The sequence below is a fragment of the Mesorhizobium sp. M0189 genome, assembly GCF_040322135.1.
Classification (GTDB): domain Bacteria; phylum Pseudomonadota; class Alphaproteobacteria; order Rhizobiales; family Rhizobiaceae; genus Mesorhizobium.
On the sequence record NZ_JAMYSW010000006.1, the window covers coordinates 281,196 to 321,879 of the forward strand.

Genomic DNA, 40,684 nt, shown 5'->3' on the forward strand with positions numbered 1-40,684 from the left:
GGGCTGCATGTAGCCAGGCTGGTTGCCGTCGACATCGATATCGGCCGCATCGATCTCGACGCCATCGACGTGCTCGACGGCACGCCGGTCATCGACATCAAGCCCTATTTCGCTTCGACCGATGCCTTCGCCGAGGCGACCATGGCCGGGCGGGACGAGTCACCCAGATCGGATGAGCAGTGAGCGCCCCGACCGGCCGCCGCCGCGCCATCGCCAAGGCACTGACAGCGCTCCTGCCGCTGGCGCCCTATGCCGACATGGAAAAGATCCGTGCCGATGCCGGCGCCGTGCATATGAAGACCTTGCCACCGAGCATTGCCGTATGGCTGGCGACAATAGCCCACATCCGCCATATGCACACCGACTACGAAAAGCTGCTGGCCGAAGGCTATGACCGCGATTCCGCGCGCTTCTTCGTCATCGAACAGACCAACATCGTGCTCACCCGCTGGCGCGCCACCCGCTTGCTCGACGATGGCGATGAGGCATAGAGCGATGCAAGCACACGCGTCGAGTTCTACGCTCTTCACCATTGTGATTGGCGAAATCCAGGGATGACAGCCAATCTCGAAAGTTGCAGGACTGAACGAGGCGCTAAACTAGCGTGCCAGCAAGCTCAAGGCAGTCGCGACGATGTCGGCGACCGGACGCGTGCCATCCAAGGTTATTGCCGCCTCGTCCGTCGCTGGCGCCTCCAGCGTGGCGAACTGGCTGTCGACCAGGCTTGCCGGCATGAAGTGGCCCTTGCGATTGCCGACGCGCCGCATCGCCGTTGCCGGGTCGATCTCCAAATAGACGAAAACGATATCCGGGCAAAAGCCGCGCAGGCGATCGCGATAGCTGCGCTTCAGCGCCGAGCAGGCGGCGACCACACGTTGCCCGCTTGCGATCGACGCGGCCATGCGCTGGCCGATCGCGTCGAGCCAGCCTGCGCGCAGCGCGTCGGTAAGCGGTTGTCCGCTCGCCATGCGCGCGACGTTTTCGGGCGGATGCAGCCTGTCGCCTTCGATAAAGAGGGCGCCCAATGCCGCTGCAAGCGCTTCGCCGACGACCGACTTGCCGCAGCCGGCAACGCCCATCACCACGATGGCGGGTATCGTTCGAACAGTGCTCGCCGGCTTATATGACACGTCGTTCCCGGTCATGCAGGTCAGCGGCTTGCCGGCGCGCGGCCATAGAGCAGCAGCATGGCGACGATGACGACGCCGTAGATGATCTGCCGCCCCGCCTCCGGCATCTGCATGACGGAAAGGATGGATTGCAGGAGCGTGATCAGGATGACGCCGGCGACGGTACCGAGATACGAGCCCCGTCCGCCGAGGATCGAGGTGCCGCCGAGCACCACGGCAGCGATCGACGGCAGCAGATAGGCATCGCCCATCGACTGTGCCGCCTTGGAGGCATAGCCGGCCAACAGCACGCCGCCGAAGGCCGAGAGCCCGCCCGAAACCGCAAAGGCGATCATCACCACGCGCCGTGTGTCGATGCCGGAAAGATAGGCGGCACGCTCGCGGTTGCCGATGCCGTAGACAGTGCGGCCGAAGCCGGTGCGGGTCAGCACGAACACCATTGCGGCGCCGATCAGCGCCCAGATGAGAACTGCGTTCGGCACGCCAGGAACGGCAAAGCCGGTCGCCAGATAGCGCATCGCACCGGTTGCCGAATCCTGCGGCGAGAAACCGCCCGTATAGACCACCATCAGCCCCTGCGCGACCGCGTTGGTGGCGAGCGTGATGATCATCGAGGGAATGCGCAGATAGGCGACGCCAATGCCGTTGACGATGCCGATCAGGACACCGCAGAAGATGCCGAACGGAATGGCAAGCGCCACGCCGACAGGGCCGTACGCGGCTGCGGCACAGGCCATCATGGCGCCGACCGCCACCGACCATGGCACCGACAGGTCGATCTGGCCGAGCAGGATGACCAGCATCATGCCGGTGGCGATGACGCCGAGAAACGAGGCCACCTTGAGCTGCTGCAACAGGTATTCAGGCGACAGGAAGCTGCGCGAATAGAGGCTGCCGAGGAAAAGCAGCAGCACGATACAAGCGAACGCCGTCAGCACCGCCGGGTCGGCGCGGCGGAGGAATTTCGGCATGCGGCCGGCGAGACCACTCACAGTCGTTTCGCTCACAGGAACCACTCCAGCCGGTTGCGGACCCGGAACAGGGCGAAGGCGCCGAGGCTGACCGCGATCAGCAGGATGACGCCCTGGAACAGAGGCTGCCAGAGCGGATCGAAATCGAAGACGAACAGCAGGTCGCCGATGGTGCGGAAGGCAAGCGCGCCGAAGATCGCGCCGATGGCGCTGCCCTTGCCGCCGAACAGCGACACGCCGCCAAGCACGACCGCGGCGATTGAAAACAGCGTATAGGCGTTGCCGCTCGCATAGGCCGCATCGCCGGTATAGGTGAAGAACGTCAGGAACAGCCCGCCGATCGCGGCAAGCAGCCCGGCAAGCGCATAGGCGGCGAACTTTCCACGCCGGATCGGCACGCCGGACATGTAGGCCGCCATCTCCGAGGAGCCGGCTGCATAAGCGGCGCGGCCGAGCACCGACCGGCTGAACGGCACCCAGACGACAAGCACGACCGCCACCAGCGCCACCAGGCTCGCCGGCACAATACCAAACAGGCGCCCGGTCAGCGCGTCGGCGAGCCCCTCATTGACCGAGCCGCCCGGAAACGGCCGCAGCAGCAGCGCGATGCCGAAATAGACCGCGCCGGTGGCGATGGTGGCGACGATCGGCTGCAGGCGCCCATAGATAACGATGGCGCCGTTGATTGCCCCGCACAGCAGCCCGGTGCCGAGCACGGCGATGACGCCGAAGGCGGTCTCGATGCCGGTGCCGACGACCAGCCACGACGCCAGGCAGTTGGTCAGCGTGAAGATCATGCCGACGGAGAGGTCGATGCCGGCGGTGATCACCACCAGCGTCTGCGCCATGGCGACGAAGGCGAGCAGCACGCCCTTGTTCGAAGCCGTCTGTACGACGTTGGCGGTGAAGCCCGCCGGATGGTTCGAGGTGTAGATGACGAACATGACGACGAAGATGCCGAACGCCAGCAGCGTTCCGCGCTGTTCGGCAAGCCAGTAGCGCCAATCCTTCACGCGTCCGCTCCTTGCTTTGGCATCTCTTCGTGAATGTTGAGCGCGCTGGCGATCAGCGCCCGCTCGGTGATTTCGGCGCCGACCAGTTCACGCTTCACCGCCCCGTCATAGAGCACCAGCACCCGGTCGCAGCAGCCGATCAGCTCGTCATAGTCGGTCGAATAGAACAGAATTGCCGCGCCCTGGTCGGCAAGCTTGCGCATCAACTGGTAAAGCTCCTGCTTGGTCCCGACATCGATGCCGCGTGTCGGGTCGTTGAGCAGGATGATCCGCGGCTGCCGCATCAGCCATTTGGCGATGACGACCTTCTGCTGGTTGCCGCCGGACAGCGCGCCGACCGGAATGTCGAGGCCGGCCGTCTTGATCGCCAGAAGACCGACTATGTCGTCGATCAGCCGCTGCTCGGAGGCGCGATCGATGATGCCGGCCCTGGACAGCCGGTCAAGGGCGGCGAAGGAGAGGTTTTCGCGCACCGTCATCGGCAGCATCAAGCCTTCGGTCTTGCGGTCCTCCGGGATCAGCGCCATGCCGATCCGGTCATCGCGCGCGGCGGCCGGGCTGGCGATCGCCACCGGCCTGCCGTCGATCAGGATTTGGCCCGACAGGCCGCGCAGCACACCGAAGAAGGCGAGCAGCAATTCGCGCTGGCCCTGGCCGTCGAGGCCGCCAAGCCCTACCACCTCGCCCGCCCCGACCGACAGCGAGACATCGTGCAGCCGATCCGTCCATGACAGGCTGCGCGCCTCGAGAACCGGCGCGGCTGTAGCAGCCGCCCGCGCGGGCTTGGGCGGAAAGATGTGGCTGTATTCGCGCCCGATCATCAGTTCGACGACCTCATTGTCGCTCTTGGTGCCGGCCGCATAGCTGGCGACATTGCGGCCATTGCGGAACACCGTGCACTGGTCGGCCAGCTCGGCGATCTCGTTCATGCGGTGCGATATGTAGAGCAGCGCCAGCCCTTCCGAACGCAACCGCTTCAACACGGCAAAAACCCTGGCGACGTCAGCGGCGGTCAGAGCCGAGGTCGCCTCGTCGAGGATCAGGATGCGTGGCTTGCGCGCCAGTGCCTTGGCGATCTCGACCATCTGCCTTCTTGAAAGAGGAAGATCCTTGACCAGCGCCAGTGGATGGATATCGGAGGCGCCGGCGCGAGCCAGGGCTTCTTCCGCAACGCGGCGCTGTGCCTTGCGGTCGATCATGCCGAAACGCTTGGGCGGATCGGAAATGGCGATGTTGTCAGCCACGCTGAGTTCGGGGACGAGCGACAGTTCCTGGAAGATGCACACGATGCCGGCCTGGTTGGCGGCGGCCGGCGAAGCGAAGGTCACTTCGCTTCCGTCCAGCATCATGCGGCCTTCGTCGGGCGCGACGACCCCCGCCATGACCTTGATCAGCGTCGATTTGCCGGCGCCGTTCTCGCCGAGAATGGCGTGGATGCTGCCTGGAGTGACCGACAGCTCGGCCTTTTCCAGCGCCCGCACGCCGCCATAGCGCTTGGATATGCCTTCCATGCGGAAGAGCGGAACCGCACCGTCCATCGGCCCTCCCCAGGCGCTTGGCAATCAGGATGTCGAGCGCCGACGCCGCGGGATTTCCCGCGGCGTCGGGCTGTTGGAGCTTACTGGTTTTCCTTGCTCTGGCCCATGATTTCCTGCGCCGTGAAATTGATGCCGCAGGTCGGGAAGGAATTGCCGACGAAGAAATTGTCGGACTGGTCGGGGAAGTAATCCTGGCCTGCCTTGAAGTTCGGATCCTCGACGATCGCCAGCGGCAGCTTGACCGCTTGCGGCACGACCTGGCCTTCAAGTGCCGCAATCGCTGTCTTGATGGCAACCGCAACCTGGGCCGGGCCGGTACCGGCCGACGAGCATTTCAGGCCGTCAGCGGCGAACTTGGCGCAGAATTTGCGGAAGCCATTCTCCGTCTCGCCGCCGAACGGCACGAACGGATGCTTGGCATCGATCATCGCCTGCACGATGCCGGTATCGCCGCCCTGCCCGGTAACGCCGTCGAAGGGACCATTGGTGGCAATGGCGTCGGCCGAAGCCTTTTGCGCAACGCCGTCATCCCATTTGCCAACGACCTCGGTGACATCCCACTTCTTGCCGGACGCGTCGAGAACCTCGTGGATGCCGTTGTGACGGTCGGTGTCGACGGACGTGCCGGCGACGCCGCGCACTTCCAGCACCTTGCCGCCGTTCGGCACATGCTTGACCAGCCAGTTGCCCCACAATTCGCCAAGGCCTTTCTGGTCGACATTGACGTTGATGGCATCCTTGGTGTCGAGGATGTTGTCGAAAGCGACCAGCACGACGCCGGCTTCCTTGGCCCGCTTGATGACAGGGCCGAATGCGGTCGGGTTCTGGGCGTTGACGACAATCGCGTCATAGCCGGAATCGATGAAATTGTTGATTGCCGAAATCTGGGCCGGCACGTCTTCGCCGGTCGAGACCACCTTGAATTCCTTGAGCTTGGCCGCGACCTCCGGCTGCGCCGCATAGGCCTTCGCCGTCTGCACCATCTGGATGCGCCACGTGTTGGCGATGTAGCCGTTGGCGAGAGCGATGCGGTACGGGCCGTCTTTTTTGGGGAACTTGAAGAACTGCGTATCGGCAGACCAGGGCGCGAAGCACTCAGGCTCGGCCGATGGCCCCTTGACGATTTCAGGATCGGCGATCGCCGACGAGCTCAGCATGACAAAAGCAGTGGCGGCAACGATACCGCCAACGAGTGACTTGATCATCGATATTCCTCCCAGTTGCAGTTTTGTTTGTTGTTACGTCGATGAATTTGCGCGTTCCCGGCCCGGCACCTCCCGCCTTACCCGTTGCGCGTTCAGGTGGCCGAATGCCGACCCGATTTCCTCCTTTATTGCCCGGCTAATCCCGCAAAAAACTATCATATTATACATAATAAACAAGCATGAGCTGTCGCTTATGTATAATAAACAGACTCCGCTCTTCGAGGCGAAATTCCGACCGTGGAAAGTGGTAGCGCTACCATGACGTTATGTAAAGCGCCATTTACATTGCGTTGAGCTCGCTTCAGCGCGCCGTGCTTTCACGTCGCTTGAGTTCGAAGCCGAGGTCGACGACCCGCTGCTCCGGCCTGTTGCCCTCGATAGCCGCAAGCGCCATAGCGACAGCCCGCCGGCCGATCTCGTAGCGATAGGTCCGAACGCTGGTGACCGACGGGAAAGCAACCTCCATCATGTCCAGATCGTTGAAGCCGACGATGCCGATCGTCTTCGGCACGGCGATCGAAGCGCGATGGCATTCGAACAGCACGCCAAGCGCGATATCGTCATTGTTGCAGAATACCGCGTCGAGGCTCGGCACCTTGGCCAGCGCGTCGCGGAACAATTCGCGGCCGAGTGTCACGCTGGAGGGCACCGGCGTCGTGGTGGTGAGCCTCGGATCGAACAGGCCGGCCGCCTCCATCGCCGCGCGATAGCCGGCAAGCCGCCGCTGCGAACGCGGATCCATGCGCGCGCCGATGAAGCCGATCCGGCGATAGCCCGCCTCGATCAGATGTTCCGCCGCCGCCTTGCCGCCCTCGAAATGTGAGAAACCGACCATCATGTCGACCGGATCGGGCCCGGTCTCCATCACCTGCACGACCGGACAGCCTGCCGTTTCCAGCAGTTTTCGCGAGGCCGGCGTCTGGTCGATGCCGGCCACGATCAGCGCGGCCGGGCGTTGCGGACCAAACACCTGCAGCAGCCGCTCTTCCTCGAGGCCGGAATAGTGGGTGTTGCCGAGCTGGATGCGGAAAGGGCCGTCCGACAGGCTGTCGTAGATGCCGCGCACCACTTCGGCAAAGACGTTGTTGGTAAGCGACGGTACCAGGACGCCAAACACCTCGGCGCGCGCCGACGCCAGCGCCCGCGCATTCGGGTCGGGCACATAGCCGAGCTCGTTCACCGCAGACTCGATCTGGCGGCGCAGATCTTCCGAGACGCGCCCCGGCTCACGCAAGGCGCGCGATACGGTAATGGCGCCGACGCCGGCCTTGCGGGCGACGTCGGCGATGGTCGGGCGGCCGCCGCCGCGGCGCGAGCGCGGCTTGATCACTATACTCGTCCCGACGCCGGGCAACCGCCCAGACGCGACCGTGAGACGATGTTCAGGGTCTTTGCCACTGCTGCCTTGCCAACCCGTTGCCACACCTTGTCTGGCGTCGCGCAGCCCTCGGCTATTGTCAAGCGACCGCCGGAGAGACTGTGCCCGTGTCGCCGTGCTTCAGGCCGTCACAGCAGCGCTCCACCGGGCCTTCCACAGCAGCAGCACCATGGCCAAAATGTTCAGCAGGTTCCAGGCAATGCCGTTGAGGAACGCGGCGGCATACGAACCGGTCAAATCGTAGATCCAGCCCGACATCCAGCCGCCGATTGCCATGCCGAAGATGGTCGCCATCATGACGATGCCGACGCGCTGGCCAGCCTCTTTGGCAGGCATATATTCGCGCACGATGATCGCATAACAGGGCACGATGCCGCCCTGCGACAGGCCGAAGACCAGCGAGACGACATAAAGCGAGGCAAGCCCGTCGAACGGGATGTAGAACAACAGCGACAGGCATTGCAGCACCGAGCCGATCAGCAGGGTTTTGACGCCGCCGATGCGATCGGCAAGGAAGCCCGAGCCAAGCCGACTGACGACGCCCGCCGCCAGCATGATCGACAGCATATCGGCGCCATGCGCCACGCCGTAGCCGAGATCCATGCAGTAGGCGACGATATGGACTTGCGGCATCGACATCGCCACGCAGCAGCCGAGTCCGGCGACGATGAGCAGCGCCTGCAAGGCCGCCGGCGACAGCGAGATCGGCTGGACCACGCGGCTGCCCGGCGATCCGGGAGCCGCGTGGGGCGGTGCGCCGCGCCGGAGCAGCAGGATCAGCGGCACCATGGTGACCAGGCAGACGACGCCGATCGCGGCATAGGTGAAGCGCCAGCCTTCGGTCTGCATGACATAGGGCATCGCCGTCGGCCAGATCGCTCCGGCGAGATAGTTGCCGGACGCGGCAGCCGTCACCGCAACGCCGCGGCGCCGGTTGAACCAGTGCGAGATGTCGGCAATCAGCGGCCCGAAGATCGCCGACGAGCCGACGCCGATCAACAGGCCCTGGACGAGGGTGAACTGCAGGATCGAACTGGTCAGCGACGCCAGCAGGAAGCCGGCGCCAAGTGTAATCGCGGCAATCAGCGCCGGAACCCAATACCCCACGCGGTCGATGGCGCGGCCGAACAGCACATTGCCGGCGGCAAAGCCGACCATGGTCGCAGTATAGGGCATCGAGGCAGCGGCGCGATCGACGCCGAATTCTGCCTGCACGGCGGGCAGCACCACGACCACCGCCCACATGCCGACCCCGCCTATGGTTGCCAGCAGCATCGAGACGCCGAGCCGTATCCAGGCATAGGCACTGTCGATGCCGGAACTTGCTGCCTGGTTTGAGACGATGGGGGTCAAGAACGTTTCCTGTCCGCAGTTCTTAAATCGGCGGTTCTGACCACTATCAGCGCATTCGCATCGCGGAGCAGCGCCACGACGGGCCAATCCGTGGCTCCAGGGATGCGGGCCGAAGTGGAACAGTGGCGCACCATAGGGCGTTTTCTTTTCGAACGAGCTTGTGGAAGGAGTTTGCCATGACCGCGCAACGGAAATGGTCTGCCGACGTCACCGAGCATAGCGACGCGCTGGATCTCGAGGAGCACATCTTCGAATCCCACGATCCGAGGAAGATCGCCGCCTCGCTGAGGCGGTCGGCCGAGCACAGCGACCGGCGCAAGGCGGGGCCGTTTCAATCCGCCATGTCGATGCTGAATTTCTACATCAACCGCGCCGGCAAGAACCTGCCGGCGGCGCAGAAGAAAGTGCTGGAGGACGCAAAGGACGAACTGCGCGTCCTTTTTGGCCGCCCAAAGGAAGACTAGAATCGGTCACTATTGATTGGTTCTGCCAAATCAGGCTGAACTGGACCTAGTGACAGGGCCTCTTTGTCGCCAGTCTGCAGGCTGGCTTGCATTCGCAAGCCTGCAAAAGCCTGGCGTCATGACGGTCAAGATCGGCATCAATCCCATCACCTGGAGCAATGACGACGTCCCGGCGCTTGGCGGCGACACGCCGCTGCAGACCTGCCTGTCCGAAACCGCACAGGCCGGTTATCGCGGCACCGAGCTCGGCGGGAAATTTCCGCGCCAGGCTGAGGTGCTTGGGCCGCTCCTGTCCTCCTATGGCCTGGAACTCGTCTCCGGCTGGTATGATGGCCGCATCCTCGACCGCACGGTCGAAGAGGAATTCGCGGCGATTACCCCGCATCTGGCGTTGCTGCGCGACCTCGGCGCCAAGATCGTCGTCTACGCCGACACCTCGCGCGGTCGCCATGACGGCATTTTCGCACCGATCTCCGAGCGTCCGCGCCTCGGCGACGGCGACTGGCGGGCCTATGGCGAGAAACTGACCGCCCTCGCCACCCGCATGGCCGCATTCGGGGTCGGCATGGCCTTCCACCACCACATGGGCACCATCGTCGAGACGGACGATGAAGTCGACAGGCTGATGGCGGCGACGGGGCACAGCGTCGGACTGTTGTTCGATACTGGCCACTGCCTGTTTTCGGGCGGCGACCCGCAATCGCTGTTGCAGCGGCATCTCGATCGTATCGTGCATTTCCATTGCAAGGATGTTCGCAGGGCGGTCCTGGAAAAGGCACGCCGCGAGGACATGAGCTTCATGGCGGCGGTAGTGGACGGCATTTTTACCGTGCCCGGCGATGGCTCGGTCGATTTCCTGTCATTGCTGAAACCCCTCGCCGCGCGCGGCTATGAGGGTTGGATCGTTGTCGAGGCTGAGCAGGATCCGGCCAAGGCGCATCCGCTGACCTATGCCAGCAAGGGCTATTTCTCGCTGCTCGCCACCGCCCGGCAGGCCGGCTTCGAAGTGGCAACGCGGCAGGCAAACTGACCGGCCCGCATTGCGAGCCGGAGGAACATAATGGGCGCGCGCCTCGATGGGGTTAGCGACGCGAATGCGCCCGGCGATCCGCGCCGCCTTGCTCCCTGCGCGGCGCGGATCGCAGAATCCCGGCTCTGGATTTCAAACCCCGACGTTCGAGCTTGAGGCCGGCCGGAAGCCGTGCCTTGATGCAACCGAGGAGGAGCGACATGGCTTTCGAAGCTGCGCTTGGCATGGAACGGCTTTGCACCATCCGGGAGATTGCCGAGAAGGCGGAACTTGGCGCCGCCACCGTTCATCGCGCGCTGAAGAACAGCCGCGAGGTCCACCCCGAAACCAGGCGACTGGTGCTTGATACCGTCTGTCGGCTCAACGAGGAAAAGATCGCCCGCGCCGCCCGGTTCGTCGGGGAATAGTGCCTTGGCCGACCACATGCGCCTTTCCCTCGACATCATGTCGGTCGACCGCGCTTCGGAAGAACCGATGCATCGTCAGATCTACGGCGCCTTGCGACGCTTCATCCTTGACGGCCAAATCCCGCAGAACACGCTGCTGCCGTCGACGCGCTCGCTGGCCGAAGACCTCAAGGTCGGGCGCAACACGGTCATCGCCGCCTATGACCAGCTCCTTGCCGAAGGTTTTATCGAGGCGCGCGCCGGATCGGGCACCTGGGTAGCGCCGATCCAGCAGAACCGTCCCTTGGCATCGCTGCGCGCCGGACTGGCAGCGCCGCAAAAACTGTCGCGGCGCGGCCAGACCATCGTCAACGGCCCGCAACCGCCGCGTAATGCCGGCGTCATCAATTTCCATCCCGGCGTGCCTGAAACGGCGTCGTTTCCATTCACCATCTGGTCAAGCCTTCTGGTGCGCAATGCACGCAGCCGCGACGAGAGCCTGCTTGGTTATCTCTCCTTTGCCGGCCACCCCGGCCTGCGTCAGGCCATTGCCTCGACCATCGGCCTGTCGCGCGGCATCAGCTGCACCGCCGACCAGGTGATCATCGTCACCGGTGCGCAGGCAGCGCTCGATCTCGTCTCGCGCGTGCTGATGGACGAAGGCGACCATGTCTGGATGGAGGAGCCCGGCTATCTCGGCGCCAAGAGCGCCTTTCTCGCCAGCGGCGCCAGGCTGGCACCGTTGAAGGTCGACCGGCGCGGTTGGCATCTTGCCGATCCGGAGCTGCCGCCGCCGCGGCTGATCTATGTGACGCCATCCTGCCAATGGCCGTTCGGCACCATCATGCGCATCGAGGAGCGATTGCAGTTGCTCGACATCGCCGAACGCAACGGCGCCTGGATCGTCGAGGATGACTATGACGGCGAATACCGGTTCCGCGGCCGGCCGGTGCCGGCGCTGCGCGGGCTCGATCATGCCGACCGCGTCGTCTATATCGGCAGCTTCGGCAAGACGCTGATCCCGGCGCTGCGCATCGGCTATCTGATCGTGCCGCGCGAACTGTCGGTGCCGTTCGACCGGGCGGTGAGCATCACCGGCCAGTTCGCGCCGCTGATCCTGCAGGCAACGGTCAACGATTTCATCACGCAGGGCTATTTCGCCACGCACCTCAAACGCATGCGCCGGCTCTATGCGCGCCGGCAGGCGAACTTCGTCAAGCTGTGCCAGGAGCATCTGGCGGAATGGCTGACCGTCACGGAAAACGATTCCGGCATGCAGCTGCTGGCGAGCTTCGTCAGGCCCTACAAGGACAGCGACGTGGTCGCCGCCGCCGTCAAGGAGGGGCTCGACGTCCAGGGCATCTCGATCAACTACCATTCCACAGAACCCGAGCACGGCCTGCTGCTCGGCTATGCGGCAATGGACGAACGCCAGATCCTGCGCGCGGTGCTGGCGCTGCGCGCCGCGTTCCTAAGGTTGGACAGAAGCTAGAGCCAGGCTTCCCCAATCCGGGCTTTCCGGCGCCGGCGCATGTTGCCTGGCAAGATCGGGAATCCCTAGGATCCCGGCTAGCGACGCCGATGCAGCCAAGGCAGCGCCCGCTTCAATCTCTTGGGGCGAAGAGATCGCCCCCATGGATCAGCCGCGCGCGCTTACCCTACTGCTTGATCTCGGGTTCGACGAGCTTCGCCAGATTTCGCAGCGACTCCTGCCAGCCGAGATAGCAGGCCTCAACCGGGATGGCGTCTGGAATACCGGCCTGCGTGATATTCACATCGGTGCCGACCGACACTTTCTTCAATGTCACAGTCACCTCGATCTCGCCGGGCAGGTTGGGGTCGTCGAACCGGTCGGTGTAGCGCAGCTGCTCATTGGGCACGAGCTCGACATATTCGCCGCCGAACGAGTGGCTGTCGCCGGTGGTGAAGTTGCGGAAGGACATTTTGAACGTACCGCCGACTTTCGCCTCGAAGTGATGAACCGTGCAGGTGAAGCCGTTCGGCGGAAGCCATTTCGCAAGTGCATCCGCTTCGAGGAACGCGCGGTAGACTTTCTCCGGGCTGGTTGTCAGAACGCGGTGCAGACGTACGGTGCCGGGCATATCGTTAATCCTCCGTGTTGGTGATCGATGCCCCTAGGACGAGCGGGAGCCCGGCCTATCCGACACGGGCCTGCGGATTTTTTGACGACCGGTTATGCCGGCCGGAATCCTCGCCCGGCCGCCGGACAAGGAACTCGGCCGCAGGGTAGCAAACCGCGTCGGAACTGGTCTAGTTCACACTGTCGAACTTCTGCAGATCAACCGGTGCCGCTTTGCGCAATTCGACATCATCCAGCGAAGCATTTTCCAGCGCCACCCGCGCCGCCGCGTCGATGTTGTGGATCATGTCCTGAATATCGGTATCGTCATGCGCCGGGTTCATGGCGATCATCACCGTGCGATTGAGGATGTCGAGCGAGCGCTTGCCGAGGTCGTCGGCGTAATCCAGCCGCAGGCCCTGGTTCTCGGGCAATGCATAAGGATTGAGCGCCGGATGATGCGCCCCTTCATGCATCAGCACCTGGTCCCACTGGGTGAAATTGTGACGGCCGGTCTTGCCGGCAACGACGCTCGGAATGGTCTTCGAAAAAGTCTGCGCCGCCTGCTCGCTCGGCAGTAGGTACATCACCTGTGCGGCGCAATCGTCGTCCGGGCTGTTCATCGGCGACGGTGTCAGACCGAGATTGCCGAGATGGCGGGTGCCGGCCAGCACCATCTTCTTCTCGGCGCGCATCGCCTCGATGATGCCGTCCAGTCGATCGAGTTGGACGTTGAGCATCGCCCCCATCAGTTCGGAAGCACGCGCGCCGATGCCGGCGAAGGGTTTGATGCTGTCGCTTCTGCCCTGCCAGTAGAAATGGCAAGGGTCGATGGCGCAGCGCGCCCGCTCCGCCACTTTCGGGTCGCTGGTGGCAATGCCGCCGCCCTCGCCCGAGGTCATGTTCTTGAAGTAGTTGAAGGAATAGGCGCCGGCATGGCCGATCGAGCCGAGCTTGCGGCCCTCATAGCCGCCGCCGATGCCTTGGCAGACATCCTCGAGCACCAGCAAGCCGCGCTTGGCAGCAATGTCCATGATCGCATTCATGTTGCAGGCCGCGCCCCACATATGCACCGGGATGACCGCCCTGGTGCGCGGCCCGATGGCATCGCGCAAGGCGACGGGATCGATGGTCAGGCTCTCGTCGATGTCGACGATGACGGGAATGGCCCCGACCGACAGCACCGCGGTCGCTGTCGCCATATAGGTGTGCGCGGGCACCAGGACCTCGTCCCCCGGACCGATGCCGAGCCCGATCAGGCCGGCCGCGAGCCCATAGGTGCCGCTGGCGGCCAGTGCGAAATGCTCGACGCCAAGATGCTGCGCATAGCGGGCCTCGAAGCGGTCGCATTCGCTGTCCTTGCCGTAACGAAACAGCGCGCCCGAGCGGATCACCCTGGCAATGGCTTCGATTTCCTCTTCGCCGGCGGTGTACATGGCAGGCCTCCAAGTTACTTGGTAGTTTGGGTCACTTGGTAATGTGGGTCGCTTGATGGTGTGGACAGCTGTAGGCTTGTCGGCACAGTTTGGAAGAACCACTCCGCCGCTATTCGACCAAGCCATCTGCGCCCGGAAGACGGTTCCTATGAGTGGTTTTGAACCCTGATTGGGGAAATCGGCAGCTAAGTGTCTCAGCCGGCAGGCAAATCGTACCCATCCGAATTCGCCAAAGTGGCCCTGTCGGAAAGCCAGCTTTCGGCGTTCCATTCCGGCCAGTTGGGCAAACGGTTGGTTCCATGAAATACGGGACACACTTTGGAAGACCCTCGAGACCGGCGCGCCGGCGGAAAGGCTGACATTCGTGAACGCCACCGGCTCCAGCAAACGGATCGTGCTCCACGAGGACGATGTCGGCATGTGCCACGGCGCCAACAGCGCCTTTCTCGAATTGAACGGGCTAGGTGTCTGCAGTTCCGGCGCGGTGATGGTGCCGTGCCCGTGGTTCCTCGAAATGGCCGAAAGCGCCGCAGCCAATCCTGGCCTTGACCTTGGCGTCCACCTGACGCTGAACAGCGAGAAACAGCACTACAAATGGCGGCCGCTGACCGCGCCGTCGCGGGCGGCCGGCCTGACCGACGAGTTCGGCTTCTTATGGCCCGACGTGGCGACCACGCGCCGCAAGGCGGTGCCGCAGGCGATCGAGGCCGAGCTTCGCGCCCAGATCGACACCGCCTATCGCGCCGGCATCGACGTCACCCACCTCGACGCGCATATGGGCGCGGCATTGTCGCCCGAATTTTGCGACATATACATCAAGCTCGGGCTGGAATATCAGCTGCCCGTGCTGTTGACCAAGACGCTGTCCGCCTATTCCCCCAACGACAATCTGGTCGGCGTCACCGAGGAGGCGTTCCAGCGCGGCGTGGCGCTAGCCCGCGCCGGCGGCCTTGCCATTTTCGACGCCGCCATCCAGACGACCTGGGGCCGGCCGCGTTCCAGGCCGATCGAGCCCGCTTACAAAGCGCTCATCGAGGGTGTGCGCGAGGGCCTGACTTTCTTTTGCCTGCATTGCAACGCGCCCGGTGAACTCGAGCTGATCGAGCCGCGCTCCGCCTATATCCGCACCGAAGAGTACGAGCTGTTCTGCGACCAGGGCTTTCGCGACTGGCTCGCCGCACAGCCGATCGATGTCATCGGCATGAAGCCGTTGCGCGAGGAGCTTCGCGCAGCACTCTCGGCCGGGCGATCGTCAACATCAGCCCGCGGCAACAACGCGGGCGAACAGCGATTGACGTCGGCAAAGGCCCGCAAAGCGGCCACCCGATCCGCGACGTGAGCCGATCGTCGCGGCCGGAAAACGGCGCCAGAGGGATTGGAACTGCAACGACAAATGGGAGAATAAGATGAAAACTCTTCTGAAAGCGGCATTGGGCGCCTTCGTCACGGCGGGCCTGATGACAGGCATTGCATATGCCGCGGGCCTCAAGGATCCGAAGGACGTCCACATCACGTTCGTCGTGCATGGGTCGGCGTCCGATCCCTATTGGTCGGTGGTCAAGCGCGGCGTCGATGACGCGGCCGCCCTCACCGGCGCCAAGGTCGAATATTACGCGCCGCAGGTCTTCGACGTGGTCGAGCAGGCCCGGCTTCTGGACGCCGCCATCGCCACCAAGCCGGACGGCATCGCGGTCTCCATCGCCGACGCCAATGCACTCGGCAAATCCGTCAAATCCGGGCTTGCCGCCAATATTCCGATGGTGGTTCTGGATTCCGGCGAGAAGGAAGGCGCCGAGCTCGGCACCACGCTCTATGTCGGCACCGTTTCCGAATATGATTCCGGCAAGAAGGCCGGCGAGCGGCTGGCCAAGGAAGGCACGCTCAAGGTCGTCTGCATCAACCACGAGGTCGGCAATGTCAGCCTCGACCAGCGCTGCCAGGGCCTCAATGACGGGCTGAAGCCATCCGGCGGCGGCACCGAGGTTCTGGCCGTGGCGCCAGATCCGGCCGACATCCAGCGCCGCACCGAAGCCTATCTGTCGGCGCATCCCGACACCCAAGCCGTCTTTGCGCTTGGTGCCACCGCCGCCAATCCGCTGATCCCGATGTTCCGCGACAAGGAACTGTTCGGCAAGCTCAAGCTCTACACTTTCGACATCAGCCCGGAGGTCCTCGACTCTGTCGTCGCCGGCGAAATGGGCTTCGGTATGGATGCCCAGCAATATCTGATGGGCTATCTGCCGGTGATCTATCTGGTCGAGCAGGCGACGCACGGCTTCTGGCCGCAGAACAACGCCTATACCGGGCCGCTGTTCATCGACTCGCCCGAAAAAGCCAAGGCGATCCTGGCCCTCGCCAAAGAGGGCATCCGCTAGGCCAGCACTCCGACGGAACGGGAGAATGCGCCAGGCGCTCTCCCGATCCGTTCGAAGATTGCGAATTGAGCGATTGGAGAGCCTAATGGCGGTCGTGGAAGACAAGGCGATACCTCCGGGCGAACTGAAGGCGACCGACCGCTTCGGCATGACGTCGAAGCGGGCCGCCGGCGCCGACGAGCGGCTGGCCAGCACCGGCAAGCTGACCCAGTGGCTGCGCCGGCCGGAAGCCGGTGCTGCCGGCGGGCTGCTTGCGACGATCATCATCTTTGCGCTGCTGCCGGGCGCGGCGAACCTCTATTCGCTGCAGGGGTCGATGACCTTCCTGACGCTGTCGGCGGAGCTCGGCATCGTCGCCACGGCAGCAGCACTTCTCATCATCGCCGGCGAGTTCGACCTTTCGGTTGGCTCCATGGTCGGCTTTGCCGGTGTCGTCATCGGGCTAACTGTGAAGTACTGGGGCCTGCCGCTATGGGGCGGCATCGCCTGTGCCTTCGCCGTTGCCATCCTCACCGGCTATCTCAACGGCCTGATCGTGGTGAAGACGCGCCTGCCCTCCTTCATCGTCACGCTCGCCACGCTCTATATCCTGCGCGGACTGTCGATCGGCATCACCCGCGCCGTCACCGGCCGCACCCAAATTCCCTACATCCTCGAAGGCGTACCGGACCCGGCGACGGCCGGCATTTTCAACGGCCATCTGCTCACCGGCCTGTTCCACTGGATGGGCGCGCAAGGCTGGATCGGCACCCGCAGCGACGGCATTCCCTTCGTCGCCGGCATTCCGATGTCGATCGTCTGGTGGCTTGGCCTGACGGCGCTGGCCGGCTACGTGCTCACCCAGACGAAATACGGCAACTGGATTTTCGCTACCGGCGGCGACCTGATCGCCGCCCGCAACGTCGGCGTGCCGGTCGATCGCGTCAAGATCAGCCTGTTCATCTACACCGCTTGCGCGGCGACGCTGCTTGCCACCATCCAGGTGATGGAGGCGGGCTCCGCCGACACCACGCGCGGCCTGCTCAAGGAGTTCGAGGCGATCATCGCCGCCGTCATCGGCGGCGTGCTGCTCACCGGCGGCTACGGCACAGTCTATGGTGTGCTGTTCGGCGCGCTGATCTTCGGGCTGGTGCAGATGGGCATCTTCTACACCGGCATCGACACCGACTGGTTCAAGGTCTTCCTCGGCATCGTCATCCTGATGGCCGTGCTGGTCAACAACTACATCAGGCTGAAGGCGCTCGGCCGCGGAGGTGGCAAATGACCGAGCGGGCCCAAATGAGCGAACCCGCAATGGAACTGCGCGGCGTCAGCGTCAATTTCGGCTCGGTGCGCGCGCTCCAGGACATCGACATCAAGGTCTATCCGGGCGAGGTCCACTGCCTGCTCGGCGACAACGGCGCCGGCAAGTCGACGCTGATCAAGGTTCTGTCCGGCGTCTACCGGCCGAGCAAAGGCGAAATCCTGGTCGACGGCAAGCCGGTCACCTTCCGCAGCCCGCGCGACGCGCAGGAGCTCGGCGTGGCAACGGTGTTCCAGGACCTCGGCATGATCTCGCTGATGTCGATCACCCGCAACTTCTTCCTCGGCCGCGAGCCGACCAAAAGCAGCCTGCCCTTCTCGCGCATCGACAAGGAGCGCGCCAACACCATCGCCAGGCAGGCGATGGCCGATATCGGCATCGATGTGCGCGACCCGACGCAAGCCGTCGGCACGCTGTCGGGCGGCGAGCGCCAGTCGGTGGCGATCGCCCGCGCCGTGCATTTTGGCGCGCGCGTGCTGATCCTCGACGAGCCGACCTCCGCACTCGGCGTCCACCAGGCGGCGATGGTGCTGAAGTTCATCATCGAAGCACGGATGCGCGGCCTGGCAGTGATCTTCATCAGCCACAACATCCACCATGCCTATCCGGTCGGCGACACCTTCACTTTGCTCAACCGCGGCCGCAATCGCGGTACCTACGCCAAATCGGACATCTCGCGCGACGAGGTCATCTCGATCATGTCGGGCGGCGAGGATCTGAAAGCGGTCGAGGCGGAGATCGCCGGCCTGCTCGCCCAGATCGGCAGCCGGCCGCCTGCGGCGCCTTGAGCTGACAATCGGACATTGCGGGGAATGATCCAATGAGCAGGTTACGCGTCGGGGTCGTCGGCGTCGGCATGATCTCGCAGGTCGAGCATATTCCCAATCTGCTGCGCCTCGGTGAGTTGTTCGAGCTGGTCGGCGTCGCCGATCCCTCCAGGATTTCGCGGCAGTTCGTCACCGACACCCATGGCATCGCCAATTTCGAAACGGTCGACCAGCTCTTCGACCAGCGCCTGGACGCGGTGGTGATCGGCTCGCCGGACCCATTGCATCACGAACAGGTGTTGGCGGCGCTGGCGGTTGGCCTGCATGTCTTTTGCGAAAAGCCGCTCTGCTATTCCCTGGCGGAAATCGCCGAGATCGTCGCCGCGCGCGATGCCGCCAGGAAAATCATGCAAGTGGGCTACATGAAGCGCTTCGATCCGAGCTACCGGCTGGCGCTCGCTTCGCTGCCGGGAACATCGAGCACGCTGCGCGCGGTCTCGGTGGAAGTGAACGATCCCGACGCCTGGCCGTTCATCGCCCATCAGCCCTACAGGCGCGGCACCGATATCCCAAAAGACATGATCGCCGCTGTCGCCGCCAAGCAGAAGCGCCAGGTCGAACAAGCCATTGGCGTGCCTTTCACTGATCTCGCTTTCCGTGGATTTACCGGCGCTTACAGCTCGGCCTTGATTCACGATGTCAATGCCGTTCACGGCCTGCTCGATGCGCTCGGCGTGCCGGACGGCGAGATCGTCGGCGCGCAGATCTTTGCCAATGGCGACGGCGGCCAGGGCGCCGTCAAGCTGCTGGACGGACAGGCGCTGTGGACCATGACCCATCTTACCGTACCTAAGCTCGCCGACTACAAGGAGCGGATCACGCTGTTCTTCGACGATGCCAGCCTGGAGCTCGAATTCCCCTCGCCCTGGCTCAACCATCATCCGACCCGGCTGACGGTGACGACCTCGCACGGTCACACGCTGTCGAAGAAAGATTTGCGCGCCGGCTACGCGGAAGCCTTCGTCGAGGAGATGCGTGGCTTCTGGGCGGCGATCGTCAATGGCGACCCCGTCGTCAACCCGCCCGAACACGCCGCCCGCGATCAGGCCTTGCTGCTCGGGCTGACCCGGCGGCATCTCGCGACCGGACCGTTCGACTGAGCACTCAAACCGGGAGCCGAACGGCGGCTACCTGGACTTGATGACGCCGTCGGTATTGGCCAGCAGCTTGCGCACTGCATTGCGTGCCGCGTCCGGCCGCTGCAGGCGGATGCTCTTCTCGATTGCCTCATGCAGCCTCTGCGCATGCTGCAAATCGTCGAGTTCCCGGGTCGTAAAAGCGAACAGATGATCGAACGCCGATTCGATCAGCACGCCGAGCGGCACCAGCAGATCGTTGCCCGAGGCGCGCAGGATGGCGAGATGAAACCGCGTGTCGGCGCGCGTCCGCTCCTGCAGGTTGGTCGCCTCGCCCATCTCGCGGCAGGCCTGGCTGATCTCGGCCATCTGCTCGTCGGTGCGCCGCATGGCGGCAAAGGCGCTGGCCTCCGGCTCGATGATGTGGCGGAATTCCTGCACCGTCCTGAGGAACACCTCGCGGTCCGGCGAGGTCGCGTACCAGGCCAGCACATCGCGATCGAGCAGGTTCCAGCGCTCCTTCGGCTCGACCCAGCTGCCGATTTTGGGACGTGACGACAAAAGGCTCTTCGCCATCAGCATCTTGATGGCTTCGCGCACCGCCGAGCGGCTGACGTCGAAGGTCTCGGACCATTTGGCTTCGTTGGGCAGGATGGTTCCCGGCGGATAGTCGCCGCGCACGATCCTCAGCCCGATTTCGTTGGCCAGCGACGCATGCACGCTCGACCCCGGCATGCGCGCCGCATCGGCGCGGCGAATACCGCTCGTGCGTTCGGCGAACGCCTCGGCCGCTGTCTTTCCCTTATTCGGCTTCGCGTCCTGCATGGCTCCACAAAGTCCGGATTTGGAGGCGTGTCAAGGAGATGAAATCGACGGCAATATCTCGGTTTGATTTTCCGTATCCGTCGCCTCGCCGACACAGCGCTTTGCCGGGCGTTCACGCCGGGGAGGCACGAACGGCTTCTCTTTGTCCCGACTGAATTCCTCGATCAGGAAATCAAGGAAGACGCGGATTTTCGGGGCAAGATGCTGCCGTGCCGGATAGACCGCGTAGAGTGTGGTTTCGACCTTGTCCCAGTCATCCAGAGCCGATTGCAGCCGGCCTGCTTTCAGGTCGCTTTCGACATAGGGATAGGGGATCAGGCTGACGCCGAAGCCGGCGCGCAGCGCATCGCGCACGGCAAGGCTCGAGGAGACCGAATATCGTCCGTCGATGGCGATCCGCTCGCTGCGGCCGTCCTTGCGGAATTCCCATATGTCCGCATGCCCCGAGAGGCTGAACCGGATGCAGTTGGCCGCCTTCAAATCGGCAGGCGTTTGAGGCCGGCCGTGCTGCTCGAAGTAGGCAGGAGCTGCACAAAGCACGTGCGGCATGACCGCAAGCTTTCTGGCGACCAGGCTGGAATCCTCGAGATTGTCGCTGCCGCGAATGGCAAGGTCAAATCCCTCCCGCACGATATCGACGCGCCTGTCATCAAGATGCAAATCGAGTTTCAAATCGGGATAGCGCGATAGAAACGCGGGAATGGCAGCCGAAAGCCGCGTCAACGTGACAGTCATCGGCGCGCTGACCCGCAACGTCCCGCTCGGCGCCGTCTTGATCGGGCCAAGGACCTGGTCGGCCCTGGCCAGCGCATCGAGCCCCTGCGTGACATGCTCCAGATAGATCCTGCCTTCTTCGGTCAGGGCCATCCGCCGCGTCGTCCGGTTGATGAGCCGCACCCCCAGATGCGCCTCCAGCTCGGCGATGTTCTTGCTGATCGCGGGAGGCGAGAGACCGAGCCGCCGTCCGGCTTCGGCAAAGCTGTTCAGTTCCGCCACATGACGGAAAACCTGCAACGCAGTCAGGCGATCCACTGCACCATTCTCTTCCAGTAAACAATGTCTTTCAATTGTCACCTATTATCGTCTGTTGGTAAATTCCATATCTGCTTCCCGAACGGCTTTCTCATTTTCGGAATGACATGATGACCAACCCCACAATCTCCCTTATCGAGCGACGCATGTCGGCCAATCGGTTCGATGCCTCGTACGCATTGACGGATGCCGAGGTTGAGGAACTGGCACGTCTCGCAACGCGCGCGCCAACCGCCTACAACCTTCAGAATTGGCGGTTCATCGCCGTGCGGACGCCGGAAGCAAAGGCGCGGTTGCGCAGCGTGGCCCATGGCCAGGCCAAGGTGCAGGAAGCAGCGGTCACCTTCATCGTCTGCGGCGTACTGCCCGACCACGCCGCCCTCAATGCAAGGCTGCGTCCTTTCGTCGAAGCCGGCTTCATGCCGGCGGATATGGCTTCGGGCTGGCAGGAAGGCGCCCGCGCACAATATGCCGATCCTCGGGCTGCCCGCGACGAAGCGGTGCGCTCTGCAACGCTTGGCGCTGCAACGCTGATTTTTGCAGCCGAAGCGCTGGGGCTCGTCGCTGGTCCGATGGGAGGCTTCGATGCCGAAGGCGTGGCCCGCGAGTTTGGCCTTGGCCTGAATGAAGTGCCGGTGATGCTCATCGCGGTCGGCCGCGCCGCGCCCGGCAACTGGCCGCAAAAGCCGCGCCGCCCTCTTGCCGAAGTACTGGAAATCTTATGAAAACGCGCCGTTTCGATCTGTTGCTGACAGCCATTGCACCCGCGATATGGGGCAGCACCTATATCGTCACCACCCAGTTCCTGCCCAACTTTTCGCCGATGACGGTCGCAATGCTGCGTGCCTTGCCAGCCGGATTGCTGCTGCTGGCGATCGTTCGGCAACTGCCGACGGGCATCTGGTGGCTGCGCAGTTTCGTCCTCGGAGCCCTCAACATCTCGATCTTCCTGAGCATGTTGTTTGTCGCCGCCTACCGGCTTCCGGGCGGGGTCGCCGCGACGGTGCTGTCGGTCCAGCCGTTGATCGTGATTTTCCTTGCCGCTGCCCTGCTTGCCAGCCCTGTCCGTCGGTTGGCGATCGTCGCCGCCCTTGTCGGGATCGCCGGTGTTGCATTGCTGGTGCTGACCCCGAACGCGACGCTCGATGCGGTCGGCGTTGCCGCCGGCCTCGCCGGGGCGGCCTCCATGGCCTTCGGAAGCGTATTGGCCCGTAAGTGGCAACCGCCAGTATCGCTGCTTACCTTTACGGCATGGCAGCTGACCGCCGGCGGTCTGCTTCTCGTTCCGGTGGCCCTGCTTTTCGAGCCCTCCATCCCGCTCCCGACCGCGGCCAACCTGCTTGGACTGGTGTGGCTCGGCCTGATCGGTGCGGCGCTGACTTACGTCCTCTGGTTCCGGGGCATTGCGCGACTGGAATCTGCCGTGGTGTCATCGCTGCTTTTCCTCAGCCCGGTGACCGCCGTGCTGCTTGGATGGGTATTCCTGGACCAGACGCTGACCTTGCCTCAAATCGCCGGCGTCGTTTTCGTCATCGGCAGCATCTGGCTGGCTCAACGCCCCAATCGCAACGAGTCCTGATGCATGTCGCTCAAAAGTGTGCAGCGGGTTTGCGATACGAGATGCATCAAAACAAGAACCTGAAGCGCGTAGCATGAGGCCGGTCGAACGCGACGCGTTTTAGGCCGCCGACTTGTGTCGGCGGATTGTTCGGCACTATGGTCCAGCGGCATAGCCGGAGGATCCGCCGATGCCACAACGCCCCTATGATGAGCGCCTGCTCCGTCAGGCGTTCGAAGTCGCGCGCAAGGCCCGCGATGCCGGCGAACATCCCTTTGGTTCGCTCCTCGCTGACAAGGACGGCAATGTTTTGCGCGAGCAGCCCAACGCTTACAAAGCCGGCGGGGGCGACCGCACCGCTCATGCCGAAAGGCTGCTGGCCTCATGGGCGGGGATGAATTTCAGTCTCGAAAAGCTGGCCTCCTGCACACTCTACACTTCGGCCGAACCTTGCGCGATGTGCTCCGGCACAATCTATTGGGCGGGCATCGGACGGGTCGTCTTTGGCCAGAGCGAACATGACCTCAAGGCATCGACGGGTGCACATGTCGAGAATCCTACACTCGACCTGCCCTGCAGGATCGTCTTCGAAGCTGGGCAGCGTCCGACTGAAGTCGTTGGTCCGCTGCTTGCCGATGAGGCGGCGCAACTCCAGGCCGAATTCTGGAAAGACAAGTAGCTTAATTGCCGCACGGCAGGAAACGAGTGAGGGCTAGGCTCAGAACTTATTGATCAAGGGTATTGCCCCTTCAACAAGTGAAGTATCGGAGAACCTTGACCCCTTTGGGCCTAAACAGCGGGGATGGGGTTGCCGGCTCCATCCCTACTCAACTGCGAGATGCGCAATCGGCCAGCTGAGATTTCCTCCCCGTCCCGAACGACTACGACCACGAGTTTTGCAGGCTCTTGGAAGACCAAGGTTGACAGTTGAATGTTCATGCTAAGGGCCAATAATTTGACTGTATCCTTCTCAAATTCGAGGGGTCCTTTCTGGGGGATGATGTCGGTCTTCGGCACTGGAGCTTCTATCAAATCAACTACCCCACCGGCCTTGGATTCAAGACGAACTTTTATCGCGAGGGTAGGCAAAGTTTCTGGATACGGTTCAAGATACTTAATCAGACACCACAGCCCCGTGGGCAATGCCCACGGCAAAGGTCCGTCGAATAAAACGGCATCATTATAGACCCCTATGTGCAGCTGCTTCCCGTTGGCCTCCTGTCGAAGGTCATCGCAAAACACGACGCTAGCATGGGGGTTCAAAATCATGCTGCCTCAAGGCGTATTGACACCGCACTCACGGCATCGGTTCCCGGCAGGATGGAATGCTGCCCGGAACTTAGTGTGGTCCCCGCTCCGAGCGTAAGCGGCTGTATCTCGCCCGCAGGCCCAAACCGACGGTTCATTTTTCTGTCTACGACCACAACCTCTACGTCTACCTCAAGGGCAGTCGCGAGGTCCGCGATAGTGTCTATTTCCCAGTTCGGCTTTGTTCCTGAAAACCAGCGAGAGACCGCAGACTTGTTAATTCCGAGGCGATCGGCAAGCTGACTTAGGGTGAGCCCCGTTTCCGCTTTCCTGGCTTGAATGACCGCCCAAAAGGCGCTCACAAAAGCCGAACGAAGTATCCCGCGTTCGAACTCTTCAACGAACGCTTGGTCGGAAACCTTATTAGATTTTTTCATCCACATCTCGACATATTCCCTTCACGTACTCTAACGCCGTTGCTGCACGAAAAGGTTGCGCATTACCCATGGTGTTGCCCCAAAGATCGGGGATTCCAGCGACGGTTTCGCTATAGTTCTTTTTGATCCCTAGCCAATGTCGGCAATGCAGTCCTAAACCTATGAATACCCCGGCGTCGAGAAACCTACCGAACAGACGCACTTGGACATGCCTAGGCTTTCGCGCACAAATTACCCAGACCTCGTCAACAGAATGCAATCGTTCGATGTCTGGCCCCCGCTCGTCTGGGTCTCCTTTGAGGCTTGCCGTCACGAACCAACCGAAACAAAAAATTGCTATCAGTTCTTCCATTTTCGCCATCGGCAAATGGCTTAAGTCGGGATCCTTCCCAGCCAATCCTCTATAAACATTTGGCGTTACATACAGAAACCGCTTGGCCTCCACCTTTTGGTTAAGTGCAGGCCGCGCGACGAGCCGACCGGTTTCGACCGCTCGATACAGAATAGAGTTAGTTGCGTTTAAAGTCAACAATTTCCCCGCAGGCCGCACCGTTCCTCTCGAAGGGGGAAACGTGTTATTACCAGCCAGCAGATAGCCTATGTCAAATTCGAGGTTGAGTCAGAGCCTTCTCAACGTTGCGCGTCGGGGCTGGCCCAGTGCCGGCTCCGTATCACGTACGCCCGTCAGGTCGTCTTGACATATTTCCGCCAGCTGTGCTCCGGCCGGAAGTCGAGCATGTCGCGTGCCTTGCGGTTGGAGAGCAGGGTCTCGTATTCGCCAAGTTCGCCCTTGACCGGCACATCGGGATAAAACCGCTTCAGGAGTTCGGCTGTCGGCAGGTCGGACGAGGTGTCGTCATTGGCGGCGTTGAACACCTGATAGCCGAGCCCATCCTTTTCGATGGCGCGCAGCGTGATCTGGCCGAGGTCGCGCGCGTCGATATAGCTCCAGGCGATGCGCTTGCGGAAACCCGGATCGGCGAACCATCTCGGAAACAGCGAATATTCATGCGGCTCGATGACGTTGCCGATGCGCAAGGCGTAGATGTCGAAGCCGCTGCGCAGCGCAAAGGCGCGCGCCGTCTTCTCGTTGACGACCTTGGACAGCGCGTAGCTGTCCATCGGATCGACGTCGTACTCCTCGTCGAGCGGAAAATGCGTCGGATCGCGCGGTTCGTTGGCGAAGACCAGGCCGTAGGTCGTCTCGCTGGATGCGATCACCACCTTGCGGATACCGAGCTTCACTGCGGCCTCGATGACATTGTAGGTGCCGAGCGCGTTGATGCGGAACACCTCGTTGTCGGGCGTGATCATGATGCGCGGGATGGCCGCGAAATGCACCACGGCATCGACCGGTTGCGAACGCAGCGACGGGTCGAATTCATGCAGGCCGATATAGCTCGACAGCGCGTTGAACACCTGCCCGCTGTCGGTGATGTCGGTGATCAGCGTGCGCACCTTGGGATTGTCGAGCGGCTTGGTGTCGATGTTGAGCACCTGGCAGCCCTGCTCGACCAGATACTGCACGACGTGGCGCCCGGCCTTGCCGCTGCCGCCGGTGAACATGATCCGCTTCGTCATTTTGCTCTCCCTGGAATTCACGTGTATTGTCAGACAATATCGAACTCTGCAATCGCCTGCCATGGCATGCGGCAAAAACCCGCTTCAACAATTCGCCGGCAAGGTGCAGCGCCGTCATCCATCACTGCAAATAGGACGAAACGACATGAACACTACCGCCGCGAGCGAAAAGATCGGCTTCATCGGGCTGGGCCTGATGGGGCACGGCATAGCGAAGAACATCGTCGACAAGGGCTATCCGTTGACGTTTCTCGGCCGCAAGAACCGCGCACCGGCGGAAGACCTGCTCGGCCGCGGCGCCAGGGAAGCGGCGACCTCGCGCGACGTCGCCGCGGCATCCGATATCGTCTTCATCTGCGTCACCGGCTCGCGCGAGGTCGAAGCCATCATCCGCGGCCCAGGCGGCCTCAAGGAAGGCCTGAAGCAGGGATCGGTTGTCGTCGACTGCTCGACCTCGGATCCTGTCTCGACGGTGGCGCTGGCCGCCGAACTCAAGGCGCTCGGCGTCGATTATGTCGATGCCCCGCTCAGCCGCACCCCGAAGGAGGCCTGGGAAGGCACGCTCGACGCCATGGTCGGCGCGCCCGACACGGTCTTTGCCCGGCTGAAACCGGTGCTCGACACCTGGGCCGGGCGCATCGTCCATATCGGCGACACCGGCGACGGCCATCGCATGAAGCTGCTCAACAACTTCATTTCGCTCGGCTACGCCGCGATCTATTCCGAGGCGCTGGCGCTGGCGCAGAAGGTCGGCATCTCGCCGCCGCGCTTCGACAGCGTCATCCGCAACGGCCGCATGGATTGCGGCTTCTACCAGACCTTCATGCGCTGGACGCTGGAAGGCGACCGCGACGCGCACAAATTCAGCATCGCCAACGCCTTCAAGGATCTCACCTATCTCGAATCGATGGCGGGTGCTGCCGGCATCGCCAATCCGCTCGGCAACGCCACCAAGAACGCCTTCGCCGGCGCCTTCGCGGCCGGCCCCGCCGACCAGTATGTGCCGATGCTGGCCACGCATATCGGCAAGGTCAACGGCGTCGACCTGATGCCGACCAGGGATGGCAAGAAGCAGACGATCTGAGCCGGCCGATCAGCTTTTGGCCACGCAAGCTTGCCGCAACATTCCGAGGCGTCAGCGCCACTGGCGAACCTGCCAATCTTCCCCCTTGAGGCAGTGCAATCGCATGTAGGCAAGAGCCCCCTCACCCGGATTGCCAACCGAATTGCGAAGGGCAATTCGGGGCAATCCAACCTCTCCCCGAGGGGAGAGGAGATCGCCAGCGCCGGCGTCAGCCTCTTCTCCCCAGCGGGGAGAAGGTGGCCGCGAAGCGGCCGGATGAGGGGGACTCCTTACGCGATTTGCCCTGCCTTGTTGGGGGAGATGCCCGGCAGGGCAGAGGGGGGTGCTGTCCCTCAGACCTCAGATCGGCAACACTGCAATTTCAAAGCCAGAAACAAAAAACCCGCCTCGGTGGGCGGGTCGTCGGCGCCAATCAGCACCATAGCCAAATTAGTAGCATAGCTGCCGGCACAAAGCAAGAACAAAATACGCTGCGGCGGTAAAAAAGTCCGAATCCCTGGCCCATCCGAGGTCGCCGCCCTCATTGCCTAACGTTGATGATTAGCGAAAGCCGAAGTGGCATCCAATCTCCCCCCTCGTGGGGGAGATGTCCGGCAGGACAGAGAGGGGCGCGAAGGAATGCCGAGTTTTGCAATCGTTCGGAGCAATGCCAGCCCTGGTGCAACCATCACCGCCGCGACCGCCCGATAACATCGTCGGTGTTGGCGAGAAGCCTGTGCACCGCGGCACGGGCTGCGGCGGGCCGCTGCAGGCGGATGTTCTTCTCGATCGCCTCGTGCAGTGCCTGCGCCCGACGCTGGTCGCTGGTTTCGCGTGTGACGAAAACAAAGAGGTGATCGAGCGCCGATTCGATCAGCACGCCGAGCGGCACCAGCAGATCGTTGCCCGAGGCGCGCAGGATGGCGAGGTGGAACCGCGTGTCGGCGCGCGTTCGCTCCTGCAGGTTGGTCGCTTCGCCCATTTCGCGACAGGCCTGGCTGATCTCGGCCATCTGCTCGTCGGTGCGCCGCATCGCGGCAAAGGCGCTGGCCTCCGGCTCGATGATGTGGCGGAATTCCTGCACCGTCCTGAGAAACACCTCGCGGTCCGGCGAGGTCGCGTACCAGGCCAGCACATCGCGATCGAGCAGGTTCCAGCGCTCCTTAGGCTCGACCCAACTGCCGATCTTCGGGCGCGACGCAAGCAAGCTTTTCGCCATCAGCATTTTTATGGCTTCGCGCACCGCCGAGCGGCTGACGTCGAAGGTCTCCGACCATTTGGCCTCGTTGGGCAGGATGGTTCCCGGCGGATAATCGCCGCGCACGATCCTCAGCCCGATTTCGTTGGCCAGCGAGGCGTGCACACTCGAGCCGGGAAAGTGTGCGGCGTCGGCACGCCGAACGCCGGCCGGCCGTTCAGCCTCGGCCTTCAACTTGGCGGGTCGCTTTTTTGATGTCGCGTCCGGCATTCGTATTCCCCGGCAGCTGCTTGTCGAAAGCCTGAACTCAGGACACGACAAAGCAGCGGCCTACGCTCCAAAGCAGCGTCGCCTCGTGCGTTCGTATGGACGGTCTGTGACGGGGCGCCCGTCGAAGGGCCCCCCGAAACTGCGAACCTACTTCTGGATGCAGGTGTCGACCGTGTCCTTGGTGCATTCGTCGAGGCCGGTGAACACCGGATCGGCGACCGGCTTGCCTTCGACCAGGTCGATCATCACCGAGGGCGCCTTGTAGCCCATCTCGAACGGCCGCTGGCCAACCAGCGCGGTCACCAGCCCGTCACGGGCAATCGCCACCTCGTCGCCGATCGTGTCGGCGGCGCCGATGACGAAGGCGTTGCTGGCGATCTTGTCGGCCATCGGCTTGAACAGGTCGCGGTAGGGCTGCGGAGCGCCGAACAGCGGCCAGCCGCCCATGATGCCGAAGGCGGCGAGATCGGGATTGGCAGCGAGGATGTCGGTCATCGCCTGCACGCCCTTGGCGCCGTCGTCATTGGTGAACACCGGGCAGCCGGCAACTTCCGTCCAGCCGCCTTCGCCTGCCAGCGCGGCGAGGCCGTCCTTGCCCGAAAGCGCGTCACGCATGCCCTGCGCGCGGCGCAGGATGTTGTCGGCCGCCGGATTGCCTTCGATGGTGCAGATCTTGCCGCCATTCGGCTTGGCCTTCTTGATGTATTCGCCGATCTTGTGACCCATCAGGTAGTTGTCGGTGCCGAGGTAGGTCTTGCGCAGCGCCGCATCTTCCTTGCTGAGGTCGGCGTCGAGGGTCATGATCGGGATCGACGGATTGGCGCTTTTGATCGTCTGCGCGATCAGCGGCGCGTTCGATGGCGAAATCGCCATCGCCACAGTGTCGGGCTTGCTCAGCATGTCCTGGACGATCTGGGCTTCACCGGCCTCGTCCGAGGTCGACGCCGGTCCAGTGTAGAAGCACTCATATTCCGAGCTGGCGTTTTCCTTGTTCCATTTCTCGCAACCCTGGTGGATGGCCTCGAAGAATGGATTGTCGAGACCCTTCACGACGATGACGAGCTGTTTCTTGGCCATAGCCGGCCCGGCACCCAACGCCATGATGGCGGCGGCAGCGAGCAATAGTGATTTCCTCATGTCAGTCCTCCCTTTTGAAACAAACGGACACCGCGTGCCCGCCACACACAGATCGACCCGGAGCAAGATGACAGAGGACGTCGCACTCGTGTCGCCAAGCCAGGTCGATAAGCATTTTCATATTCAGTCTCAGACCGGCACCGACAGATACTGCTGGTTACCAAATCCCTGACCGACAAACCTTCACCGATTCCTTCCGGCAACCCGGGGGATCGGCGCAAGCTCCTCCGACACTTAGCTAATATCGCCTTGTCACCGACGTCAATGCTATTTGTCCTACAAAACTGATTTTTCGAAAGAAGCCGTGGTTGACGCCAAGGTGGCTTATGCGTAAATGGGCAAAATCGCTGCTTCCGGGAGGAACTGGGGAGAGCGAAAGGCCGCGGCAGAACCGCAGGCCGCAAAGCACGGGGAGGCAAGAAGGCTGGTGGCGGTTCTCGAACTCACCAACATCTCGAAGCATTTTGGCGCCATCCAGGCGGTCAACGACGTTTCGTTGTCGATCGAGGCCGGACAGGTTGTCGGCCTGATGGGCGACAACGGCGCCGGCAAGTCGACGCTGGTCAAGATGATCGCCGGCAATTTCCCACCGAGCCATGGCACGATGCAGATGGACGGCAAGGAGCTGATCCTGCACAAGCCGGTCGAGGCGCGCCAGCACGGCATCGAAATCGTCCATCAGGACCTGGCACTGTGCAACAATCTGACGGCCGCCGCCAACGTCTATCTCGGCCGTGAATTGCGCCGCGGCCTCGGGCCGCTTCGCATCCTCGACTATGCCGCGATGTACAAGCGTGCCGGCCAGATCTTCGCCGAGCTGAAATCCGAAACCCGCCCGCGCGACCTGGTCAAACAGATGTCGGGCGGCCAGCGGCAAGCGGTGGCGATCGCCCGCACCATGCTTTCGCAGGCCAAGATCGTGCTGATGGACGAGCCGACCGCGGCGATCTCGGTCCGCCAGGTCGCCGAGGTATTGAACCTGATCCGCCATTTGCGCGACCAGGGCATCGCCGTCGTGCTGATCAGCCACCGCATGCCCGACGTCTTTGACGTCGCCGACCGCGTCATCGTCATGCGGCGCGGCCGCAAGGTCGCCGACAAGACGATCGCATCGAGTTCGCCGGAAGAAGTCACCGGACTCATCACCGGCGCCATCGAACAGGTATGATTGACGCCTCAACCAGAGTAAAAAAGGTCGATAATGGCAGTCACCCTTGATCAGACGATCGCGCACAAGCAGCACACCTTGCTGAGCAAGGTGTTTGCCAGCCAGACCTTCTGGGTGGTGATCGCGGTCATCCTCGCCTGCCTGTTCCTGTCGGTGGCAACGGATTCCTTCGCCACGACCAAGAACCTCTACAACATCACCCGCAACGTCACCTTCGTCGCCATCGTGGCGCTCGGCATGACCTTCGTCATCATCACCGGCGGTATCGACCTGTCGGTCGGCTCGGTGCTTTGCCTGTGCTCGATGGTGCTGGCCGTGACCATGCATGCCGGCTATGGCATCGAGATCGGCATTGGCGCTGCGATCGCGACAGCGCTGATCATCGGCGCCTTCAACGGGGTTCTGATCGCCTATCTCGGCTTTCCGCCCTTCGTGGTGACGCTCGGCATGCTGTCGATCGCACGTAGCCTTGCCATGGTCGCCTCCAACAACACCGTCGTCTTCCAGTTCGGGCCGGACCACGACAAGCTGCTGGCGCTTGGCGGCGGCGCCTGGGTGTTCGGCATCGCCAATCCGGTGCTCTACATGATCGTGCTGGCGATGATTACCGGCTTCGTGCTGCGCTGGACGAAATTCGGCCGGCACATCTTCGCCATCGGCGGCAACGAGCATGCGGCGACGCTGACCGGCGTTCCGGTGCGCCAGATCAAGGTTGTCGTCTACATGATCTCGGCATTGGCGGCGGGCCTTGCCGGCATCATCCAGACCGGCTGGCTGGGCGCGGTCACCACAAATCTCGGCAACGGCATGGAGCTTCAGGTGATCGCCGCCACCGTCATCGGTGGCGCCAACCTGGCCGGCGGCATGGGCACAGCCTTCGGCGCGGTCGTTGGCGCGGCGCTGATCGAGGTCATCCGCAATAGCCTCGGCCTGCTCGGCATCAATGCCTTCTGGCAGGGCGTGTTCATCGGCGGCGCCATCCTGCTTGCCGTGCTGTTCGACCGCATCCGCAATTTCAGGCGCAACGACTGAACTTTTCCGCCGGCGGGGCAAAGTTGCTTCGCTGGCAAAAGTCCTTGCTCAGCCTCGAAGGGAGTGCCGGTTGCCGTCGACCGCACCGGTCTTGCCATACCGGCCTGGAAACGCTCGCCTTCTTCCTATCGCCGAGTCTGAAAATCCGCCGCTGCGGCGCATGGCCGGCGCCCGGGCGTGCACATCCGTCTTGACGCAAGCCCGAACTGAGCCGCACAATCGCTCGCAGCAGGCGAAGGGAGGCCAGTCGCCTGCGGGAGGATATACCCATGACGGAAGCGATCAGGCTCTACTGGGGCCGGTTCGGACATGTTTCTGTCCTGAACGTCGCCAGCGACTTCGTCACCCATGCCCATGTCGAGGCGCATATCATCATCTGGCTGGAAGGCACGGCCGGCGAGATGACCATCGGCCGCGAGACGGTGCGGCTTGGACCGGGCACCGCCGCCGGCATCAATTCCTTCCAGCCGCACAGCCACGCTCTGTCCCGCGACGGCACGCCCGGCCTGTTCCTCGCCTTTTACATCGATCCGGACTGGGCTCGAAGGCGCCGCGAGCTGCCTTCCTCGGCGCCGCTGTTCTCCGCCCCGGCAATCACGCTCGAGCCTTGGCTGCACAAGGCAGCGGCCAACCTTCTCGACCATCTCAGCGACAATGAGAGCATCGACGACATCGCCAATTACGAGATCGAGCGCTTCATCGACAGCGTGCTCGATGCCGCCGACGCCTGCGCACCGCAGACGGTGCGCGCCCGCGTCAACACCATGCAGGATTTTCGCGTCCGCAAGGCGATCCAGCTGATGAAAGCCAATGTCTGCGAGCGCATCTGCTTCGACGACGTGGCGCGCAGCGTCGGCCTGTCGCGGCCGCATTTCTTCGCCCTGTTCAAGGAACAGACCAATCTGACGCCCAACGTCTATTGGAACACGCTGCGCATGGAGGAAGCGGTGCGGCAATTGCAGTGGTCGCAGGAGCCGCTGATCTCGGTCGCCTGCAATCTCGGCTTCACCACCCAGGGCAATTTCTCGCGCTTCTTCCGCGACCATGTCGGCGTCCCGCCGACGCTTTACCGCGAGGCGGCGCGGGCGATCAGCTGAGCGCCCGTTTTTCAGACTAATTGATAGGCATTCAAGACGCATTGATAAGCGCCGCGTAGCCCGCCGCCCTACCCTCCCAAGCAGCTGATTTGCAAGGGAACGATCCTATGGCGAAAGTCACCATCTCCAGCGTCATCGATGCGCCGGTCGAAAAGGTCTGGGCGCGCATACGCGACTTCAACGGTCTGCCGAATTGGCATCCGCGCATGGTCGAAAGCCACATCGAGGACGGCAAGGACGCCGGCACGATCGGCTGCGTGCGCAATTTCCAGCTCGCCAGCGGCGCCCGCCTCCGCGAAAAGCTGCTCGATTTCTCCGACGAGAATTTCCTCGTCAGCTACTCCATCCTGGAGACGCCGCAACCGCTTACCAACCACAAGGCGACGCTGCAGTTGCGGCGGGTGACCGACGGCGACCGCACCTATGCCGAATGGACCGCCAGCTTCGACGCCCCTCCCGAAGAAGCCGACAAGCTGGCCGAAGGCATGGGCGCCAACGTCTTCCAGGGCGGCTTCAACGCCCTGAAGGCCCATTTCGCCGGCAAGGTTGAACTGAATTGAGCTGACAAACAGGAGCGTTCCATGGCGCTTGCACTGCAGACTTTCCCGACGGTGGAGGACGCTGGCGCGGCGCTGAAGGCCGCCGGCACCCGCTATCTCGGTGGCGGCACACTGGTCGTGCGCGCCGCCAACGAAGGCGACGTGTCGATTTCCGGTTTCATCCGGTCGACCGAACCGGCGCTGTCGATCATCCGCATTTCCGGCGGCGAGGTCCGCATCGGCGCTTCGGTGACCATGGCGGCGATCGCCCGTCACCCGGATCTCGCTCCACTGGCCCACGCCGCGCGCGCCGTCGGCGGACCGGCGATCCGCAACATGGCTACGGTCGGCGGCAATCTCTTCGCGCCAACGCCTTACGGCGATTTCACCGTTGCACTGCTGGCGTTGGACGCAACCGTCACCACCGACTACGGCGAGCTGCCGATCGAAACCTTTCTGGCAAAGCGCGAGAGCAATCACGCCATCGTCACTGCGGTCGGCTTCACGCTTCCGAAGGAAGGCGGTTTTCGCTTCCTGAAACAGTCGCGGGTCAAGCCAAAGGGCGTCGCGGTGCTGAGCATCGCCACCGTGCTGGAACAGGCACAGGACGGCACTGTCACGTCAGCGCGGATCGCGCTCGGCTGCATGGCCGACCGGCCGATCCGTGCCAGGGCGGCGGAGAAAGCCTTGATTGGCCGCAAACTCACCGCAGACGGCATCGCACCGGCACTGGCCGTTGCCCACGACGGCACTTCGCCGCCAACCGATCCGATCGCCAGTGCCTGGTATCGCAACGAAGTCCTGCCGGTCCATCTCGGCCGGCTGCTGCTCGCCTGAACGCCCTGGCTGCGGCGCAAGGAGTAATAAAGATGGCGAAGGTCCCGGTTCAGTTCACGCTCAATGGTGCCGAAAAGGCCGAGTTCATCGACAGCGGCACGACGCTGCTTCACGCGCTGCGCGACAAGATCGGCGACACCTCGCCAAAAGGCGGCTGCCATCAAGGCACTTGCGGCGCCTGCACGGTCATCATCGATGGCGAGCTCAGGCTGTCCTGCCTGACGTTGGCCGAGACCTGCAACGGTGCGGCCGTCACCACGACGTCGGGGCTTTCGGAAGGCGGCGTGCTGCATCCGCTGCAACGCGCTTTCCTCGATGCTTTCGCCACGCAATGCGGTTTCTGCACGCCGGGCATGATCATGGCAGCCAAGGTACTGCTCGATCACACGCCGAACCCCAGCCGCGAGGACGTGGTCGAGGCGCTGTCGGGCAATATCTGCCGCTGCACCGGTTACGAGCCGATCATCCAGGCGGTGCTGACCGCCGCGCGCTCCAATTCGCAGAACGCGGTTTGAGGGAGTTAAGAAAATGGAACTCCGCAAGAGCTATTTCGCCGACCAGCGCAAGGACGATCTGCACGAGATCGGCCAGCCGCGGCCGCGTTCGGATTCACCCGGCCATGTCACTGGCAAGACCACCTATTTCGCCGACCGCAATTTTCCCGGCATGCTGCACCTGAAGATGGTGCGCAGCCCGCACCATCACGCCCGCATACGCAGCATCGATACGTCCGAGGCGGAAAAGCATCCGGGTGTCGTCAAGGTGCTGACCGCCAAGGATGTGCCGCACAATGTCTACACCATCCTGATCCTGATCCAGATCGGGCCGGAGGACGAGACGGTGCTGGCTGACGGCAAGGTGCGCTGGAAGGGCGAGGCGGTGGTGGCGGTGCTGGCCGAGACCGAGCGCGCCGCGCAGGAAGCCGCCGCCAAGGTCAAGGTCGACTACGAGGTGCTGCCGGCCGTCTTCGACATGGAGGAAGCGCTGAAGCCCGACGCGCCGATCGTCAACGAGTATCACGGCCGGAACTATTACCTCTACGACAGCGGCGAATGCCGCAAGGTGCGCTTTGGCGATGTCGAGGCAGGCTTTGCCACAGCCGACCACGTGCTCGAACAGACCTATCAGTCCTCGCCGATCGAGCATGCGCCGACCGAGACGACCGGCTGCATCGTCGCACCGGAGGGCAACGACCGCTTCACCTGCTACACCAACACGCAGGCGATGTTCTTCACGCTCGACAACGCCTCGATCATCCTGCAGATGCCCGGCAACAAGCTGCATTTCGTCGGCGGCACCGTCGGCGGCGGTTTTGGCGGCAAGGTCGACGTCATCGTCGAGCCGATCGCCATCCTCGGCGCCAAACTAACCGGACGACCGGTTTGTTTTGTCTATAGCCGCGAGGAGGAGATGCAGATTTCCTCGCCGCGCGCCGCCGAGAAGGTCGTCATCAAGGACGGCGTCATGAACGACGGCCGCATCGTGGCGCGGAAAGTGACCGGCTACACCGATGCCGGCGCCTATTCGCGCCATTCGCCCTACGGCGCGCAGAAGGGCGCCGGGCATTATCCTGGCCCGTATACGATCCCGAATGTCTGGATCGACACCTACTGCGTCTACACCAACCGTACCCCGTCCTCGGCGATGCGCGGTTTCGGCGTCACCATCGGCGACTTCGCGCTGGAGGTGCAGATGGACAAGCTCGCCCGGCTGATCGGCATGGACCCTCTCGAATTCCGCTTCATCAACGCCTACCGCGACGGCGACATGAAGGCACACCGGCAGCCGACGGAGGGGGCGGCGCTGATCGAGTGCATGCAGGAAGCCTCGCGCGCCGCCAACTGGCCAGTGGCGGAGAAGTTCATGACGATGTCGTCTTACGCGAAGGGAGCTTGAGATGGCGATCAGGCGCGGACGCGGCGTCGCCGCGATCAATTATCCGACCGGCATGAATCTCGGCGGCGACCCGACGCAGGCGCTGGTGCATTCGACGCCGACCGGCAATTTCATGGTCACGCTCTCCAGCGTCGACCTGGGCCAGGGCATGAAGCAGATCATGGCACAGATCTGCGCCGAGACGATCGGCGTACCGACCGACCGCGTCGTCGTCGACACCGCCGACACCGACACCGGCCCGCACTGCATGGGCACCTTCGCCTCGCGCGGCACGCATCGGGCCGGCAATGCGGTCATCCAGGCCGCCAGGGAAGCCCGCCAGGTGATGCTGGAAGTGGCGGCCGAGGAACTTGAGGTAAACGCCTCGGACCTCGAGACCGATGGCGAGGGCAACATCCTGGTCAAGGGCGCGCCGCAAAGATCGATCTCGATCTTCGATGTCGCGCTGTCGGCGCATTTCAAGCGCGGCCGTTCGATTTCCGGCCGCGGCATGTTTTTGATCCCCCGCTCCTATCCGGAGAAAGAGACCGGAGCGATGAAGCCGTCTACCTGCTACGCCCATGCCTGCACGGTGGCGGAGGTCGAGGTCGACGACGAGACCGGCGAGGTCACCGTGCTGACGGTAAAGAACGTGTTTGAGATCGGCCGCGCGCTGAACCCGAAAATGGTCGAGCAGCAACTCGTTGGCGGCTCGTGGATGGGCATCAGCCATGCGCTCTACGAAACGACCGAGCCCTATTATCCCAACCGCGACCATGGCGGCACCGACTTCAACCAATATCTGATGCCGGGTCCTGGCGATCTCGCGCAAACCGAGATCATCGTGCTGGAACGGCCCTCGGCGGACGGGCCGTATGGCGCCAAGGGGCCGGGCGAAATGTGCGCCAACCCGCAGATCCCGGCGGTTGCCAATGCCGTCTTCGACGCTGTCGGTGTGCGCATCGATACGCTGCCGATCACGCCGGAGCGCATCCTGCGGGCGCTGAAGGCGCAAGCCCCGAACTGAGTGCTGAAAATGCCCAAGAGAAGCGCTGAGACAGTCGCGACCTCGCCTGAGGCGGTGGCGTCGCGCCTCGCCGCCTCGCGCTATCTCGCCGATGAAAGCCTGGCCACCGCCATCTTCCTGGCGATCAGGCTGGGAAAGCCGCTGCTGCTCGAAGGCGCACCCGGCGTCGGCAAGACGGAAGCTGCGAAGGCGATTGCCGAGGTGCTCGGGCGCGACCTGGTGCGGCTGCAATGCTACGAGGGCATCGACGCCGCACATGCGCTCTACGAATGGAATTACCAGCGCCAGTTGCTCGCCATCCGCCATGCCGGTGAGCACGAGGTCGACATCTACGACGACCGCTTTCTCATCGCGCGGCCGCTGCTGCAGGTGCTGAAAGCGCCGGAAAAGCGCGTGCTGCTGGTCGACGAAATCGACCGTTCCGACCATGAATTCGAAGCGCTGCTGCTGGAGTTCCTGTCCGATTTCCAGATCAGCATTCCCGAGCGCGGCACCATTCGCGCGACTGCGCAGCCGATCGTCATCCTGACCTCGAACCGCACCCGTGAGCTTGCCGAAGCGCTGCGGCGGCGCTGCGTCTACCACTGGATCACCTATCCCGACGCCGGGCGCGAAGCCGAGATCATCATGCTGCGCGCCGGCGACGTCGCCGAGGCCACGGCGCGCGCCGTGGCTGCCGCAGTGCGCGACATTCGCGCCCGCCCGCTGGCGAAGCCGCCCGGCATCGCCGAAGCGGTCGAATGGGCGAACGCCGCGACGATCCTCGAAAAAGGCGGCAGTCCGTGGCCGGAAGCGTTTCGCCGCGCCATTGGCGTGCTGATCAAGGACGAGGAGGACCTTTCCTGCATCGCGCCCGAGCTCGGCAAGATTGTCGAGGAGGCGCTGGCGTGAGCCCCGCGGCTCTGCCTCGAGGGGCGACGCCCTTCCTCGGCTTCGGCCGGCTGCTGCGCCGCTATGGCTTTTCAGTGGCGCCCGAGCAGGTCTCCGGCTTCATGCAAGCGGTGACGCTGCTTGGGCCGCGCTCGATGGCCGACATCCGCGAAGCGGCGCTCGCCACGCTGGCGCCGCCGCCCGACCGCCGCGACGAATTCGAGGCGCATTTTCGGAGCCATTTCTATGGCAGCACCGCGGCAGTGGTCGGAGGCGAGGCCGACGAGGAAACCCGCATCAAGGATGACGGCGAAACCAGCGAACAAGAAATCGAGGTGGTCCGCCAGGAGCAAGGCGGCGAACTGTCTTCGGCCAGCGAACAGTTGAGCGTCCGCGAATTCAGCCGCGATAGCGACGGGCTTGCCGCCTTCCGCCGCAAGCTCGCCACCGCTTTGCCCGCCCGCCGCTCCTTCCGCACGGTGCGCACGCATGCGCGCGGCAAGCTCGACCTGCGCCGCTCGCTGCGCGAAATCGTCAGTGCCGACGGCGATATCCCCTCGCCGCTGCTGCGCCGGCGGCAGACAGTGCCACGCAAGCTACTCATCCTGATCGACGTGTCGGGCTCGATGAAACTCTACACCTCAGACTATCTCAAGCTGGCGCATGCGGCCGTGCAAGGCGCCGACCGGGCGGAGGTCTTCACTTTCGGCACACGACTGACCCGTATCACCTCGGCGCTGCGCATTCGCGACCGCGACCAGGCGCTGGCCCGCGCCGCTGCCCAGGTCGACGACTGGGACGGCGGCACCCGCATGGGACCGACACTGCTTGCCTTCCTCTCGGTGCCGCGTTTTTCGGCCTTTGCGCGCGGGGCGGCGATCGTCATCCTGTCGGATGCGCTGGAGCGCGGCGATCATGCCGAGCTGGAGACGGCGATGCGCCGGCTGAGCGCCCGCGCTTTTCGGCTTTCGCTGGCGACGCCGTTGGCCGGCGATCCACGCTTTCGGCCGGCGACGGCAGCGCTTCGCGCCATCCTGCCAGTGCTCGACGACCTGGTCGACGGTTCGTCGATCGCCGGCCTCACCGATTTCATCCTGTCGCTCGCCCGCCCAGCCCCGGCGGCCGCGGCAATCTGGAGGAGGGTTTCGTGATGCAGAAGGCGATCGACGCGCATTTCCACATCTGGCGCCAAAAGGACCAGCCCTGGCTGGTCGGGCCGATGGTGCCGCGCATCTTCGGACCATATGAGCCGATCCGCCGCGACTATCCTATCGGGGAATTCCTCGCCGACCAGCAAGGCTCGGGCGTCGAGAAGGCGGTCTATGTCCAGACCAACTGGGCCAAGGAGGATTTCGAGAATGAGGTCGCCTTCCTGCAGAAAACCGCGGAAGAAACCGGCTGGCCGCACGCCATCGTCGGCTATGCCGACATGACCGTGGACGACGTGCGTTCCCAGATCGACCGGCTGATCAAATACCCCCTGCTGCGCGGCGTGCGCATGCAGCTGCACTGGCACGAAATGCCGGCCTTCCGCTTCGCTGCCTCGGCCGATCAGGTCATCGACCCGAAGGTGCGGGCCAATGTGGCGCGTCTGAAGGACTACGGCTTGTCCTTCGACCTGCAGCTTTTCCCCGCCCAGATGAAGGACGGGCTGGCGCTTGTCGGCGAGAACCCCGAGACCAATTTCATCCTCACCCACGCCGGCATGCTGACCGACATGGAGCCAGAGACCACCGAGGCCTGGAAAGCCGGCCTGCGCACGCTGTCAGCGGCCCCCAACCTCTATGCAAAACTGTCCGGCCTCGGCACCTTCGTCCACCGCAACGACCCGGCGCTGATCAGCTATATCGTCGACGCCGCCATCGACATCCTCGGCAGCAATCATTTGATGTTCGGATCGAACTTCCCGATCGAGAAACTGTGGACCAGCCACGCCGAGCTGATCAGGGCGCACAGGGAAGCGGTGGGCAAGCACGGCGCGGCGGCAGAGGCCGACATCTTCTGGAACACGGCGGAGAAGGTTTATCGGCCGGTGTAGCGCGCATTCGCTTCTCCCCCTGTGGAAGAAGGTGGATCGGCGCGCAGCGCCGAGACGGATGAGGGGTGCTGGAAGAAACTCGGCGGTGGAAATCTAGGCAATTTGAAGCACTTACGTCTCCAGGCTAGCGATCCTTCCGGCACCCTCATCCGACCGAGCTTCGCTCGGCCACCTTCTCCCACAGGGGGCCTTTGCACAGAATCGGATTGGTGATTCTGTGGCATGGTCGCTACGGGAGATTCGCGGATGGTTGATCGTGTGCTTGGTCAATTGAGCTTGGCGGACGG

At 63.3% G+C, this 40,684-nt stretch carries 43 protein-coding genes (1 of these 43 running past the window's edge); 26 read left to right on the plus strand and 17 right to left on the minus strand.

The window, feature by feature from the left end:
- A protein-coding gene (gene tsaA, locus NKJ09_RS14635) for a tRNA (N6-threonylcarbamoyladenosine(37)-N6)-methyltransferase TrmO (protein WP_352495781.1) crosses the window boundary here: on the plus strand, nucleotides 1-183 show its final stretch. Its footprint begins 342 nt before the window's first position; the window shows 183 of its 525 coding nt (coding positions 343-525); its start codon lies beyond the left edge, outside the window; the stop codon is at nucleotides 181-183.
- Nucleotides 180-491: a DUF2293 domain-containing protein gene (locus NKJ09_RS14640; protein WP_352481556.1), complete on the plus strand. Its 312-nt coding sequence runs from the start codon at nucleotides 180-182 to the stop codon at nucleotides 489-491. Before tsaA ends, NKJ09_RS14640 begins: the two co-directional genes overlap by 4 nt.
- Before the next feature lie 108 nt (nucleotides 492-599).
- Here the strand turns inward: NKJ09_RS14640 and NKJ09_RS14645 are convergent, their stop codons facing one another.
- From NKJ09_RS14645 to NKJ09_RS14675, 7 genes are all read right to left on the minus strand, one after another.
- Nucleotides 600-1,145, minus strand: coding sequence for a gluconokinase (locus NKJ09_RS14645; protein WP_352495780.1), 546 nt, complete (start codon nucleotides 1,143-1,145; stop codon nucleotides 600-602).
- Between the two features lie 5 nt (nucleotides 1,146-1,150).
- Nucleotides 1,151-2,137, minus strand: a complete 987-nt coding sequence (locus tag NKJ09_RS14650) for an ABC transporter permease (protein ID WP_352495779.1) — start codon at nucleotides 2,135-2,137, stop codon at nucleotides 1,151-1,153.
- Nucleotides 2,134-3,114 carry an ABC transporter permease gene (locus NKJ09_RS14655; protein ID WP_023721232.1) on the minus strand — a complete coding sequence of 327 codons (981 nt, stop codon included), beginning with the start codon at nucleotides 3,112-3,114 and terminating at the stop codon, nucleotides 2,134-2,136. The genes NKJ09_RS14650 and NKJ09_RS14655 overlap by 4 nt, the downstream gene beginning before the upstream one ends.
- Entirely contained in the window at nucleotides 3,111-4,652 is a 1,542-nt protein-coding gene (locus tag NKJ09_RS14660; protein ID WP_352495778.1) for a sugar ABC transporter ATP-binding protein, read from the minus strand. The genes NKJ09_RS14655 and NKJ09_RS14660 overlap by 4 nt, the downstream gene beginning before the upstream one ends.
- 80 nt (nucleotides 4,653-4,732) lie before the next feature.
- Nucleotides 4,733-5,857 (minus strand): sugar ABC transporter substrate-binding protein, encoded by a 1,125-nt coding sequence (locus NKJ09_RS14665; protein WP_352481560.1) that lies wholly within the window; start codon nucleotides 5,855-5,857, stop codon nucleotides 4,733-4,735.
- A 301-nt stretch (nucleotides 5,858-6,158) separates the two neighbouring features.
- Nucleotides 6,159-7,187 (minus strand): HTH-type transcriptional regulator GntR, encoded by a 1,029-nt coding sequence (gntR, locus tag NKJ09_RS14670; protein ID WP_352481561.1) that lies wholly within the window; start codon nucleotides 7,185-7,187, stop codon nucleotides 6,159-6,161.
- Between the two features lie 168 nt (nucleotides 7,188-7,355).
- Nucleotides 7,356-8,588, minus strand: coding sequence for an MFS transporter (locus tag NKJ09_RS14675; protein ID WP_352495777.1), 1,233 nt, complete (start codon nucleotides 8,586-8,588; stop codon nucleotides 7,356-7,358).
- Between the two features lie 176 nt (nucleotides 8,589-8,764).
- On the opposite strand from NKJ09_RS14675, the gene NKJ09_RS14680 reads away from it, so the two are divergent.
- From NKJ09_RS14680 to mocR, 4 genes are all read left to right on the plus strand, one after another.
- Nucleotides 8,765-9,052, plus strand: coding sequence for a DUF3175 domain-containing protein (locus tag NKJ09_RS14680; protein ID WP_352481563.1), 288 nt, complete (start codon nucleotides 8,765-8,767; stop codon nucleotides 9,050-9,052).
- A gap of 118 nt (nucleotides 9,053-9,170) precedes the next feature.
- On the plus strand, nucleotides 9,171-10,082 hold the full coding sequence (gene iolE / locus NKJ09_RS14685) for a myo-inosose-2 dehydratase (RefSeq protein WP_352481564.1): 912 nt from the start codon (nucleotides 9,171-9,173) through the stop codon (nucleotides 10,080-10,082).
- Between the two features lie 200 nt (nucleotides 10,083-10,282).
- The gene (locus NKJ09_RS14690; protein WP_352481565.1) at nucleotides 10,283-10,489 is read left to right on the plus strand and encodes a LacI family DNA-binding transcriptional regulator; all 207 of its coding nucleotides are present in this window, start codon (nucleotides 10,283-10,285) and stop codon (nucleotides 10,487-10,489) included.
- A gap of 4 nt (nucleotides 10,490-10,493) precedes the next feature.
- Complete coding sequence (gene mocR / locus NKJ09_RS14695; RefSeq protein WP_245274662.1) at nucleotides 10,494-11,960, plus strand: rhizopine catabolism transcriptional regulator MocR; 1,467 nt, start codon at nucleotides 10,494-10,496, stop codon at nucleotides 11,958-11,960.
- A gap of 166 nt (nucleotides 11,961-12,126) precedes the next feature.
- On the opposite strand, the gene NKJ09_RS14700 is transcribed toward mocR, so the two are convergent.
- Entirely contained in the window at nucleotides 12,127-12,570 is a 444-nt protein-coding gene (locus tag NKJ09_RS14700) for an SRPBCC family protein (RefSeq protein WP_352495776.1), read from the minus strand.
- A gap of 169 nt (nucleotides 12,571-12,739) precedes the next feature.
- Nucleotides 12,740-13,984, minus strand: coding sequence for a DegT/DnrJ/EryC1/StrS family aminotransferase (locus NKJ09_RS14705; RefSeq protein WP_023721241.1), 1,245 nt, complete (start codon nucleotides 13,982-13,984; stop codon nucleotides 12,740-12,742).
- A 364-nt stretch (nucleotides 13,985-14,348) separates the two neighbouring features.
- Here NKJ09_RS14705 and NKJ09_RS14710 point away from each other — a divergent pair, with 364 nt between their 5' ends.
- The 5 genes from NKJ09_RS14710 (at nucleotide 14,349) to NKJ09_RS14730 (ending at nucleotide 19,589) form a co-directional block, all read left to right on the plus strand.
- Nucleotides 14,349-15,323 carry a polysaccharide deacetylase family protein gene (locus tag NKJ09_RS14710; RefSeq protein ID WP_352495774.1) on the plus strand — a complete coding sequence of 325 codons (975 nt, stop codon included), beginning with the start codon at nucleotides 14,349-14,351 and terminating at the stop codon, nucleotides 15,321-15,323.
- Nucleotides 15,324-15,390: 67 nt separating this feature from the next.
- Entirely contained in the window at nucleotides 15,391-16,359 is a 969-nt protein-coding gene (locus tag NKJ09_RS14715; RefSeq protein ID WP_023721243.1) for a rhizopine catabolism ABC transporter substrate-binding protein, read from the plus strand.
- Between the two features lie 148 nt (nucleotides 16,360-16,507).
- Nucleotides 16,508-17,623: an ABC transporter permease gene (locus NKJ09_RS14720; RefSeq protein ID WP_352495787.1), complete on the plus strand. Its 1,116-nt coding sequence runs from the start codon at nucleotides 16,508-16,510 to the stop codon at nucleotides 17,621-17,623.
- Nucleotides 17,624-17,637: 14 nt separating this feature from the next.
- Nucleotides 17,638-18,450, plus strand: a complete 813-nt coding sequence (locus NKJ09_RS14725) for an ATP-binding cassette domain-containing protein (protein ID WP_352515720.1) — start codon at nucleotides 17,638-17,640, stop codon at nucleotides 18,448-18,450.
- Nucleotides 18,451-18,482: 32 nt separating this feature from the next.
- Nucleotides 18,483-19,589: a Gfo/Idh/MocA family protein gene (locus tag NKJ09_RS14730; protein WP_023721246.1), complete on the plus strand. Its 1,107-nt coding sequence runs from the start codon at nucleotides 18,483-18,485 to the stop codon at nucleotides 19,587-19,589.
- Nucleotides 19,590-19,616: 27 nt separating this feature from the next.
- On the opposite strand, the gene NKJ09_RS14735 is transcribed toward NKJ09_RS14730, so the two are convergent.
- Both NKJ09_RS14735 and NKJ09_RS14740 read right to left on the minus strand, forming a co-directional pair.
- Nucleotides 19,617-20,390, minus strand: coding sequence for a FadR/GntR family transcriptional regulator (locus NKJ09_RS14735; RefSeq protein ID WP_023721247.1), 774 nt, complete (start codon nucleotides 20,388-20,390; stop codon nucleotides 19,617-19,619).
- A 30-nt stretch (nucleotides 20,391-20,420) separates the two neighbouring features.
- On the minus strand, nucleotides 20,421-21,422 hold the full coding sequence (locus tag NKJ09_RS14740) for a LysR family transcriptional regulator (RefSeq protein ID WP_023721248.1): 1,002 nt from the start codon (nucleotides 21,420-21,422) through the stop codon (nucleotides 20,421-20,423).
- A gap of 110 nt (nucleotides 21,423-21,532) precedes the next feature.
- Here NKJ09_RS14740 and NKJ09_RS14745 point away from each other — a divergent pair, with 110 nt between their 5' ends.
- From NKJ09_RS14745 to NKJ09_RS14755, 3 genes are all read left to right on the plus strand, one after another.
- Nucleotides 21,533-22,147, plus strand: a complete 615-nt coding sequence (locus NKJ09_RS14745; protein ID WP_352481572.1) for a nitroreductase family protein — start codon at nucleotides 21,533-21,535, stop codon at nucleotides 22,145-22,147.
- Nucleotides 22,144-23,001, plus strand: a complete 858-nt coding sequence (locus NKJ09_RS14750) for an EamA family transporter (protein WP_023721250.1) — start codon at nucleotides 22,144-22,146, stop codon at nucleotides 22,999-23,001. The genes NKJ09_RS14745 and NKJ09_RS14750 overlap by 4 nt, the downstream gene beginning before the upstream one ends.
- Before the next feature lie 169 nt (nucleotides 23,002-23,170).
- Complete coding sequence (locus NKJ09_RS14755; RefSeq protein WP_023721251.1) at nucleotides 23,171-23,659, plus strand: nucleoside deaminase; 489 nt, start codon at nucleotides 23,171-23,173, stop codon at nucleotides 23,657-23,659.
- Between the two features lie 110 nt (nucleotides 23,660-23,769).
- On the opposite strand, the gene NKJ09_RS14760 is transcribed toward NKJ09_RS14755, so the two are convergent.
- From NKJ09_RS14760 to NKJ09_RS14775, 4 genes are all read right to left on the minus strand, one after another.
- Nucleotides 23,770-24,249 carry a hypothetical protein gene (locus NKJ09_RS14760; protein ID WP_023721252.1) on the minus strand — a complete coding sequence of 160 codons (480 nt, stop codon included), beginning with the start codon at nucleotides 24,247-24,249 and terminating at the stop codon, nucleotides 23,770-23,772.
- Nucleotides 24,246-24,665, minus strand: coding sequence for a helix-turn-helix domain-containing protein (locus NKJ09_RS14765; protein WP_198030531.1), 420 nt, complete (start codon nucleotides 24,663-24,665; stop codon nucleotides 24,246-24,248). The genes NKJ09_RS14760 and NKJ09_RS14765 overlap by 4 nt, the downstream gene beginning before the upstream one ends.
- Nucleotides 24,652-25,017 carry a hypothetical protein gene (locus tag NKJ09_RS14770; protein WP_156948174.1) on the minus strand — a complete coding sequence of 122 codons (366 nt, stop codon included), beginning with the start codon at nucleotides 25,015-25,017 and terminating at the stop codon, nucleotides 24,652-24,654. Before NKJ09_RS14770 ends, NKJ09_RS14765 begins: the two co-directional genes overlap by 14 nt.
- Before the next feature lie 332 nt (nucleotides 25,018-25,349).
- Complete coding sequence (locus NKJ09_RS14775) at nucleotides 25,350-26,246, minus strand: NAD-dependent epimerase/dehydratase family protein (RefSeq protein ID WP_352481574.1); 897 nt, start codon at nucleotides 26,244-26,246, stop codon at nucleotides 25,350-25,352.
- Nucleotides 26,247-26,391: 145 nt separating this feature from the next.
- Between NKJ09_RS14775 and NKJ09_RS14780 the strand changes: the two genes are divergently transcribed.
- Nucleotides 26,392-27,330, plus strand: a complete 939-nt coding sequence (locus NKJ09_RS14780; protein WP_352495772.1) for an NAD(P)-dependent oxidoreductase — start codon at nucleotides 26,392-26,394, stop codon at nucleotides 27,328-27,330.
- A gap of 667 nt (nucleotides 27,331-27,997) precedes the next feature.
- Here the strand turns inward: NKJ09_RS14780 and NKJ09_RS14785 are convergent.
- Both NKJ09_RS14785 and NKJ09_RS14790 read right to left on the minus strand, forming a co-directional pair.
- Nucleotides 27,998-28,777, minus strand: coding sequence for a FadR/GntR family transcriptional regulator (locus NKJ09_RS14785; protein WP_023721256.1), 780 nt, complete (start codon nucleotides 28,775-28,777; stop codon nucleotides 27,998-28,000).
- Between the two features lie 147 nt (nucleotides 28,778-28,924).
- Complete coding sequence (locus NKJ09_RS14790) at nucleotides 28,925-29,914, minus strand: sugar-binding protein (RefSeq protein ID WP_352762950.1); 990 nt, start codon at nucleotides 29,912-29,914, stop codon at nucleotides 28,925-28,927.
- Between the two features lie 427 nt (nucleotides 29,915-30,341).
- Here NKJ09_RS14790 and NKJ09_RS14795 point away from each other — a divergent pair, with 427 nt between their 5' ends.
- From NKJ09_RS14795 to NKJ09_RS14845, 11 genes are all read left to right on the plus strand, one after another.
- A complete protein-coding gene (locus NKJ09_RS14795; RefSeq protein WP_023675804.1) occupies nucleotides 30,342-31,082 on the plus strand; it encodes an ATP-binding cassette domain-containing protein in 741 nt (246 codons plus the stop codon).
- 33 nt (nucleotides 31,083-31,115) lie between these two features.
- Nucleotides 31,116-32,114 carry an ABC transporter permease gene (locus tag NKJ09_RS14800; protein WP_292660607.1) on the plus strand — a complete coding sequence of 333 codons (999 nt, stop codon included), beginning with the start codon at nucleotides 31,116-31,118 and terminating at the stop codon, nucleotides 32,112-32,114.
- A gap of 269 nt (nucleotides 32,115-32,383) precedes the next feature.
- Nucleotides 32,384-33,211 (plus strand): AraC family transcriptional regulator, encoded by an 828-nt coding sequence (locus tag NKJ09_RS14805; RefSeq protein ID WP_023721259.1) that lies wholly within the window; start codon nucleotides 32,384-32,386, stop codon nucleotides 33,209-33,211.
- Nucleotides 33,212-33,318: 107 nt separating this feature from the next.
- Nucleotides 33,319-33,771, plus strand: a complete 453-nt coding sequence (locus tag NKJ09_RS14810; RefSeq protein WP_023721260.1) for an SRPBCC family protein — start codon at nucleotides 33,319-33,321, stop codon at nucleotides 33,769-33,771.
- 21 nt (nucleotides 33,772-33,792) lie between these two features.
- Complete coding sequence (locus NKJ09_RS14815) at nucleotides 33,793-34,587, plus strand: FAD binding domain-containing protein (RefSeq protein WP_023721261.1); 795 nt, start codon at nucleotides 33,793-33,795, stop codon at nucleotides 34,585-34,587.
- Nucleotides 34,588-34,619: 32 nt separating this feature from the next.
- Nucleotides 34,620-35,102 (plus strand): (2Fe-2S)-binding protein, encoded by a 483-nt coding sequence (locus NKJ09_RS14820; protein ID WP_352481581.1) that lies wholly within the window; start codon nucleotides 34,620-34,622, stop codon nucleotides 35,100-35,102.
- A gap of 13 nt (nucleotides 35,103-35,115) precedes the next feature.
- Entirely contained in the window at nucleotides 35,116-36,483 is a 1,368-nt protein-coding gene (locus tag NKJ09_RS14825) for a xanthine dehydrogenase family protein molybdopterin-binding subunit (protein WP_023721263.1), read from the plus strand.
- A 1-nt stretch (nucleotide 36,484) separates the two neighbouring features.
- Nucleotides 36,485-37,489: a xanthine dehydrogenase family protein molybdopterin-binding subunit gene (locus NKJ09_RS14830; protein WP_023721264.1), complete on the plus strand. Its 1,005-nt coding sequence runs from the start codon at nucleotides 36,485-36,487 to the stop codon at nucleotides 37,487-37,489.
- Between the two features lie 9 nt (nucleotides 37,490-37,498).
- The gene (locus NKJ09_RS14835; protein WP_352495771.1) at nucleotides 37,499-38,380 is read left to right on the plus strand and encodes an AAA family ATPase; all 882 of its coding nucleotides are present in this window, start codon (nucleotides 37,499-37,501) and stop codon (nucleotides 38,378-38,380) included.
- The gene (locus tag NKJ09_RS14840) at nucleotides 38,377-39,510 is read left to right on the plus strand and encodes a vWA domain-containing protein (protein ID WP_352495770.1); all 1,134 of its coding nucleotides are present in this window, start codon (nucleotides 38,377-38,379) and stop codon (nucleotides 39,508-39,510) included. The genes NKJ09_RS14835 and NKJ09_RS14840 overlap by 4 nt, the downstream gene beginning before the upstream one ends.
- Nucleotides 39,510-40,397: an amidohydrolase family protein gene (locus NKJ09_RS14845; RefSeq protein WP_352495769.1), complete on the plus strand. Its 888-nt coding sequence runs from the start codon at nucleotides 39,510-39,512 to the stop codon at nucleotides 40,395-40,397. The genes NKJ09_RS14840 and NKJ09_RS14845 overlap by 1 nt, the downstream gene beginning before the upstream one ends.
- Nucleotides 40,398-40,684: the final 287 nt, after the last annotated feature.

Coding starts and splice junctions, on each gene's coding strand:
- NKJ09_RS14645 (WP_352495780.1), bottom strand. CDS start 1,145: ATGACCGGGAACGACGTGTCATATAAGCCGGCGAGCACTGTTCGAACG.
- NKJ09_RS14660 (WP_352495778.1), bottom strand. CDS start 4,652: ATGGACGGTGCGGTTCCGCTCTTCCGCATGGAAGGCATATCCAAGCGC.
- NKJ09_RS14665 (WP_352481560.1), bottom strand. CDS start 5,857: ATGATCAAGTCACTCGTTGGCGGTATCGTTGCCGCCACTGCTTTTGTC.
- NKJ09_RS14680 (WP_352481563.1), top strand. CDS start 8,765: ATGACCGCGCAACGGAAATGGTCTGCCGACGTCACCGAGCATAGCGAC.
- iolE (WP_352481564.1), top strand. CDS start 9,171: ATGACGGTCAAGATCGGCATCAATCCCATCACCTGGAGCAATGACGAC.
- NKJ09_RS14690 (WP_352481565.1), top strand. CDS start 10,283: ATGGCTTTCGAAGCTGCGCTTGGCATGGAACGGCTTTGCACCATCCGG.
- NKJ09_RS14700 (WP_352495776.1), bottom strand. CDS start 12,570: ATGCCCGGCACCGTACGTCTGCACCGCGTTCTGACAACCAGCCCGGAG.
- NKJ09_RS14705 (WP_023721241.1), bottom strand. CDS start 13,984: ATGTACACCGCCGGCGAAGAGGAAATCGAAGCCATTGCCAGGGTGATC.
- NKJ09_RS14715 (WP_023721243.1), top strand. CDS start 15,391: ATGAAAACTCTTCTGAAAGCGGCATTGGGCGCCTTCGTCACGGCGGGC.
- NKJ09_RS14720 (WP_352495787.1), top strand. CDS start 16,508: ATGACGTCGAAGCGGGCCGCCGGCGCCGACGAGCGGCTGGCCAGCACC.
- NKJ09_RS14725 (WP_352515720.1), top strand. CDS start 17,638: ATGAGCGAACCCGCAATGGAACTGCGCGGCGTCAGCGTCAATTTCGGC.
- NKJ09_RS14730 (WP_023721246.1), top strand. CDS start 18,483: ATGAGCAGGTTACGCGTCGGGGTCGTCGGCGTCGGCATGATCTCGCAG.
- NKJ09_RS14735 (WP_023721247.1), bottom strand. CDS start 20,390: ATGCAGGACGCGAAGCCGAATAAGGGAAAGACAGCGGCCGAGGCGTTC.
- NKJ09_RS14745 (WP_352481572.1), top strand. CDS start 21,533: ATGACCAACCCCACAATCTCCCTTATCGAGCGACGCATGTCGGCCAAT.
- NKJ09_RS14750 (WP_023721250.1), top strand. CDS start 22,144: ATGAAAACGCGCCGTTTCGATCTGTTGCTGACAGCCATTGCACCCGCG.
- NKJ09_RS14755 (WP_023721251.1), top strand. CDS start 23,171: ATGCCACAACGCCCCTATGATGAGCGCCTGCTCCGTCAGGCGTTCGAA.
- NKJ09_RS14760 (WP_023721252.1), bottom strand. CDS start 24,249: ATGATTTTGAACCCCCATGCTAGCGTCGTGTTTTGCGATGACCTTCGA.
- NKJ09_RS14765 (WP_198030531.1), bottom strand. CDS start 24,665: ATGAAAAAATCTAATAAGGTTTCCGACCAAGCGTTCGTTGAAGAGTTC.
- NKJ09_RS14770 (WP_156948174.1), bottom strand. CDS start 25,017: ATGGAAGAACTGATAGCAATTTTTTGTTTCGGTTGGTTCGTGACGGCA.
- NKJ09_RS14775 (WP_352481574.1), bottom strand. CDS start 26,246: ATGACGAAGCGGATCATGTTCACCGGCGGCAGCGGCAAGGCCGGGCGC.
- NKJ09_RS14780 (WP_352495772.1), top strand. CDS start 26,392: ATGAACACTACCGCCGCGAGCGAAAAGATCGGCTTCATCGGGCTGGGC.
- NKJ09_RS14785 (WP_023721256.1), bottom strand. CDS start 28,777: ATGCCGGACGCGACATCAAAAAAGCGACCCGCCAAGTTGAAGGCCGAG.
- NKJ09_RS14790 (WP_352762950.1), bottom strand. CDS start 29,914: ATGAGGAAATCACTATTGCTCGCTGCCGCCGCCATCATGGCGTTGGGT.
- NKJ09_RS14800 (WP_292660607.1), top strand. CDS start 31,116: ATGGCAGTCACCCTTGATCAGACGATCGCGCACAAGCAGCACACCTTG.
- NKJ09_RS14805 (WP_023721259.1), top strand. CDS start 32,384: ATGACGGAAGCGATCAGGCTCTACTGGGGCCGGTTCGGACATGTTTCT.
- NKJ09_RS14810 (WP_023721260.1), top strand. CDS start 33,319: ATGGCGAAAGTCACCATCTCCAGCGTCATCGATGCGCCGGTCGAAAAG.
- NKJ09_RS14815 (WP_023721261.1), top strand. CDS start 33,793: ATGGCGCTTGCACTGCAGACTTTCCCGACGGTGGAGGACGCTGGCGCG.
- NKJ09_RS14820 (WP_352481581.1), top strand. CDS start 34,620: ATGGCGAAGGTCCCGGTTCAGTTCACGCTCAATGGTGCCGAAAAGGCC.
- NKJ09_RS14825 (WP_023721263.1), top strand. CDS start 35,116: ATGGAACTCCGCAAGAGCTATTTCGCCGACCAGCGCAAGGACGATCTG.
- NKJ09_RS14830 (WP_023721264.1), top strand. CDS start 36,485: ATGGCGATCAGGCGCGGACGCGGCGTCGCCGCGATCAATTATCCGACC.
- NKJ09_RS14835 (WP_352495771.1), top strand. CDS start 37,499: ATGCCCAAGAGAAGCGCTGAGACAGTCGCGACCTCGCCTGAGGCGGTG.
- NKJ09_RS14845 (WP_352495769.1), top strand. CDS start 39,510: ATGCAGAAGGCGATCGACGCGCATTTCCACATCTGGCGCCAAAAGGAC.